The sequence below is a fragment of the Rhodococcus sp. 06-462-5 genome (assembly GCF_002258315.1).
Taxonomy (GTDB): Bacteria; Actinomycetota; Actinomycetes; order Mycobacteriales; family Mycobacteriaceae; genus Rhodococcoides.
Window position 1 is genome coordinate 57,672 of sequence record NZ_NOYD01000048.1, and the last position, 57,671, is coordinate 115,342.

Here is a 57,671-nt window from a genome sequence, read left to right on the forward strand (position 1 = left end):
CCATCTTGGCAGGTCAGGCGTGTTTAGGGTACGAGCAGCATCGATACTGGAACGAATTTTTTCTCCAGCTGAACCTCCAACGCGATCAGCTGTTCGAACAGTCCCTTCGCAGGGCCCTTCGGCCCCTGTTGAAGCGGTTTGGCCTACGGGACTTCCCTGAGCTCAAAAATGATTACGTCCAGCTGATGGCCTTGCATTCGGCGTTCCCCGTGTACTGCATGGGGGATATCGTTGTGCTTTTGGAGCAACGTCTGGTCAGCGGGACTGAGATGACCGGTGCTGCGGTCATTGAGTGGCTGCATGAGCCAGGTAAAAAGCACCGGATGAACAATCTCGATGTACCGGTTCGAAATTTCATCCAATTTGGTGGCCAGCTGGCTGTTGATGTCATCAACCGCATCATCGAGTTCATTGCATTTACCGCACAGACCGAGGACTGGTCCGCGTCCGAGATCGATCTCGAGACCGCCACCACTGGTCTTCCAACTCTGTTACTGGACCGACTTATAGAATTGTTGAAGGAGCGGCCTTTTGGGAGTGGCACGAAGGGGGCAATTTCTAGACAGCGCCGAATGCGGAAGCCGAGTATTGCATATATACCGCTCGATCGGCAGGTCGTTGTGGAGGTGCCGTACCCAGAGCTGACCCCGATGGAGCCGTGGCGTCTCTCTTTCGATGGTGAGACTGTTGAGGTTCTTGCAGAGCCAGGGTGGGGAGTGCCGGCCGGTGATGAGCATCCGCCCACTGTGGTGCCGGTGCAGAGCCCTGTACGCGAAATTCTGATGCAACACCTAGCTAGCGGCGAACGAGTTCAATTGCCGGTCGTAGATAAGCGAGACCCACTCCTGATCTTCGACATTGATGGACGTTGGATCCCAAAACACACAACTCTGCCCAGAAGTAGTGTGCTCGCTCTGATGCCGGTGGACTCTGTCGTGGTCGAGGCCAGCACCGGCGATAAATTGGAGCCATCCGGACCTGTCCTTCCGCCGGCCGGATGGCGCGGATGGGTCGTAGCGGAATTCGACTTGTCGGGTTCTCGCGGGATTGCTCTGGAGCGGGACGGTGTACACACAGCAGGCGCGTCTCGTGAGATTCGTGAACCAACAGCTCCGGAGTTCGAGCATGGAACCCCGTCGGCAGGACTTCAGACTTTGAACGGTTTGACCGTGTACGGGTCGAGACCCGAAATCATCCTGCCCGCGAACCCCGGCCAGCAACCAGTCGAATGGCGGATCAGGATACGACGTTCCGACTCAGCCCTGTGGCTGGTCGACACTGAAGTTCAGGGCGAAGACGAAGAGCAGGTCATGGATCCTTTTGTAGGGATCGATGACGCCGTGCTGGGTCTTTACGAGATTCAAGTTGCGGGTCCCGTGGGGTCAGACATCCGACAACAAGCGTTCTATGCGGAGGGCATCGAAGTCGAATACAGTCGTCCCTTCCGGTGCCCAGTAAAGGGCGGTTTGGAGCCGGTAACAGCGACTACCAGTAGCGAGTGGGACCTCCGTGTTGAGAAGCCGTTAATCGACTTCGCTGTCACGGACCGCGACAAGCTGGTAACCATCACTCAGGGCTCCCTGATCCATCGGCTGCGATTGACCCCTCCCTATTTGCAGATTCGTGCCGATGTCGTCGGCACGCCGGCGCTGTGGCTCAGTCACGCAGCGGTTCTGGCACCGGCGGACTTGGAAGCGGACCGCGACATTTCGCTGCACGCTCCAGGCGCAGAAGCGGCTGTGTTTCAGTTGAAGACCGAGAACGGCAGGCTGCTGAAGGACGTCACGCCGAATACGCCTCACTATGAATACTTTCAGACCTCGAGTCGCATCTTCTACGACGCCGTGCGTTCTGCCGGTTCGTGTCGGATTGTTGCGTTGGTCGATGACGAGCAGGGACGAACCGTCGAGATAGTTCTCGTGCACGTTCGGCCCACCGCGTTGTGTACCGGTGCACAGGTGAGCGGTGCTTGCTTGATTCTCGAGAACCCCGCGGACGAAGAAGATCTTGCTGTCAACATCTGGGCGAAGACAGCTCCATGGAGGCAAGTGCAGACGGTCGCCGTCGCGAACGGACAGGCTGAGATACCACCGGACTATCTGAATGCGGGCCCTCTGCTGACCCAGGTGTTCGTAGACGATCCGTGGGTCTCGATCACTCCTCCTTCGTGGCCCGACACGTTCGCGATCGAGGTCTTTCAGACCGGTTGGATGAGAGACGAGGATCGCGGACGCGACAATTTAGCACGCTTCCTAGCTGCAGCTGGGCCTGCGCCGTCGGGGGCTATCAATATGCCAGAGGTATGGTCGGCCCTCGCCCTCTTGCCTCTGGAGTCTGAGGACGTACACACCCAGCAGTTGAGGTCAGCACTCAGCCGGATCCTTGGGGAGAATTCGCGTGCCGCTCTGGAAGCCCTGGGAAACAGCACCATTCCGTTGCCGGAGATGATGTCGCTGTTGATACGAACCGGACTCGTCTTCCGCAGCTTTGCGTCTGAATCGACGTTGAACGATCTGCATCCAAATCCTTGGGTCGGTTGCATGGTCGAGATGGCAGATCTGCCCTCCCTTTACGAACGACGTGACTATGTCGGCGGGGAGAGAACGCAGACGTTGGACTATTTGGAGGATAAAGGCGGCATCACGTTGATAGAAGTCCTCAGCCATGGAAAATCCCGCGAACTTTACGAGGGTGTCTTCGATCGTCAAACAATGATGTTCGATGCCCTTCCTGCGTCCAGAGTGGAAGAAATAATCGAGAAGGCACGCTTTGTGCCCGGCGCACTGCTCGATATCGATACACGGGTCAGTGCAGTTATCGACGCATTCCACGCGCGCGATGACTGGACTCGTGAGGGCTGGTCGCCTTCGTTTGGCTCGGCGACCGTGCGCGCACTGGATGTTATCCGGCGGACTCGCGGCCAGATACATCGAGAGGTCACCGCTCGGAACGAGAAGCTGGACGGTGTCGATACAACGGCGAACCGCTGGATGTTGATGCCGCTGCAATCATTGGCCATGGCCGTCCTCGCGCGGATGGATGCTCACGGATTGCTCCGCCACTCGCCGCTCACCACTGACTTTCAGGAATCCTGGGCGCGTCTCGCTCGAATGTGCCCTGGTCTTGTCATGACCGACTTGCTGATCGCCGAAGCCTTAGCAACCCACGCCAGCCATGGTGATTTGATCGGAGAATACAGATGACGGATCGCCTGGATCCCCTAGCGGCAGCTGAACAGATCGACGGTAGCTACAAACGATATTTGAAGACATTGCTCGGACCAAGCGACCCGGCACTAGCGAATGCGTTCGACGAGGCGATCGACGACACCCGCCTGCTGACGAAGGGGCCGCTACTGGAACTAACTCCTCCTTACGCGCCAGGTAAGTCCCTGCCTGATCTGATCGCAGAAGGCGTTCTCAGACCGGGCTTAGCGGATATCTTCCCAAACTCGACCACTCTCAACAGGCCGCTCTATGAGCATCAAGAGCAGGCCATCCGCAAAGTCGTGTCTGGTCGAAACATTGTGGTCAGCACCGGAACAGGTTCAGGAAAGACCGAGAGCTTTCTGCTGCCGATCATCAATTCGTTGATCTCCGAGCGGGAAGCCGGCACTCTCGGCCCCGGTGTTCGCGCCTTGCTGTTGTACCCCATGAACGCTCTTGCCAACGATCAGCTCAAGCGCCTTCGTCATCTGTTGAAGACCCTGCCGGACATCACCTTTGGTAGATACACCGGTGAGACTCTGGAATCTGCTGCCAAGGCTGCAAATAGCTTCCAGTCTTCAAATCCTGGCGAAGAACCATTACCGAACGAGCTCTTCAGTCGTGAAGAGATGCGATCAACTCCACCTCAAATTCTTCTCACGAACTACGCGATGCTCGAGTATCTGCTGCTTCGGCCTGCGGATCTCGATCTATTCGACGGCCCATCCTCAGGACATTGGCGTTTCATCGCGCTGGATGAGGCGCACGTCTACGACGGTGCGCAGGGGTCCGAGGTAGCACTGCTGCTCAGACGATTGCGACAACGAGTCGCGCCTGAGACGGCCCTCCAGTGCATTGCAACGTCGGCCTCGTTGGATGGCGATCCGGACGAAGCCATGACATTCGCTCGAAACTTGTTCAATGCAGAATTCGAGTTCGTTCCCGGCGATAAAGCTCGTCAGGACCTTGTCACACCTACTCGTCTGAAGCGGATGGAACCTGCTTCCTGGCAGATGACCGACGATGAGATTGTCGAGTGGGCGTTACCAGCCGCCGAACACAGTGCAATCGCCATGCGCACGCACCACAATGACGTGGCGGAAGCGCTTCACACCGAAAGAACGATTACTGCACTCCGCGAGGCGCTGTCGGATGGGCCGATTGACGCCTTTGCACTCGCTGAGCGGCTCTGGCCCTCTGATACTTCTGCGGATCAGAAGCTTCAATCACTGGTTGCGCTGGGATCGTCAGTTACCGACAGCAGTGCAAATCCGGTGCTCTCAGCTCGGTACCACATGTTCGTGCGCGCAACCGAAGGCGCGTTTGTCAGCTTCGGCGATGACGGACCAACCGTATTGCTCGGACGACACGAGATTGACCCCGTATCGAAGCGAGCTATGTTCGAGTTCGGAACCTGTCAGCGTTGCGGCGCGGTGCACCTCGCTGGCGACGTTGATATCCGAAAGAACGGAAAATTCTTCGTTCCGACTGTTCGAAATGATGCGTCGGTCAAATGGTTGGTTCTCACCGACGCTTCGAATGCCAGCATCGACGAAGACGAGGAAACCTTTGCGGATAGTGAAGTAAAGGACGACGCCGGGGTGCGATATCTCTGTGCTGGCTGCGGATTGCTGACAGACGCGGAAGGAATCTGTCCGGTAGCCGATTGCCCTGGCGGCCCCACCAAGCGCGTGCGTGAACACCGTGGAACGAAGAAGGCCATGAGTACCTGTACCGAATGCGGTGCGCGCGCGAGGCAACTGATCAGACGACTACGGACCGATGTCAATGCGGCACCAGCTGTCATCACAACAGCCCTTTACCAACAACTACCTCCGGCTGAGTCCGGGCCGAGCCGAGAACAGGTAGGTGAGGGACGTAAGTTGTTGATGTTCTCCGACTCTCGGCAGGCGGCCGCCTTTGCTGCGCCGTACCTTGCTCGCACGTACAGCCGGCTCCTCGAACGTCGCTACCTCACTATGGCCATGCGCGACAAAAAATATGCCGATGAAGATCTCACTTTGGAGGACCTGGGGATAGTTGCGCGTAAGAAGGCAAAAGACGCGCATCACTTTTCGGAGAGTGTCGGCCGGGTTGCGCTTGAGAAAGCTGCGAACGAGTGGGTCATGGGCGAACTCGTAACGATGGATCACAAACAGTCTTTGGAAGGTCTGGGATTGATGCGAGTCGCTATCGCAAGGAAGCGTGGCGTCGATCCTCCGAGAGCTCTTGTCGGTCTAGGCTTGTCAGAAGCGCAAGCATGGGACCTTCTTGACGAGTTGCTCAAAACAGTTCGACTCCAGGGTGCCGTCAATCTCTTGGACGAAGTAGACATCCGGAGTGAGCGGTTCGAGCCTCGGAATATGCGGATCCGCATTACGCGAATCGGATCAAATTCCAAGACAAAAGTAATTTCTTGGCTACCTAGTGGGAAGCACTCGACCAACAACCGTGTCCGTTTCGTCTCGAAGGTGTTGTTGGCTTTAGCTTCGAATGCCGATCCAACGAAGGTGTTGGACGGGTGCTGGCGCTTTCTGTCGGAGCATGGATACGTTAAGCACGAGCCCGACAAGTTCGAGGCAGACGCCTACCAGATTGATCACACCCTACTGAGGGTTCGCAATGGGCTCGACTGCGGCTGGCTTCGGTGCAATACCTGCCGGCGTGTGACGCCATTCTCGGTGCACGGTGTGTGTCCGAATAGCAGCTGTCCTGGTCTACTTGTGCCGTACGTAATTCCATCTGTAGACGAGGATACGAACCACTACCGCAACTTGTACGGGACCCTAAATCCTGCGCCGCTATCTGCGATGGAGCACACTGCTCAGTGGACTGCGCACGAGGCAGCCGAGATACAGCGTGACTTCGTGCAAGGCAAAGTCAACGTTTTATCGTGTTCTACCACTTTCGAGCTCGGTGTGGACGTCGGCGATCTCCAGTCAGTGGTGATGCGAAATATGCCACCGAAGACGGCCAACTATGTTCAGCGCGCGGGTCGCGCAGGACGCCGTGCAGCCTCTGCTGCACTGGTTCTCACGTATGCAAATCGAAGCTCACACGATCTCGCCAAATTTCAAGACCCAAAGTCGATGATCAACGGGCATATGCGGATTCCGTGGATCCCCATCGAAAATGAGCGGATCGGCCGTCGGCACGCACATTCCGTTGCGTTAGCCGCATACTTCCGCCATGGGTTCGAGGCGACGGGTCTGCCCTGGAAGCAGGCCGGAGAGTTTTTCCGCTCACCATCGGACGCCGTTCAATCGCCCGCCTCGCTGGTTAGATCATTTCTCACCCCTGTGCCGCGCGAAATGAACGAAGACTTGCTGCGGATTCTCCCTCCTGAGGTACAGGACGAAATCGGCATCGATTCTGGGGAATGGGTGAACTATCTTTGCAATTTGCTGGATACGGTTGAGCAAGAAGTTGAAAACGACTTCCAGGTGTTTCGTGAACTCATTGAAGATGCCAAGAAGTCCGAAGAGTTCCGCTTGGCGGATCAGCTCAAGAAAACCCTCCGTACTATCGATCAGCGCCAACTTCTTGGATATCTTGCGAACAAGAATGTACTGCCGAAGTATGGCTTTCCTGTGGATACTGTAGAACTTCGTACACTGCATTGCCAAGAACCGATCGGCTCGAAGTTAGAGCTGTCGCGAGACCTGAGTCAAGCGATTTACGACTATGCACCCGGAAACCAGATCGTCGCTGGGGGCAAGGTGTGGACATCCGGCGGCATACATCGGATCCCCAAGCGTGAACTCGAGCATTTCGAGTATCGGGTATGTAAGAGTTGCAATAATTTCGAGGCGGACCACGTGCTGGGTACAGCTGAGGTGTGCGCCAAATGCGGGGAGCCGCCCGCGCCGACCCGCAAGTTCATCATTCCAGAGTACGGGTTCGTCGCAGAGCGAACCGCGACTGATGTGGGCACGGCGCCGCCTGAACGTAGGTGGAATGGGGCGAGCTACGTGGAAGACATCGGTGAGGTCGTCGATACCTTCACGTGGCAGTCAACCGGCGGTATCGCCGTCGCAGCTAAGGCTGGAATTCGAGCGAGTATGGCAGTCATTTCGGAGGGTGAAGGAGCTGGCTTCACTACTTGTAAATGGTGTGGATGGGCGGCACCCTATGTTGGGCGGCGGACGGTTCGAGTGCACGATCGGCCGATGACCGGCCGGCCGTGTGAAGGGCCGTTGGAGTTGGTGTCGCTTGCGCACCGATACCAAACGGACGTTGCCGAATTCACGTTTGGCAATGTGGCCTACGACAAGGAGACAGAGGCCAGATGGCTGTCGGTGCTCTACGCGCTCCTCGAAGGAGCATCGAAAGTCCTCGAAATCAGCCGCGATGACATAGATGGCACATTGTCTTGGACGGCTGACGGACGTCGAAGCATCGTCCTTTTCGATACAGTTCCCGCCGGTGCCGGTGCCAGCAAGAAGATCGCCCAGAACCTTGAGGTTGTCTTGAAAGGCGCTGTAGAAAGGCTCAACTCGTGTGACTGTGGTGAAGAGACGTCGTGCTATGGGTGTCTACGGGCGTACCGAAATGCCCGCTATCACGACCGACTGACTAGAGGCGGAGCGCTGACGATCTTCCGTCAAATATCTGTGGCTGGAGGTCTCTCGATCGAGTGGCAGAAAGTGATTGAGTTGGTAGCCCTCGAAGCTCGGCCGCTGCTCTCTCAGCTAGCTCAGGCCAACGTGCGCGTTCCAGAGATCGGTGTCGAGGTTGGCGATGGCGCATGGCCCGTCGAGGTCCTCTGGGCTGATGCGAATCTCGCGATTATGGACACTGATGACGTAGACCGAGATAGCTGGATGTCGGAACATGGTTACCGAATTCTTCATCTGGAACGGGTGGATGTCGACGAGTTGGTAAAGCTCTTAGCAGGGTGACGACAATGTCGGATGAGCTGGCGAAATGGCTAGAGCAGGAGGAGTGTTCGGCGCAGAGAAAGTTAGCCGACGTCGATCTTGTTATCGAGAGCAATTTTTCTGAGTCGGATATCCACCGATTGCAAACTTTCTATGGCGCGGCCGTGGCTCGACTGCGGGCAGAGGGGATGAAACCATCAGAGCTGATCGCCAAATTTCCAGCACTGACTTTAACCATTCTCGTTGGGCATGCGGCTTTGTCGTACGACTCGGGCCGGTATTGGGAGAGCTTTTGGATCGATATGGGTCAGGAGCGAAAACAAGTCTTCGAGAACGAGCTCAGATCATCTGTGAACCGACTGGTCGAAGGTTTTGGTCTGAGGTCCGTGGCGTCAATCCAACCTGTGCAGATGCTCGGCATGCACGCGGGTCTGCCTTCCCACTGCATGAGTGATGTTGTCGGCGTTGTCGTCGAGCACCTCAGAAGAGGTAGACGAGCCACGGGCTCCGCTGTCTTTGAGTGGCTCTGGGCTCCAGGTAAGGAGTACCGGCAGAATTCACTGGACAAACCGGTGCGAAATTTTTTCCACTATGGCGGCGAGTTCGCACTGGATGTCCTAGACGCGTTTGTGAGGGCGATCGACGGATCCTTTTCGGGCGAGCGTGTGGATCAGGTGCGAGACAACCTGCTGGCGAAGGTGCCAAGGATTCTGGCCGACGGAATGGCTGCGGCCCTTTGGAAATTTTCTGAAGGTGGTGCTGAGTCTGAAACTGAGGTTCTGACCTTTGCGTCGGAAACTCCTCCTCGACTGTTGTTCGACAGTTTGGAGAATCAGGTGATCGTGGCGCTGCCCCGCCGTAGACAAGACGAGTTGTGGTCTGTGAGTGTCGATGGGCGGGTCCACGATGTTGTCGTTGTTGAGCAGATGTTCGACGAGGTGGGACCACACGAGGAAGCTTTGCCTGGGCCTTTCGAGCAGATTAGGATCGAGGATGCGTCCTCGGAACGGACTTGGGTGAGAACAGCCGTAAGTCGTGCGGATCCGCTTTTGCTGTTCGACGGTGGAAGCGGATCTTGGATTGCGAATCAGTCGTCCGTACCGAAGGGCGAGGTTTACGCCCTACTTCCAGTGGGCGCAGTTCTAGAAGATGCGGTTTCGCAAACTGAGCTGAGTCCGTATTTGGAACTGGGAGCGGTCTATAGGTGGTCCGCGTGGAGAGCTGCCCTGTTCGATCTCTCTAGGTGTACTTCGCTGCAAGTTGTGGATGGAGTCCACCGTGGGCTGTTGCGCGGGGTGCGCTCCGTGGAAGTGCCGACGTTGATTTACAGAGATCGAATAGTCGGGTTGACGACCAGCAGCGGTATGGCGGTCTATGGGCGTCGGCCTATGATCGAACTTCCTCGACGCGATGAGGCTTCCGAACAAGGTTGGGAGATCCGCGTCCGCAACGCCAACGACGACAACGTTGCTGTGCTTCGTCTGGGGTCCGCGATTGCTCACCCGGTCGATCCTTTTGAGAAGCTTGGACTCCAACTTTTCGGTATGTTCGAGGTTCTCGTGTCTGGCCCCTCCGGCGTGAGCTTGCAGTATCCCGTGTTTCTGTTGGAGGGCGTGCAGGTCAGCCACTCCGCATGGATCCGTGTTCCGGAATCTCACCAAGGGGCCGGTTCATGTAAGACACTCATTTCTTGTTCGGGCGCTCTGTCTGCCGAGCATGATTCTGTCGAGTTCGATGTGGGAAAGATGAGTAAGGTCGTCGAATTTCGAGGTGCGAGATTAGCTATTCGGCTCGTGCTTACTCCGCCCCACGCTTCAACATATTTCGGTCAGCGTGGGGATGTCGTGCGGTGGAGGAGCAGTGTCGCAAAACTTGAGGCAGAGAGCCTCGATGAGGTACCGAATCTGATGCTGAACCTGCCGGGATGTACGGCGGTTCGCGTGGAGCTTCAAGCGGATGGTCAATCCACCAAATGGTATGTTCCGACAATTAATTCAGAAGGTGTGTGCACGGTCGATCTGCGGGTTTTTACAGATGCTGCGCGGCGCGTGCTTTGGAGCCAGCTCACTGCGGTTCTTGTGAATACGACGGGGCAGATTCAACGGTTCGTCATCGCCGAGATCGGTGACCCGCCAGCGGAGGATTTATCTGTATCGATTGATGGGAAGTTTCTGGTTTTCGGGGGTTTCAGGCGTCAGGACGGCCGTGCTGCCTGCCTTTGGTGGGAAACTGCGCCCTGGCAGCCTCCCGAAGTAGTCCTGATCGATTCCGATCGGATCGAATTACCGCGTGCGTTCGTCGAAGCCGGCCCGATTCGTATCGAAACATACGTTCGCGACACTTCGGGCAGCGGGTCGACGCCGGTAGCACCGGGGAGCCGAGCTGTAGTTGTGGAGCAGTCTGGGTGGCGCCGTGATCACAACAAGGGGCGCGAACGACTTTCCCGGTATCTCGTCGAGGGAGGCCGTCCGCCGATGGGTGCAAGTACTCTTCCGGATATTTGGTCAATATTGATACGGCAGGCCGACCACCTGGACAATGTGCGTGAATCGCAAATGTACCGCGAGCTGGTGCGAGTGCTCCTCGCGTCTCCCCGGCTAGCGCTCGAGGCTCTTCCCTCAGGGCACGTTCTGCGGGGGGACGTTGTCGCGTCTCTGATTCGATCTGAGCTGGTACGCAGACAGTTTCGCGAATTGTCTGCTCAATCTTCCGGCGGTGGGCCCTCGTGGGTGCGCTGTCTGGTGGCCCTGGCCGGCGTAACCGGGGGCGCGGGAGGAGACGCAGCAACTGCGTCTCGAGCCGCACTCAGGAGCTCCGGCGGCCCGGAACTCGAGGGTCTAGTATTTCGAGGCGAAGCCATAACGCTCCATGGCGACGAGCTGGACTCGGCCGTCGATGAGTTGGTTGAACAGTCCACTGCGGAACTTGGCTTGCTGCATGTCGATCTGCGCCTGCTCAATAAACACATCGGGAGCTACTCGGCTCGCTGGTCATCGGTGCTGTCCGCTGTGACTATGAGCAACGATCAATTTGCAGTGAATAAGATCGTCCGATTGATGGCGGAGGTCAAGTACCTGGCCGGTGAGATCGAGTTTGTTGCGTCTGTGCCGCATATGGCGCTGATGGAGCGAATCGCGATTTTCGAGCGACTCCCCAAGCCGCGGTTTAATTGGTTTGCGGCGGCGGTGTACTCATTCGCAGCTGCGTGCCTGTGCAGACTCGAGGCGCACGACCTGGGGGACAATCTGGCCACTCCAGGCGTTCTAGAACAGTGGGCCGAGATCGCGCAAATGTGCCCCGAGCTGGTTGTTGGCGACCTTGTTATCGCAGATGCACTGGTAGTGAACAACATCTATGGTGAGATCAGCGTCGACCATTAATGGTTCAGGTGGGTATGCCAAGGGCGCTGAAAATCGGTTCGAATCACTAGCCACTTGATGTGAATGGCTAATTCATCATCTGAGCTGTGAGCAGCTCGCTGCGTTTACTCCGTCAGCAAGACCGAGCCTGACGGACTAAACGAAGCTCATACACTGGTGCCTCTCTCTTCATAGCCAGCGCTGAGGAGCTCGGACCTCTGTCCACTCCAGGTCACGATGAGCTCATCTCGGGCGCGGCTCGACGCAACGTACAGTAGCGAACGCTCGCGCAGCGAAGCCTCCGCTTTCTCCTCTTTAGGTACAGATCGTAGGGTTGCAACCGAGGGCACATTCTTGTCATCGATGCCCGACAAAATGACCCGCGAGAACTCCATGCCCTTCGAGCGGTGCATCGTGAGAACCTGGGGGTGTCCGAGGGAGGCCACACTCTTGTCTAACGCGCGGGCATCGACGTCCCGTTCACCGAGACCGCGAACAAATCGGTCGCGGTCATCCTGGCTACGCGTGAGGACGGCGATAGAGGAATCTTCGACTCCGGCCGCGATCCACTTCTTGATCTGGGCAGCAGCAGTGTCGAACTCTTCGGTCTGATTTGCACACTTGATCAGCTCTGGATTTGGCCCCGAGCGGGCAGAACGATAGTCCTTCGTCGTTTCTTCGCCTTCTTGCAAGTCCTTGTACTCAGCACCTGACAAAATTCCAACTGCAAAATGCAGGTTCTGGGCGGTCGTACGGTAGTTCAACGTGAGCCTCCGAGAGCGGCCGACGATCTTGATGCCGAAGCGCGCCAGCACAACTGGCTGTCCGTAGATTCGCTGGTGTGAGTCTTCAGCAATGAACAGGTCGTTGGGCCCCTCTGCCACAAGCGCACGAAGAAGTGCCCAGTGAGTTGCGTGAAGGTCCTGGGCCTCATCGACGATGACGTGGTCGGCTAGATTTCCGTAGCCTGCTTCGGCCCGCTGACGGAGGTGCTCCGCTGCCAGAGCCAAAACTTCGGGAAAGCTGATCGTGCCTTCCGTCTGACTGTACCTACGGTAGGTCTCGACGAGCGTCCACACCGCGATGCGCTGAGGTCGGCTCAATCGAACCCCGCGTCCCGGCCGGGCGACCTTTGCGTATTGCTCCAACGAGGTGACCTTGTTCCCGAGGACCACGGCAATATACTCATTCTCCAGGAATGATGGGTTTGCGATATTCGGATCGAGGTCAGTGTCAGTGTTCTGCAGAACTTCCCGCCACATGTTGCTGCTCTTTGTTCGCACCGGTCCGAATTCTGCGTCTGCCCTCCCCAGCACGCCCTTGCACGCAGGCCGGAGGTCACCGGCTTGGTCGATCACCGCTTTCGCGAGCGCATCGATGCCGTTTACATAGACGCCCTGTTGCCCAGGCTTCGGGGGAGTAGGAATGTCAGGATCCAGTGCGAGCATGTCGGCCTTGAGGCCCTGTGCGAGTGTCGCGTTGTACGTCGTCAGAATGATGCGAGCGTCGACATCTGTCTTTCCCAAATGGCGTGCTCGGTGAATTGCCACGACGGTTTTACCTGTTCCAGCACCACCGGCCAGACGAAATGCACCCTGACGATTTGTTTCGGTGAATGCACGCTGTTCGGGGTGAAGGAATGTGCGCCATGCACCGAAGTCGCCGCCCTCGATGACCCGTCGAAGCTCGTCATTGTCCTCGATGTACGCGAATTGCATCTTGGTCGCGGGGTGGTCGAGAGCCTTGAGGATTTGCTCGTCCTCATCGAGTGCCGGATCGATTGCTGTCTCGTCAAATCCATGCTTCGCGCGGATATCGGTGATGCTCAGTCCGGTGGCAAGATCGAGTAGAGCGCTTCCTTGCCAGCCGATTGCGTCGGCTGCGATCTCGGTGATCTCGAAATCGTCCGTGGCGAGCATCGCACGCTGAGCGATGCCGGCATCGAGGCCGAGAAGATCGGTCAGGTCCGCTAGCGAATAACCAATATTTGCGAGGAAGGGAGGACTTTCACTGTGTGACTTGAGTGCTCGGTCGAGGTCGCCATTGGGGTCTTGGACAACGACGCGCTTCTTCCTATCGGCGTGACCGTCGAGTTCGCCGATGATGCCTTCGAGTACATTGTTGATCGGGTTGACCCGGAGTGTGGAGCGTTCAGCGAGTTTGATGGCCTCGTCGTGAGGCCAAGTTCCCATGTAGAGGTAGGTGACGTTGCCTGCCTTGTCTTCGACCTTGAAGAGAATGGCGCGGAACTGAAGGTCGACACGGCCAGTGCGGACGCGCTCGTCTACAGCAGCATTGAGGGGTTCGATATGCAGCGAGGCGGACGTGTCGTCAGCATTGAGTTTTTCGAAGAAGTCGTACACCTTGTGCCGGATGGACCCATCGAGCTTGGGCATTGCCTTGTTGTTCGATGCAATTACCAAATTCGGCACTACAGCACTCCATTCGCTTTGAGGTACTGAACTATCTGCTCGACGCGAGCCACAGACATCATCCAGCCTGCGCTGTTGATCGTATTCGCATCCTCGAGCGGTAACTCTTCTGCCACGCCGACCGGGGCCTGCGGCCACGCGAAGTCGAGCAAGACGCACTGATCGGTTTTGTAGCCGAGCTGGGGTAGCGGCATGCCTGGGACTACTGGAGAGCGGCCACGTGATCCTTCGGCGCATCCGAGATCGTCTCGTGGGAGAGACGTTGTCACTCCGAGGTAGACGCTAACTGCTGGTCCGTTCGACCATCGCTGTCCGCAATGTGATTCGCTGATCGCGCTTTGACTTCTAAAGAGACGACACGCTCGGGTTGTGCCAATGCGTACATCAGGGATGGTCCTTCGCTAGTAGCCTGTACCTGTGAAAACTACTGACCTCGCCAAGGTGCGGTCCACGCTGTGGGCCGCTGCGGATGAGTTGCGAGCCAATTCCAAGCTCACGCCCGGCCAGTATCGCGACCCTGTGCTGGGCTTGGTGTTTCTCGCGTACGCCGAGAACCGGTTCGAAGTTGTCCGGGGTGAGGTCGAGGCCAAAGCCACCACTCGCAACCCGCCGACGATCGCGGACTACAAGGCAAAATCGGTACTCTACGTCCCCGGTGAGTCGCGCCTCTCCAATTTGGTGGACCTCCCCGAAGGCGAGGACGTCGGCAAAGCCACCGACGAGGCGATAAAGGCCATCGAGGCAGCTAATCCCGAACTGAAGGACATACTGCCGCGCGGCTATCAGAAGCTTGAGCGCTCGACCCTGATAGAGTTGCTTCGCCTCTTCGCGCCGCTGCCGACGCAGCTAGAAGGGGATGCATTTGGGTTCATCTACGAGGACTTCCTGTCCCATTTTGCGGCTCAGGAAGGCAGGGGTGGCGGAGAGTATTTCACGCCATACTCGATCGTCCGCCTCATCGTTGAGATCTTGCAGCCGTTCCAAGGTCGAGTATTCGACCCCGCGTGCGGCTCGGGCGGCATGTTCGTCCAGTGCGCGAAGTTCGTCGAACGTCACCACGATTCGGCCAGCCGTAAACTCTCCGTGTTCGGCGCGGAGAAGACCGAGGACACCGTTCCGCTCGCCAAGATGAACCTCGCACTCCACGGGCTTTCCGGCGACATCCGCCAGGCCAACAGCTACTACGAGGACCCGCATAGCGCCGTGGGTGCTTTCGACTACGTGATGGCCAATCCTCCTTTCAATGTCGACAAAATTAAGAAGGAGCAGTTGGCCGGCGACAAGCGGTACCCGTTCGGCGTACCCAGGGCCGACAACGGCAACTTCTTGTGGATCCAGCAATTCTATGCGGCACTCTCGCCGAGGGGTCGCGCTGGATTCGTCATGGCCAATTCTGCTGGCGATGCTGGCCACTCTGAGAAAGAAATCCGCAAGCAGTTGGTCGAGTCGGGCACCGTCGACGTAATGGTCGCGATCAGCTCCAACTTCTTCTACACCGTCACCCTGCCGGTAACGCTGTGGTTCCTCGACAGGGCTAAGGCCGGCACACCGCGCGAAGACACGGTGTTGTTTCTCGACGCCCGGCATATCTTCAGGCAGATCGACCGCGCCCACCGCGACTTCGCACCTGAGCAGATCGAGTTTCTCGCCAACATCGTCCGCCTGTACCGTGGCGAAGACATTGAGACCGGTGCGGGGAGCGATGTTCTCGTCAAGGCCGGCTTCCCCGACGGCAAGTACGTCGACGTCGGCGGCCTGTGCAAGGTCGCCACCCGCGCCGAGATCGAAGTGCAGGGCTGGAGTTTAAACCCGGGGCGCTACACCGGCACCGCTAGCATTGACGAGAGCGATGTCGACTTCATCGGAGATCTTGAAGTTCTATATGAGGAGTTCACGATCCTGAGCGACGAGGCTGACGTCCTTCGCTCAAAAGTGGATGCGGTTGTTCAAGGGTTTTTTCACGCATGACTCCGGCGTTTAAGGACTTGGTCGCATACGACATCGGAGGCGGCTGGGGGTCCGACGTTTGCCAGTCCGAGTATGAGTCGATCGGCTACGTAATCCGTGGAACCGATATTCCGCGCGTCGCCGTCGGCGATGTGAACACCGTGCCGCTCCGATTCCACAAGGCCTCGAACCTTGCGTCGCGAAAGCTGCAATCTGGAGATATTGTGTTCGAGGTTTCTGGAGGCAGCAAAGGTCAGCCGGTTGGTCGGGCATTGCAAATCACCGACAAAATTCTGGGTAGATTCGACCAACCCGTCATGTGCGCGAGCTTTTGCAAGCTTATTCGACTCGATCCCGGTCGAGCGTTGCCGGGCTATGTCTTCAGGGTCCTGCAGGCCGCTTATGCAGACGGTGGGCTAGACAGCTTTCAGGTCCAATCCACAGGAATTACAAATTTCAAATGGAAGCCGTTCCTTGAGCATTTCAAGATCGAACTTCCCGATCCTGAAGTGCAGCGACGAGTCGCGTCGGTCATGGACAGCTTCGATGACCTGATCGAGAACAACCGCCGGCGGGTGGAGGTGCTGGAGGAGATGGCGCGGGCAATTTACCGCGAGTGGTTCGTAGAGTTCCGTTACCCCGGTCACCGCGGCGTGCCTTTAGTCGACTCCGCACGCGGGCCGATTCCTGAGAACTGGACCTGGGGCCAGCTTGACTACTTGGTGCAGGTAGTCAAGGACACTGTTGACCCATCCACTCTCGATCCAGACACGCCGGCCGTGGGGCTCGAGCACATCCCAAGGAATCAATTGACGCTGGATGACTGGGGCGTCGCAGGCGAGCAGGGCAGTCGAAAGGCTGTTTTCTCAAAGGGGGATGTGTTGTTCGGGAAGATCCGGCCGTACTTCCACAAGGTCAGTGTCGCGCCGGTTGACGGGATCAGTTCGACCGACGCCATCGTCATCCGACCAGTGGAGCAACATTGGGGCGAGGTGGCAATGGTCGTGTCCAGCGCTTCCTTTGTCGCGCACGCCACCCAGACATCCAACGGGACTAAGATGCCCCGGGCTGACTGGAAGGTGCTGGGCCAATGGCCCGTTGCCGTACCTTCCGCAGGACTATCTCAATCTTTTACCGGCATTGTGCGGGACCACCTTGAACTAGCCAAGACCTTGATGTTTGAAAATCGACGGCTGTCCGAACTGCGTGACCTCCTACTGCCGAAGCTGGTGACTGGTCAGATCGACGTTTCGACACTAGACCTGGACACTATGATTTCGACAGGCTTGATGAGAGAGGGGTCGGTGGCACCATGAGTCCTACTGGCCCGGAGTACATGTACGTCGAAAAGCCGAGCATCGAACTTTTGACCGAGCTGGGCTGGATCCCCGTCGATGCCTTCCATGAGGTGCTGGGACCCGAGGGAACTTTAGGCCGCGATTCCAGACGTGATGTCGTGCTCACCCATCGGTTGCGATTCGCGATGCGCAAGCTCAACCCCGAGCATGTGCCCGACAACTCGATCAACGAGGCGATCGAGGTGTTAACCAAGGATCGCCCTGTGATCGACAGGGTGAAGGCCAACCGCGAGGTCCATGGACTGCTGCGTGACGGTTATCGGGCCGAGTGGACTGACGACCGCGGCGAGAAGCAGGTTGAGATGCTGCGCTTCATCGACCTCGGTGCGCCGCTGAAAAACGACTTGCTGGCGGTGCAGCAGTTGTGGGTTAAGGGCAACCTGCATAGTCGGCGGCTGGATCTGGCGTTGTTCGTCAACGGAATCCCATTGGTGGTCATGGAGTTCAAGGAGCCGAACGAGTCGGTCAAGGCGGCGTACGACAACAACCTGACTGACTACCGCGACACCATCCCACAGCTCTTCACCCCGAACTGTTTCGTGCTGTTGTCCAACGGCAGTCAGGCCAAGGTCGGGTCGACGTATTCGCCGTACGAGTTCTTCAACGACTGGAAGGTGATTGACGCCCAGGGCACGCGCGGGGCGATTGCCCTGGAGACCGCACTGCGTGGCACTTGTGACCCGTCAGTGCTGCTGGACCTTCTGGAGAACTTCGTCGCATACATGGAGCGTCCGGGTGGACTGATCAAGATCATGGCGCGTTCGCACCAGTTCCATGGAGTCAACGCGGCGATGGAGAACCTCCACAGGGCGCGGGCCGCGCAGGACAAGCGCCTCGGTGTTTTCTGGCACACCCAGGGGTCCGGCAAGTCGCTATCGATGCTGTGGTTCACCCAAAAGGTGCTGCGTCAGGTGTCCGGCAAGTGGACGTTCGTCATGGTGACGGACCGCAAAGAGCTCGACACTCAGTTGCACGGCGAATTTGCCGACGCAGGGGCGATCTCTCCCGAGGCTCGGGTGCATGCAGAGTCCGTGGCGCACCTACGCAAACTGCTTGCCGCCGATCACCGGTATGTGTTCACGCTGATCCAGAAGTTTCAACCCTCCAAGTCGCTGGAGGAGCGGCAAATGCCGGTCCTGTCGACTCGGTCGGATGTCATCGTCATCACCGACGAGGCACATCGCAGCCAGTACGACACACTTGCACTGAACATGCGCACCGCGTTGCCGAATGCGTCCATGATGGGCTTCACCGGAACCCCGTTGATTGCTGGCGACGAGCAGGCCACGAAAGAGCAGTTCGGCGACTACGTCAGCATCTACAACTTCCGCGATGCGATCGATGACGGTGCGACAGTCCCGCTGTACTACGAGAACCGCATCCCGGAGTTGCAGTTGGTGAACGAGAACTTCTCCGAGGAACTTAACGAACTGCTGGAGGAAGCCGAGCTCGACGAAGACGCCGAGGGACAGCTGGCCCGTGAGTTTGGCACGCAGTATACGCTGCTGACCCGTCCGGAGCGTCTGCACACCATCGCCAAGGACCTCGTTGCTCATTTCGTGGGCCGTGGCTTCAGCGGCAAGGCCATGTACGTCGGGCTCGACAAGGCCGCCGCAGTGCGGATGTACAACCTCGTGAAGGCGGCCTGGGCGAACCATCTGTCCGAGTTGAGGATTCAGCACGACGCACTGCCCGAACTTGAGCGACCGTGGTTGGCCTCTCGCATCGAGTTGATGGAAACGACCGACATGGCGGTCGTGGTCTCGCAGAGCCAGAACGAGCTGAAGATGTTGGACGATCTCGCCCTGGACATCCGGCCGCATCGGGAGCGGATGAACGGCGAGGACCTGGCCGAGAAGTTCAAGGACCCCAAAGACCCGCTGCGGCTGGTGTTCGTCTGTGCAATGTGGATGACCGGTTTCGACGCGCCTAGCGTCTCGTCGATCTATCTCGATCGGCCGATGCGCAACCACACGTTGATGCAGACAATCGCTCGCGCCAACCGAGTCTTCCCGGAGAAGGACAACGGGCTGATCGTCGACTACGTCGGGGTCTTCCGGAATCTGGAGAAGGCGCTGGCGATCTACGGGGCTGCCGATGCGGGCGAGTCGCCGATCGAGATTATCGACGCCCTAGCGGGTGAGCTGGACGCGGCGGTGACTGAACTGTTCACCTTCTGTTCCGGTGTGGGAGTGGACCTCGCCGCGATGCGCGACGCCGAAGGGTTCGACCACGTCGCCAAACGTGACGCCGCTGTCGAAGCATTTTTGGTCGACGAGGAGACCCGGACCGACTTCCAGCAGCGAGCCCGGCAGGTTCGGAAGCTTTTCAAGGCCCTCCTGCCAAACCCCAAAGCTGCTGTTCAACAACGCAACGTCGCCGCGGTCCGAGTTCTCGCCCAACGCATCGCAGAGGTGTCGCGTCCACCCAAGGCCGACCTGGGCACCGTTACGGACGCAGTTGATGCCCTACTCGACAGATCCGTCGGTGCCGAAGAGTACGTCATTCGGGCCGCTGCCGAGGGAACCAAGCCAGATCCGCTGATCGATCTGTCGCAGATCGATTTCGAGGGCCTGGCAGCCAGGCTCGCCGGCCGGAAGCGAGCAGAAACCGACAGGCTGGCTCAACTGCTGCGACAGCAGTCCATCGCGGCGGCCTCTCGTAACCCGACTCGCTATGAGCTAGTCGAGCGAATCGAGAAGCTGATCGATGATTACAACTCCGGCAGCGTGAACATTGATGAGTACCTTCGTCGACTTATCGAACTCTCCAAGACACTAACGGTCGAAGAGGAGCGCTCGGCACGCGAAGGCTTGACCGAGGAAGAGCTCGCGATCTTCGATCTGCTGACCCAGCCTGATCCAGTGCTCACTCACGAGGAACGAGACACGGTCAAGGGCAGCGCGAAGAAGCTGCTGGAACATTTGCACGACAAGCTGGTCCAGGACTGGCGTCGCAAAGTTGATGTAAAGAATGACGTCGACAGCACGATTCGGCGGATACTCGACCACGAGCTACCCGAGATGCCCTACACGCCTGGGATCTTCACGTCCAAGGTGCAGCTGGTCTTTGACCACGTCCTCACGGCATATGGGGATGATGGCGAGAGTGCGTACTCACCGAAAGTCGATGTCCAATGGTCTGGGCAGCCAATTGCCTACGACGGACCGCTGGACGTGAACAGAATCGCTGATGACGTGGTTGCCCGAATCCGTATTGACCCTGACTTCGCTGCTCAGGTGGCGGCGCAGTTGAGCGCCTCTGACGCTACGTAAAATGTCGACTTTTTTAGCCTCGATCTTCGTCGAGCTGAAGGCCCGGCTTGAGCTCGACGAGATTGTGTCTTCCTCTGGTCGCGCTCGACGGGGTGACCGATGTTGTCAGTGATTGCTCGGGCTCCACGGTTCGAGGTGCGGGGTTATTTACGGGCGTTGGGTTGCGGTCAGACGGGCGCGGATAGCGCCGTCAGATCGACGTGCAGCGTCCGAGATCGGACATATTTGCTCGACCACGTCCAGTCGATCACGGAGCCCTGTGTCCGGAAGCACCTTCGCATCTACTGTCAGCGGCAAGATCACGGCCATCTCCAGTTCGGTGGCACTGTCTGCAGCGGCGATGCTCTCGCTTGCTTTCCCGACACTTGCGCCTTGCATCGTGACAAAATGAAACACATCGCGACGCGGAATCGATGATCAATACGGCAAGACACCCGCCTACTAAGGAGCCCGAAATTACAAGCACAGACCTTGTCTATGGAGTGAATGCAGGGCATCTGATTTTTGTTGAGAGGCAACTTGCTGAGGATCTCGTGCTGCTACGAACTGGCCTAGCGACTTGGGGTGCTGCTAGGAGCGAACTGAGGCCCAGTCGTTGGGATGAGATGGTCGAACTGTTCGGCGACTATGAGAAGGGCATGCCGTCCGATGACGAGGAGTTCGACCTTGAGGCCATTCCTGGATTCGCCGATGGGGACTGGCCCGAGTGGCCGGCTCAATTAATGCTAAAGCTCGTGCCAGGTTCGATTGTCGCTAAGTATGGACGGAAAGTCGACAGCGTCTTTAACGGCAAATTTCTCGAATTTGATGCTGCCGACGAGGATATAATCGTCTCCGAGATGAAAGACGCTGGCTTCGCCTGCTCCAGGGATGACGGCTTCGTCGCGACAGCAAGTGGGTTGTGAGTATTTAGTTCGGGGAAAAGAATTTGGACTACTCCGTCAGGCCCCTCAAACTCCGCCAGTGAACTTCACACCGCATTTCGCTGCACCACCACCGTCTCTTCATGTCGAGTGAATAGGTGTCAAAGGCTCTGGCTCCTACGGTGCCGGGTTCACCCGAGCCGCGCCGCCCGCAGGAGCGGCCACATCGTCGTCGAGGTGACTCGACCCGACCCGACCGTGCCGAACGGCATCGAGTCGGCAAGTCCGACCCCATCGACGCCCACCTGGCAGCGCGCCGCGAAGTCGGGTCGAGCGAACGCCGTACCGAAAGACAAACAGATCGAACCTCTGCGTGCGCTGCACAACGCACGGCACTCCTCGGTCAAGGCACGCACGGCCGCGATCAATCAGATCCACTCGATGCTCATCACTGAACCTGGCATCATTCGCGCGAAACAGGCTGCACCGAAACATGTTCGATGCTCAAGGCATTGGCGAAGACCCCGACATCGATGGGCGACTCCCGTGATGAAGGCGTACTGGTCGCACTGTCCGCGATCGCGCAGCGAGTGCACTTCCTCGACGCTCAGATCACCGATCTGACCACACGCCTCGACGTACTGGTCATCGCCACAAACCCCGGACTGCGAACGGCCCACGGGATCGGCCCGGACTGCCGCTCAGTTGTTGATCACAGCTGGCTCGCACCCTGACCGGCTCACGACCGAGGCAGCATTGGCCGCGCTCTGTGGCGTCTCACCGGTGCCTGCATCATCGGGCAAGACGGTCCGCCACCGGCTATCGCGAGGTGGTGATCGCGGAGCGAACAACGCCCTGTACCGCATCGCTCTGGTGCGGATATGTCCACCGCGAACCTCGCACCCGCGCCTACGTAGCTCGACAGAGGGCGGCCGGCCGTTCGACACCGGAGACTATCCGGATGCTCAAGCGCGGAATTGTTCGAGAAGTCTTTCGCCTGCTGACCATCACTGTCGAGGTTCCCGACATCAGTGGCCTTCGACCGGCGCTGCAGGCCCGCCACATCACTCTCGCCCGAGCACCTCGACACTTCCAGGTCTGGCCAGCCACCATCTCGCAACTCGAATTCGGCAGACGATGCAACGACGACCTCGCAAACAACTACCGAAAATGGCTACTCACCGCTTGACACCAAAAGAGCTTCAGGTGTGTCGAAGATGCTTGTGGTGTGTCACCGGTGAGCCGTAGACACACCACAATCCACGAGTCAACTGAACGTGGGAGTCCTAGTCTGAGGGTGCGGTAATTGCGCATTCCGCGCCAATGCACGTCTGCGCCAACCGCCCGATCTGGACCGCAACTCTGGCCAGGCGAGCAGTACACGGCAGGAAAGCCTTATCAGCTGGGCTCCACGCTTTGAAGATATTTCGAATGCCCAGCGACAACAGCGGAGACGTCGTGGTCGTGGATGCGGGCGAACTCGGTGCGGAAGCCTGCGAATCCGACCGCCGTCTGCCCACCCTGGGCGGCCGGATAGGCGTACTTGAGGACACCGTCGTTCGATGAGTGATAGTTGTGCACAGCACCGGTAACCGCTTTGCTGAGAAGTCGCCAGTCACCCTTCGACCCGATTGCGGCGCCTAGGAGGTGGACCGTGTCAATCTTCGGCCCGCTCTTCGATGTCGCAAGGGTCTCGGCCGCTGTGGCCGCAACGCGGGCACCGAGGCTGTGTCCGACAAGCACGTAGCTCTTTGCATCGGTTCTCGCCAACAGCCCTGCCAGAGCCACACCTGTTCGGTCTGCCTTGACTTTTGCAGTATGCCAAGGGTTCTTCGCAATGGCAGCTATCGCGAGGGCGGGTGCCAAGGGCCCCAACTTCTTCGCGCCTGCTTTTGTCGCCTTTGCCGCCAGCCCCTTGAGCCCCAGCGCCGCAGCGGGTTGTCCACCCATTGCCTTCACCATTCCTGCTAAGTCTCCGAGATCATTGCTCCCCCAGTGAACTCGATAGATCGGTGAATCCGGGTAGCGTCGTGCGACGAGCTTTCTCCAGTCGGAACGTGTGTCTGTCCCTTCGCTGAACAGTCCATTCGCGACGATCACGGCTACCCCGGAGCCCGGCTTGATCAGTTCGATGTTGAACGAGTTGTCAGCACCGATGTAAGCAGTTGTCACCGAACTACCCAGTGCACCGCCAAGGGCTCCGCCAACGGCTGCGACGACTGCTGTCCCGCCAACCATCCCCAGCCCACCCGCAGCGATCGAGCCACCACCAAGCAAAGCCAACCCGTAACTGCTGGCCGCGGCTCCGGCGTAGCCACCCCCCGCGATGCTCAGACTGCCGATTGCCCCGCCGATCGCCGGGGCAGCAAGAAAAGCACCGGTCGCGAGTGCACCCGCGGAAAGAACAGAGATCGCTGCGATACGTGATCCTAGTGCGAGATTACGGCGCTCGAATTTGAGGAATTCGTGGTAATCCTCCAGCGCACCAAAGTTCAAGGACGCCTTTTCGAACCCGGGGATCTCGTGCTTGTGCTCGGCGCAGTACCGCGGAACCAGTACCGCTGCGAAACCTCGTGTGGCCATGTTGGCGCACCCTGGACCTGCGCATCCCAGTGTCGGCGAACCGCACGATTCGCACAGGTACGCGGGGATCGTGCCGAATCCTTGTGTCAAGCGCCGATGGTCGCTTCGGGTGAAGCATGCTGAACACCACGAATTCTTCGACGCTGTTCCTAGTTTGTCGACCAGTTCTGCGATGCCAGCCGCAGTCTTACGATGTGCCATTGCCTGCGTGTGATGGCTTTCCCGCTCAGCGCCGTCGGTAAGGGTTCGGTACAGGTGATCGTGCTTGGCGAAGGCCCACGCGTTGTGGACCAAGGCGGGGTTGGTTCCCAATGCATCGTCACCCAGGACGCGAGGCTCCAGATCGTTGAGTGCGCCGTTGCAGCGCATCGTCAACCCGTCCGGGCTGCGAACCTCGGCTTCGAATTCGGCGTCCCCGAGTGAGCGAAATACGACTTCAGCGTTCTTTCCCATTATTTGCCTTCCCAATTCTTCGACCAGCTTCGACGCAAATCTATCGAGTGTGTTCGGATCGCTGCCGGTTGCCCTCTATTGAGGAACGCCGGCCCCTTCTGGTGTTCAAGCCGACATCATGCGTTGGCGGGAAACAGCGGGTGAGACGGCGGCACGTTGCTGTATGACATGAGCACCACCGTCGTCGACACCGAGAACGAAGAACACGTGTAGCGCGGGCGAAAGCTAGAGCTGGTGGGCACGATGACCGCATCGCACGCAATAGACTCGAGAAGACCGCGAACCACGAACACATGTCCGGTCAGCGTGCTCGTTGTGGGCTGGTCGGCAACCGGTGTGGTCACGTGGCTCCTCGTGTAGATCGATTCGGGCAGTGTGAAGGTACCAATAAGGAAGCGAGATACGTGGACACTGAATTCAATTGGCGATTAGTACATCTGACGCGGCTCGCTCACGAAACCATTCCTGCCCGGAAGGCAGCCAACGCCGCCTCGACTCGATTGCGGACCCCGAGCTTCACGAAGATCCCGGAGATATGGGTCTTCACCGTCGTCTCGCTCAGATACAGCTCGGAGGAGATGTCCGCATTGGTCGAACCAGTAGCCAAGATACGCAGCACATCTCGCTCCCGTGGGCTCAGCACATCCATCGACACCGATTGCCGGGCCACCGGCAACACCGACGTTGCCACGATCTTCCGAAGCGAATCCTCACTGAACAGCGTGTTGCCAGATGCCACCGCCCGAACCGACTGATGGAACGTCTCGGGCGCCTCGCTTTTGCTCAAGAAGCTGTGCGCCCCTGCCTCGATGGCCCGTACCACCAGATCGTCCACATCCATCGCCGTCATCGCAATGACTTTCGGCGGATGGGCCAGCGTCATCAGCTCGCGGGTGGAGTCCAGTCCGCCGACCCGTCGCATCTGAAGATCCATCAGCACCACGTGTGGCCGGAACGCCGCCACTGCAGCGGACACCTGGTCGCCGTCTTCGACGTCGGCCACCACCGAAATATCCGGGGTCTTCGCGAAGATGTCGGTCACTCCACGTCGAACGAAGGGGTCGTCGTCGACGATCAGAACGGTGATCACGGCTGGCGTTGTCATGGTTCGCTGAGCTTAGAACGCGCTTCCGACACCGTCCGTCAGGAGTACCACGGCAACCAACATGACACCACGAACTCACCCGGCTGCGCACCGGCACTGAACGTGCCGCCCACCCCGCGGACCTGTTCGGCCAATCCTGCCAACCCCGTACCCGACCCGTGCGCAAACGCCGGTTGCCCCATCAGCTGATTGCGTACGTCCACGCGAACGCCCGTCTGATCGGACCCGTGCACCGCCACCCGAATGGTCGAACCGTTGGCGTGCTTCTGGGCGTTGGTAAGTGATTCCTGCACCACCCGATACGCCACATGACTGCTCGCAGCGCCAATTTCACCGGGCGTCACGTCGAGCATCATCGTCGTGTGCAAGCCCGCGTCTCGCGCCGAGTGCACCAGATCAGAGATGCCCTCGACACTCTGCCGGCCACCGCTCGAGGCATCGGCCGATCCGCGCAGCACGCCGATGATGCGCTTGAGCTCGTCGAGCGCATCGTGGGCGGTCTGCCGAATCATCGACGCCGTCTGGGCTACCTTCTCGGGCCCGTCGGCGCTGTTGACCTGCATTCCGCCTGCGAACAACGAGATGCGACTGAGGCTGGCAGCGAGGGTGTCGTGCATGTCGCGGGCGATGCGGGCACGTTCCGCATTCAGCAGCATCTCCTCACGAAGTGCGTTGGACTCCACCGTCACCTTGTCTCGCGAGACGACGGCCTCCGTCAGGTCGGATCGTGTGCGGCGCAGTATTGCTCCGCCCACGACCAACCCGACTAGCACTGCCGCGACGACCCACGGAATCCACGCGGGGACGTCCCATTCGACCGGCACGGATCCGTCCTCGGCCTTCGTCGAGCCGATGGTCAGGACGGAGTAGTACCGACTGCGATGCGCGTCGTACGTCAACGACACCCCGCACGCGACGTATACCGCGACGGTAGCCATCACAAGCGGCTTGGTGCGTGCGAAGGCACCGACGGCAAAGAGGGCAATCAACGCTGCCGTCGCATCGGTGGCGAAGAACAGCGGCCCGGCCAGGGCCAGTCCTAGAACCACCCATGGCCGTTCATGTCGCCAGATCAACGCGACACCCGCGATCAGGTTGAGCGTGACGCCGATGCCCAGGTTCCACCCCGGCGTCCCGGACGAGCCCGCCAACCCGGCGGTCATCAACGAGCAGAACAGGCTGAAGGCCACCGCCGCCGTAGTCCAGGCTTTGCGGCGCAGGGTGCCTGTCCGGTGGGTGCTCACGAACTGCAGCGTACGGCCGAGCACCGACACCGCGAATCGTCCTATCGGCCCGCATCACTGTCCGAATGCGACCGAAAGGAGGAGGCGTACCGACCGGTCAGCCGAGGCGTGGACAGGGCGGACTGCGGTGTGGTTGATGCATCGCCGAACGAGAGGAATTTCGACATGACCAACCACAACCCGAACCCCCAGCAGCAATACGCCCCGCCCGCTCCCGAGCAGAAGAAGAGTTGGTTTGCTCGGCACAAGATCCTGACCGTCATCCTGGCGGTCGTCGTGCTGGGTGTTCTCATTCGACTCATCGGTGGTGGTTCGTCGGAGAGCCCGACAGCTCCCGCGCCGGCCGGATCCCCGTCGTCGGAAGAAGCGGCTCCCGCGGCCCCGGCCGAGCCGACTCAGCCAGGTATCGGCGTCCCAGTGCGCGACGGCAAGTTCGAGTTCGTTGTCACGGCCGTCGCACCACCCGTAGCGACCGTCGGCTCGGAGTACCTGACGCAGACAGCGCAGGGCGAGTACGTCCAGGTGATGATGTCCGTGCGCAACATCGGCGATCGAGCACAGAGCTTGGACGCGTCCTCGCAGAAGTTGCTCGACGCGGACGGCAAGCAGTACTCGGTCGACAGCCTCGCAACTGCCTACCTCGACGAGGGCATCGGCTACGAGCAAATCAACCCGGGCAACGCGCTGGACACGACCGTCGTGTTCGACGTCCCCGTCGGGACCGTGCCTGCGGAAATCGAGCTGCATGATTCGGCGTTCTCGGGCGGTACGACGGTTGCGCTGCGGTAGCCGTCACCGATCGCTCTTCCGTTATCTCTCAATCTAATTCACTCGAAGCAGTTTCGGCTGCGATCTACGGAAGGACATCATGACCAACCCTCAGCTATCCCTTGTCGCTGCACTGCTCGACCGGTCCGGCTCGATGCATTCCATCGCCGACGACACCCGCGGCGGATTCGATTCGTTCATTGCCAGGGAGCGTGAGGCCGACGGCCGGACCGTGGTCACGCTGGCGCAGTTCGACAACCGGTACGAGCTGGTCTACGACAACGTGCCGATCGAGGACGTCGACCCGCTCATGCTCGAGCCGCGGGGTGGCACCGCGTTGTACGACGCGATCGGCCGGCTCGTCAGCGAGGTCGGGGCCGGACTGGCCACAATGCCGGAGGATGAGCGCCCCGGCTCGGTAACGGTGCTCGTGATGACGGACGGTCACGAGAATTCGAGCCAGGAGTGGACGAATTCGGCTGTGCGAGAATTGATCCAGCGGCAGGAGGCTGAGTACAACTGGGACTTCGTGTTTCTGGGTTCGAATATCGATGCCGTCCAGCTGGGTGCCGATCTGGGCTTTCAGCGTGGCAAGTCGATGACGTACGTCTCGACGTCGGTGGGTGTGACGGCAGCCTTCGTTTCGGTGGCGGACTACCAGAATCGAAAGCGCTCGGCCGGCGTCGATGCGTGTTCGGTATCGGCTTTCACTCCAGAGGACCGCAGACGAGCGCGAGGGGAGTAGGGGCTAAGTCAGTCGCGGGCGACACGCGGTTCTTTGCTGGGACTAGACCGCCGACCGCATCAGTGTTGGATTTCGCATCGCCGCCGAGCAGCTCAGATAATCGTTCTGAGCCGATCGACCGCGGCTACTGAGTTAAGGCTGTGTCGGGAAGTGACCGTGTGTGCCGAACTGGTGGCCCTGCAGGAAGGCCTCATTCTGAGCGTTCGCGCTGTTGATCAGACGCTGTTGTTCCTGCTGGGCAGCCAACTTCTTCGCCTCGTTCGACTTGTAGATCTTCATGCCGATCCAGATCGCCGCGATGACGAACAGCACCCATGGATTGGATCCCACGAACCCGATGGCGAGCAGCACCAGGAACGCGGTCAGTATCGGATGACGACGCGGCCACGATCGTTGTGGCACAACGTATCCGACATGGGTGGTCTGATGGATGTTGATCGTGCCGTAGTTCGGGCTGTTGTGGAACTGGTTGCTCATCGTTTGTCTCTCTCGAATGCCGCGGGTCTGGTGCCCGGCACTGAGCCAGACAGTTACGACCATATGGTCGGTTTCAATGGCGGAGGTGTTACAACGCGAATGCGTCGGATCTTAGTTGCCCACGGACTTGCACAGATCGGGATCGGTGATGTACCCCGCCTCGCAGCCCGATCGGGTCTGGATATCGCCCGACGTCGGCGGTTCTCCGCACGCAAGGCCGCACCGATCTGCACCGATCACGAAGGAGCCGTCAGGCCAATAACATTCGTTCGAGTTGCAGGAATATCCGCGGCCGGACGTCGTGCCTGTAGGTAGCGGAGTGACCGCGTCCGGATCGGGACGGGTCGCTCCGTTGTACGGGTTCCGACACACGTAGCCGTCGCACTCGAATGTGTTGGCTTCTCGTTCGGACCGCAGGTATCCATCGCCGTCCAGCTCATCGAAACACCACTGTGAAAAACGCGTGGTGCCGTCGCTCCATCGGGCAGGCCCCGGGGTCCCGAACAGACACTCGACAACGAAGGGCTCGGCCGGGGTAGGCGCAGCTTCGATTTCGGACACCGGACTCCCTACCGGAGTGAGGGTGGGCATAGGTTCCGAGCTATTGGTTACCGCCGGGGTAGGGACGGTGGCGGACGTCGACGGAGTGGTCGCGCCAGGGTTGGGGGTACTCGATGTCGCGTCTGAGCTGCAGCCGCTCAAGATCAGCAGGCCTGACACAACGGCGACCACCAACGAAACACGCAACGCTACATTCCGATCTGTATAGAGAAGGGGCTACCTCGCGAGCCCGTTGAGTATCGGGGTTTGGCGTACGGCGTTACAGCCGAATACAGCTGTGCTTCCGGCGCTACAGCAACAACGTAAATGCGGATGGCCTCCGCTTTTTCGACACAGCGCTCGCCTCTGAATTGCACTGCCCGAGTGAGATTCGTAATGGGCGATACTATGACGCGTGCTGGATGGCGTCGTTTACTTCATGCATAGATCCGCGGCAGCACTCGTCCCGGCACTTTTGAATCTTGCTTCGACCGAGGGGGACATATTTCGGCGACGAGCAGTCCCAGGAACGCGGGTCCGAAGGTCATTCTCATAGCCGTCGCCAACGCTGGCAGCACCGCCGGGAGGACGATCTGACGGATCAACCTGGGCCAGCTCACTTGCAATTACGCGCCATCTTCAAGTGGATTCGCCCTCGTGTTGGTCGATCTACTCGGGCGCGAAGATATTCCCCACGTCGATGTGGTACCCCTGCAACCAGGAATAGTCGACTTGCATAGCTGTGATTTTGTTTCGGCCCAACCAGATTGGTGAGCCGTCTGGTTGGCTGGCATACAGTCCTCGTGCCGAAGTGACCACTCGATCGAACTGCACAGGCCAGTCGATGCTCGCCGCCAATTCGGTGATGGGGTCGCGGCCACGGTCGAGCGCGCGTAGGACGTGTGATCGCTCGGGCAGCAGCTGAGACTTGCTCGTGTTGCACGACGGGCATGCCAACACCAAGTTCGCGAGGCCGTCGATGCCCACTCTCGACCACGGGAGTACGTGATCGACATGGGCGTCCGACCCCACGCGCGCCGAACAATAAAAGCATGTCGGACCGAAGGCCTCGATCAACGCGGCTTTGGGACGGATCAGTGCGATTCGGCTGCTGCCGAAGAGATGGCCTTCGAGATCTGGCACGCGCTCGTCGAGGAAGCTGTTCTTTCGCCGGACATCGTCGACCCATGCAAGCATCAACGCGGGCTTGAGCAACGAGGACAATCGCGCCAGAGCAAAACACACTCCCGGGTACAGCGTGATCCGGTTGCCATGTGCCAGGACGGTGTTCGTGCCCATCTTGGCGCTCATCCAACTGTCGTCATACAAAAATGACTCGCCTGCGTACCCGCCCGGAACTCGTTGCAGGCGATGCAGCGGCTGTTGCACGAGTACAAGCTTCACCTTCTTGATCATCTCGCGGAACAGACCGGGGCTTCTCCGGGCGGCGATGTCCAACGGCGTTTCTCTGCCGGCGGTTGCCGTGGCACGAGCAAACTCCCGAACAGCGTCGGGAATCGTTGCTCTCGCCTGCGTCGACTGGCGGAGATAATGACCGTCGAAGTCACGCACCTGCCGCCAGTAGAGACTGACAACGCGCTCGGCCAAGTCGTCGAGATCGACATCGACCGCTGAGCCGTGGTCCTCGGGAACGTTTTCGACCGAGAATTCGAGTAGCGCGACCAGGACGGCCAGCTTGTAGGTGGCGACACGCGCGCCCGAGTCGAGAACGCTGACCAGGTGCTGCCCGAGTGTCAGCGGATCAGCGGGCGAGGGAATCGACATACCTGCACACTACTGAGCATGGGAAAACTTGTTCGTGATTTGATTCCGTCGATCATCGAAGCCTCGGGTCGCGTCCCCAAATATCGAATCCTTGAGACTGAGGATTATGGAAACGCGCTGATTGACAAATTGTTTGAAGAAGCACGCGAGTTTCGCGACGCATCAACGGAAGGTAGGCCGGAGGAGTTGGCCGATGTCCTCGAGGTCGTGCGCGCACTCGCCGCACATCTTGGCCTGACCAACGAGGCTCTCGATACGGTAGCTGCTGACAAGCGATCACAACGTGGTGGCTTTGAGCAGCGGATCTGGCTTGAGTAGCGCCTGTTCATTGTTGCGCAAGGCACGAGGCAAGTCGGTTCGCTGACCGTTCTAGTTATGACAAACGGTCATGAGAACTCAGGCATGGAGTGCGCGAATGCTGCTGTGCTAGAACTTATCCAACGGCAAGAGGTTGACTGTAGCTGGGACTTCGTATTCTCGGGATCGAACCGATACCGAGAGTCTCACCAGGCCACCGATCCGGCGTCGTCGAAGAATCCGCCCCGCGGGCCATCGTCGGGCAGGGTGGCGAGCTTCAGTGCGATGCGCGCACCCTCCTCCGGCGTGCGTGTGGATGCAAATCCGGTGAAATCCGTTGCCACATAACCCGGGCAGCATGCATTCACGATCACCGCAGTGTCCACGAGCTGCCGTGCGTACTGCGCGGTCATCGCGTTCACCATGGTCTTGGATGGAGCATATGCCGCCATGATCGGGCCGGTCTGTAGCGCGAGCGAGCCCATGTTGCTCGAGACATTGACGATGCGTGGCGAGGCAGAGCGAAGAAGCGTCGGAAGCAATGCGTTCGTCGCCCTGATGACCCCGAATACGTTGGTGTCCAATGTAGTCCGCAATACGTCGATATCCAGCGTCGTCGGATTCTGTTGGTCGCCGCCGGAAATGCCTGCATTGTTCACCAGTATGTCCAGGTCGTCGATCGAGGCGGCGGCGGCAGCAACGCTGGCGTCCGACGTGACATCGAGAGGGACTCCGAACGCATCGATGCCCGCAGCACGAAGCTTGTCGACCGCCTCCTGGCGTCGTGCATCGTTGCGGGCCCCGACTCCTACTCTGATTCCCTGCATTCCGAGTCCGTGTGCGATAGCAAAGCCGATCCCTTTGTTGGCGCCGGTGATCAGCGCGGTCTTCGTCGTCATGCGGTCCATGGTCGGCGTCGAGCGCAGGTGCGTCCAATACCGATCGACCAACTAGTGATACTCGACGGGTATCACAGCTACGCTTTCGGAGTGGACGATCTCGAAACACGCGAACTCCGGTATTTCATCGCCGTTGCCGAGGAGCTGCACTTCGGGCGCGCAGCGCAACGCCTGGGGATCGCTCAGCCACCGCTCTCGCGAGCGATCAGCAGGTTGGAGCGCCGACTCGGCGTCGCCCTCCTGGATCGGAATCGTCGTGGAGTCGCACTCACTGCAGCCGGTGCCGTGCTCCTGAGGGACGCAGCGACGGCGCTCGACGCGGTCGCAGCGGCAGCGCAGCGAGCACGAGCCGCCGGTGCCCGAGTCAAGCTGGTGACCAAAGCCGGTGCATCCCATGAGCTCCTACGCCGCGTTCTCGAAGCGCACCCCGCTGAGGTCGACGTCATGTTGTGCGAAGTCGGTGAGCAGGCCGGATATCTTCGCCGTGGTGATGCTGACGTGGCGTTGATGCATCGCCCCGTCGATGACCTCGTTGGGTTCGATTCCAAGGACCTCCTTACCGAGGGGCAGGTCGCGATCGTTCCGCGTGATCACTTCTTGGCCTCGAAAGACGAACTGAGCATGGACGATATCCGTGACGTCTCGGATCTACCGATGGCTCGGTGGCCACAGCTCGACGGCACCTATCCGAAGGGGCCCGGGCCTGAGGTGCGTGCTCAATCGCAGATCGCCCAACTGGTTGCGCTGGGTCAGGCGCTGCTGGTGATTCCAGCGTCGAGTCGCGCGTGGCAGTGGCCCGAGCATGTGGCCGTACCTGTCGTTGATGCGCCGATGATCACGACGGTCATTGCATGGCCGGCCGGAGTCCGATTGCCTGCGGTAGCTGCATTGGTCCAGTCGGCCGTCGGGATTGCGTTCGAGTGACGGACCGTAAACCCTCGGCGCGCCGATCGACTGCGATTACCGTCCGCCGTATTTCGAGGTGATGCGCGTTTCCAACCACTGCAGGGCGATGGTGGGCGGCAATGCCATCACGAGGATCAGTACAACCGTGCCCATGATGTTTTCCATCCGTACCAGGCTGACGTTGCGCAGGAGTTCGTATCCGATGCCGCTGGATGACGAGAACATCTCGGCGAGAAGCAAACCCAGGAACGCCAAGCCGAAGGTCATCCGCATACCCGTCGCCAGTGCCGGCAGCACCGCAGGAATCACGATCTGACGGATCAAGCGAGGCCAGCTCACCTGCAGTGACGCGGCCATTCTCAGGTGAATTCTTTGGACCGATGCTGTGGCCTCGACAGCGACGAGGAACATCGGGATGAAGGCGGCGTAGAACGAGAACCCGAATCGGCTCAGTGCACCGATACCGAGGAACGACAGGAAGATCGGGTACAGCACGATCTTCGGGATGCTGTTGATCGAGTAGACGATCGGGGCGATGGTTCGGGTCCAGAACGGACTCAGGCCCAGCGTCAGGCCAAGCAGCGAACCCACGACGGTGCTCGCCAGGAACGCGAGCACGAGAATGCGCAGAGAGTCACCGACATTGGCGCGGAAGTCTGCTTTGCCCAGGTCCTCGACGAGCGAGGCCATGGCCTCGGCAGGCGTCGGGAAGATGAGACTGTCGACCAGAACGGCCGAGACCCACCAGATCAGCACCGCGACGACGGCGACGACCACGGGTGGCAAGAACCGTCGGGCGTTGGTGCGGCCCGCGGACGAGGTCACCTTCGGGGGAGCGGTGGGTGTGGTGGCAACTCTGTCCAAGGTGCTGCTCATCAGCGGCGCCTCCAATCGAATCGGTTGAGCGCGAGCGAGATCAGCGAGGTCGAGAGCAGAGCGATCAGCGCCACGATGAGGATCCCGGCGTACATGTCGGCGATGTCGAACCCGTCGTAGGCGATGGAGATGAAGTGGCCCAGGCCTTGCGTCGACAGGATGAACTCACTGGCCAACACCGAGATGACGGCGTACGAGAGCCCGAGCTTGAGTCCGGTGACGATGCTCGGCAACGCGTACGGAAGAAGCACCGATCGGAAGTACTGCCACCGCGTCAACATCAGTGTCGTTCCGAGCTTGGTGACGATCGGCGACACCGCATTGAAACCGGTGCGTGCGTTCAGCGCCACCACACCGAACGCGAAGATGGTGGACAGGATGGCAATCGGAGCGACACCGGCACCGAACAGCACCACCATGATGGGGTACAGCGCGAACGTCGGGACGGCGTAGTAGACGTTGAGGTACGGCTGAAACGCTCTGTCCCACAACTCGTACCGCCACAGGACATACGCAGCGGCGACACCGAGTACGGAGCTGAGCACGAACGTGAGGACGATGATGCCCAGCGTTCGGCCCAACTCATCGATCAGGAAGTCCGGATCGGTCAGTAGGCCCAGCGACGTCGAGATCATGTCGGTCACCGGAACGATGTCCAGGGGGGATGCGAAGAAGCGTGCCGAGATATCGATGGCCACCAGTGCCGCGACGAGGATGAGCACGGTCCATCCCCATGCGGGGAGACCGAGTTGGGTGGAGGGTGCAGGCCGGATGTATCCGGGCACGACGGAGGCGCGGTTGCTCTCGCGCGTCGGCGCACTCATGGTTCGATGCTCATCGTCTTCTTGGCCTCGTCGCGCAGACTCGACCAGATACGTTCGTGCAGAGCAGTAGCCGCTGGGCTAGCGAGGACGTCCTCGGAGCGCGGACGAGGCAGGTCGATGTCCATCTCGTCGATGAACCGACCGGGCCGCGCGCTCATCACCAGTACGCGATCGGACAGCAGTACCGCCTCCTGAATGCTGTGGGTGATGAACAGGACTCCACACGTCAGCTTTTCGACGATCTTGAGCAGCTCGTAGGACATCACCAACCGCGTCTGCTCGTCGAGTGCTCCGAACGGCTCGTCCGCGAGTATGAGGTCGGGTTCCATGGACAGGCAGCGCGCGATGGCCACACGCTGACGCATACCGCCGGACAACTGGGTGGGGTAGTGGTCGCCGAACTTGCTCAGCCCCACAGTGTTCAGCAGCTCGTCGGCGCGGGACCGACGTTCCTTCTTACCGACGCCGCGGACTTCGAGAGCGAACGCGACGTTGTCACGGACGGTCCGCCAGGGCAGCGTCGCCGATTCCTGGAAGATGACTGCCGTCTTGGATCGAGGGCCGGTGAGCGGTTGGCCGTCGACGTGCACGGTGCCGCCGTCGTGATCCTGTAGGCCGGCGAACACCTCGAGCAGAGTGGACTTGCCGCAGCCACTGGGGCCGACGACGGAGACGAATTCGCCTCGGCCGATGGACAAGTCGATCTCGTGGAGGGCGGTCACATCACCGAAGTGCCGCGACACCGACGAGGCGACGGCAATGGCGGAGGTGGTGTCGGGGCGGGGTCGAGTCGCTGCGTGAGTCACGTCGCTACCTTCTGGTGGTGGGAAATTGCGGTCAGGAGTCGCAGTCACCGGGCAAGTCGTCTGCGACTCCCTCGGCGAGGAATTCCGGGTCGAACAAGGTGCAGAAATTGGGCACGCGATCGCTGCCTGACGCCTCCACTCCGTCCTGCGCGGACAGGACCGACGCAGTATCGAAGCCGCCGCCCCAAGTGCCGACCGAGGATGCACGTTCGACCACTGCGGTGGCCGACTCCACGTCGAATCCCGTATACGCCGCGTAGATCTCTGCGGCGGCAACAGGATCGGCCTCGATCGACGCGACCGCCTCGGTGTAACCGGCATTGATCGCGCGTACGACGCCGGGATTGCTCGCGGCGTAGTCCTTGGTGGTGGTAATCGTCGACTGCAGGAACCGCGACATGTAGTCGGGGCTGCTGACGATCAGCTTGAAATCCTCGGGTCGCTGTTCGGCGACGATGGAGGGAACGAGAGCGATATCGACGTTGCCGGCTTCGAGAAGTGCGAAGCCTTCACCGATTCCGCCGGATGCGACCCGCTCGATCCGACCCGGGTCGACGCCCGCGAGTGAGGGAATGAGGCGGGTGAGGGCATCGGAGGCCGAGTTGGGGCGGGTGTAAGCCCACCGACGGACGTCCTCGATGGAGTTGATGTTGGGGTTCGAGGCGAGCGCGTAGAAATTCATCGGGTACGGCCCCTGAGTGCCACCGCCGACGATGCGCAGTTCAGAGCCGGCCGCATCCGCCTGCACGATCGACGGGTAACTGACCTCGCCGATGGGGATGTTGCCGTCGAGCAGCGTGCGCATGGTCGCGCTACCGCCCTTGCCCGGCACGATGTTCTCCACGATCACACCGTGCTTCTCGAACAGTCCCTGCTTCTGCGCGACAAGCCAAGGGATGCTGTAGATTTCGGCCGCTGCCGAGACGGTGACATCGATCGTGACCGGATTGGCGGGGTCCGCGTCGGGACCGGGATCGGATCCACAAGCCACCAATGCGGCGGACAGCGTCAGTGCTGCCATGATGGACGTCGCTCGACGTAAATGCATCTGCGTCCTCGCTGGATGATCGGCGTGACGGTGCCGAAGTGGGAGTGTCGGCTGTCGCATGCCCACCCGCAGTGAGACGTACGTAACAGCTGTGTTCTACCTAAACATAAGATGTTTAGGGCGTCAAGGTGGGTTGAAATCGGACAAAGGCGCGATAATCCGCGAGCAGTTCCGGTTAAAGATCTGATGTATGCGGTGGTATTGCCCGGTGCCAGTTGGTCACCGACTGAAAGAGCTCGCCCAAGCCGAACAACGCGCCCTCACGGTGCGCCGCAGCGGTGAGTTGCGCTCCCACCGGCATTCCCGAGGACGAGTGGAAGCCGACCGGCAGAGCCAGCGTCGGGCCGTTGTGCAACGACCACGGGTACGTGAATTGTCCCATCCGGCGCGAGAGCGCAACAACGTCGTCGCCCCCGTCCCTCGGGGGAACATCGACGGGCATGGCCGGGGTCAGCACGACGTCGACGGTCTCGAACGTGGCGGTCATAGCCTGATGGAACCGATCACGGCCGGTGAGTGCACGGGCACGGTCGAACTCGGAGATGCTCAGGCCCAACGCTATTCGCTCGTAGGTCGCGGGTTGGAAACGTGAGGGCTCGGTGTCGAGCCTGTGCCGATGGCGGCGAGCGAGGTCGCTGTACACGATCGTGTAGACGATGTCCTGGGCATCGGCGGCATGCCCCAGCTCGACGGGGACGATCTCGTACCCCAGCTCGGCGAACGTGCGCACCGCGGCAGTGACGGTCTGTGCGACGCCCGGATCCACGTCCGCGGTGAGGAAGACGGTCGGGACACCGATACGCGTGACGGCTGATGGTTCGGACGGGCTGGGGGACAGGACGTCGAACAGAGCCTTCACCTCGGCCACCGACCGCGCCATCGGGCCGACGGTGTCGAATTGCTCGCTCACGGGGAACACACCGTCGTTGCTGATGGATCCCCAGCTCGGGCGGAGACCGGTGATTCCGCATGCCGCGGCGGGTAGCCGCACCGACCCGCCGGTGTCGGTGCCCAGTGATGCGTCGACCAACCCGGCGGCGACGGCGATCCCCGATCCGCCACTCGACCCGCCGGGCACCCGGATGCGATCCCACGGGTTGTACGACGGACCAGCGGCCGAGTTCTGTGAGGTGACGCCGACGGCGAACTCGGCCATGTTCAGTTTCGCGACCACAGACCCGCCTGCGCGTCGCAGACGGGTGACGACCGCGGCGTCCGCGGCAGCGACGTTGTCCTCGAAGAACTCAGACGCGCAGGTAGTCTCGACGCCGGCCACGTCGATGTTGTCCTTGACGCCGATGCGCAGGCCGGACAGGGGCCCCGGGGTGTCGTTCCGGTCGTCGATCCACCGGACGACACCGCCGAAGGTCCCGTCCTCGATCAGGCTGCGCTCCGCGCGCGCAGCTCGGCCGTCGCGTCCTCGTCGATCGTCCACGAATCGGTGTTCACGACCACACCGTAGTCGCGTCGAGCATCGTCCTCGGTGAGGTACTCGTCCCAGACGTCGCTGAGCACCTGGAACGGATCACGCTCGAACGGGTTTCCGAATCCACCGCCCGAGGGAAGTTTGATCTCCAGCGTCTCACCGGAACGAATCGTCTCCTGAGTGACCTTGGAGTACAACACTTCCTCGCGATCGGTCCCGGCGTTCCTGGTGAACGAGCCGGACACACCGTTGTGGCCACCGAGGGCTCCGGCCGGAGGATCCGACCGGTTGTCGGCCTCGGAACCGAGGAACGTATCGGTCTCCATCAACCACTTGCGCACACTGCCGATACCGCCGCGCCACTTGCCCGGTGCGGGCGCCTCGTCGCGCAGCTCGTACCGCAACGCACGCATGGCGTGGTTGAGCTCGAGCTCCTCGATGGGATTGTTGCGGGTGTTGGCCATCAGGGCGTCGACGGCGTCCATACCGTCCTTGCCGTTGCGGCCACCGTACGATCCCTCGTTGATCTCGATGTAGACCCAATAGGATTCGCCGTCCGGCGCGATGCCGGAATAGGCGATGGCGCACAGAGCGGCGGACGATCCCGCGATCGCATGATCCGGAAGCACCGGGGCCAGAGCGAGATTGATCGAGTCGAACACGCGGTTGACCTGTGAGAACCGCGCGAAGCACGATGCGGGGAAGTCCGGATTGAAGATCGTGCCCTCGGGGGCATAGGCCTTGACGGGTCGGAAGCACCCGTCGTTCTGGGGAACGAATTCCTCGGTCAGGTCCTCGTCGAGCAGAATCGTGCGAATGGCCGAGACGGCCACCGGTAGAACCGAACCCTCGAACGGGACGTTGAACGCGGTGGGCACCTGGCTGTTGGAGCCGGTGAGGTCGATGAGAATGTCTTCGCCCTCGACCTGCACCCGCACGGCCACCTTGAGCGGTTCGTCGCGGTTCTTACCGTCGTCGTCGAGGTATCCGATGGGCGCGGTGTAGCTGCCGTCGGGAATCTCTCGAATCTTTTTGCGCAGCATCGATTCGGAGTAGTCCATCCAGCGTTCGCCCGCGCTCATGACGGTGTCGAGGCCGTACTTCTCGAGCAGCTCGGTGAATCGCTTCTCCCCGATTCGCGAGCAGGCGATCAATGCCTCGAGGTCGCCGCGGTTCTGCTCGGGCGTGCGGACGTTGTCGAGGATGTGCTGGATCAGGTAGTCGTTGCGGACCCCGGCCTCGTAGATCTTCATCGAGTCCATGAGCTTGCCCTCGGCCCACACGTCGACGACATCCATGCACAGGCCGGGGAAGTTGCCGCCGACGTCGGACACGTGACCGGTACACCCGGCGAAGCCGATGTGCTCGCCCTTCCAGAAGATCGGAATGATCACGCCGTAGTCGGGGGAGTGAGCCGCTCCGTGGTACGGATGGTTGTGCAGCACCACATCTCCGGGCTTGTACGTTCCGGCGAGGCGACGGTTGACACCCTTGATGTAGGCGGGAATCGAACCACAGTGCATCGGAGTCGAATCCGACTCACACAGTTCACGTCCGTTGATGTCGAAGATGCCCGCGCCGAGGTCCTCGGACTCTCGGATGAGCGAGGAGTACGCCATACGGTAGAGCACCTGGGCCATCTCCTTGGCCATCGACTGCAGTGCTCCGCCGATGACGCGCAGGGTGATGGGATCGACCTCGACGTCGTTCCAGGTTCGAGTGGATTCGCCCGCCAGTGACACTCCGGTGGTGGGCATCAGCGCCTTGCTCATGCGGGGGTCCTCTCGATGATGATGTGGCCGACGGCGTCGACGGTGGCGTGCTGATTCATGCCGATGATCGTGGTGGAATCGAACTGCTCGACGATCGCAGGACCGTCGATCTCGTTGTTCGCCAACAACAACGACCGCTCGTACACCGGGGTGTCCACCCACTGCGGCGCGGACGTCTCGTCCTGCCAGAACAGCGCCTGCGTCGTCGTCTTGATCGCGGCCGAGGAGTCGGCGGTACCCACGGCGATGTCGGCGATCTGCACGTGGGGGACCGCACCCACGCCGGTGACGCGGACGTTGATCAGCTGTACGGGCTTGTCGTCGAACCGCTGTGAGTAGGTGCGCCCGTGCACGTCGTGGAACGCCTCGGCGACGGTCTTGACCCACACGTCGTCGATGTTGCCGTCCGGCGCGGCGACGCGGAGTTCGTAGCCCTGGCCGACGTACCGGCAGTCGACGCTGCGTTCGAGCGAGATGTTCTCGGCCGCAACGCCGTCCTTCTCGAGCTGCGCGACGGCGAGGGCCGACAGACGCTCGATCTGCTCCTGCAGAAGTTCGATGTTCGGGTCTGCGGACGAGGTCCACACCGTCGTCGGCTCTTCGTAACGGATGTCGGTGGTGAGCAGGCCGACGGCGGAGGTGATGCCTGGGTGACCAGGGACGATCACGCGTGGAATACCGAGCTGGTCGGCGATCTGCCACGCGAACAGCGGCCCCGCTCCACCCTCGGCGATGAGTGAGAAGTCGCGCGGGTCATAGCCTTTGCGGACCGAGTGCAGGCTGATCGCCTCGGTCATGGAATGGGCGAGGATCTTGAAGATGCCCATCGCGGCGTCGTCGAGTGGCGTGTCGAGCTTGTCGGCGATGTGCGTCTGAATCGCCTGACGTGCCAGCTCGGGCTTGACCTCCATGGTTCCGGACAGGAAGCTCTTCTCGCGCAGCCATCCCATCATCACCATGGCGTCGGTGGAGGTCGGTTCGGTTCCGCCGTGCCCGTAACAGGCCGGGCCGGGGACGGCACCCGCACTGCGTGGTCCGACGCGGAACATGCCTCCGTCGTCGACCACGGCGATGGAACCGCCGCCGGCACCGATGGTGTCGACCTCGGCCATCGGCACCATCGCGTGGTAGTCACCGATTCGGGTGTCGAGCAGATGCTTCATGCGCAGCGCGCCGTCCGGTGCCACACCGACGTCCGCGGAGGTGCCGCCGACATCGAGGGTGATGACACTGGGAAACCCGGACGCCTTGCCGATGGCGCAGCCACCCAGCAAGCCGGCGACCACGCCGCTGGTCAGCAGTGAGACCGGGATTTCGCTGGCGCTGCGCGAGGTGACGAGCCCGCCCGCGGAGGTCATGAGGTGCACGTCCTCGCCGACCTGCGCCGCCTTGGCCTTACCCGCCAAGTTCTCGATGTACTTCGAGGTCTTCGGTCCGATGAAGGCGTTGAGCGCTGCGGTCGAAAAGCGTTCGTACTCTCGGTATTGCGGGGCGACTTCGCTGGAGAGTGAGATGAAGACGCCCGGAAACTCCTCCTCGATGATGGCTCTGACGCGTTGCTCGTGAGTCGGATTCCGGTATGAGTGCAGGAATGCGACGGCGATGGCCTGCACTCCTCGGTCACGCAGCAGTCGAACCTGTTCGCGCACAGCATCTTCGTCGAGCGGGGTCAGAATGTTCCCTGCGGCGTCGATGCGTTCGGGGACCACCCGACGGTTGCGTCGCGGCACGAGCTGCCACTTCTGCCACGGAAGATCCTGGTAGTTCGAGTAATTGAGAGGACGCTTCTTGCGCGCGATGTGCAGCAGGTCGCGGAAACCCTCGGTGGTGATCATGCCGACGTCGCAGCCGTTGTGCTCGAGCACGATGTTGGTGGCCACAGTGGTGCCGTGGAAGAACATGTCGATTTCGGACGGGCCGATCCCTGCGCGTTCGGCGAGGACCTTGATTCCGTCCATCGTGCCGATCGAGGGGTCGTGGTTTGTGGACGGGGTCTTGTGCACGACGACCGTGCCGTCGTCGTCCCACAGGACGAGGTCGGTGAACGTGCCGCCGACGTCGACTCCAATGCGTTTCATGCTGCGTCCGTTCTGTCGGTGCCCGAGTGGAGCGGGAAGGCGTGCTCCGCCTGTTTACGAAGTCGTTGGGTCACCGCGGAGGTGACATGAGTCATAGTGCTGATGATCGGCGAGAAAAGCAATACCTCTGATGTATTGGGGCTGAATTCTCAGGATTCGCGGTCCGATCCGGGACCATGCCGACGATTCCTCGCTAAAAAGCGGATGTATCGAGGGTCGAGATCCCAGCATCTCGGAGCAGCGGCCAGGCTAAGCTCGAGCCGACCAGTACCCACCGGTCAGCAGAAGCAGTCGAGTGACAACCAGGGGGAAGACGTGGCCCAATCGGCACCGCTCAAGGCGACGGCCAAGAGCGTCCCCGCGTATGCGGTTCTTGCGGGACATCTGCGTACCCGCATTCTGTCCGGTGAGCTGCAACCGGGTGAGCGGCTCCCTGGCGAAGCCGAGCTCACTGCCGAGTTCGGCGTCGGACGCAGCACGATTCGTGAAGCACTCCGATCCCTGGCCAGCCAGAATCTGATCGAGACGACCAGGGGAGTGACCGGGGGAAGCTTCGTCGCCGTCCCCAGCGTCGGGCACATCAGTGAGCACCTGGAAACCGGTGTGGCGTTGATGGCCGCCGCCGAGACCGTCACGGTCGACCAGCTGATGGAAGTGCGCAACCTGATGGAGGTGCCGGCCGCCGGCATCGCTGCATTCCGTCGCACCGACGAGCATCTCGAGCAGCTCAACGCGTCGATCTTCGACCCCAACGACGTGCAGGGCCCAGAAACGTTCACCAAGAACCAGGAATTCCACCTGGTCCTGCTCCGTGCAGCGCACAACCCGCTGCTCGAGCTCATCACGGCTCCCGTATTCCGAGTGTTGTCCGGCCGATTCGGCCGCGACCACGCACCCGAGGGCTTCTGGCAGTGCGTCGACAGCGACCATCGCGGTCTGCTCGACGTGGTGGCCGCCGGGGATTCCATGGCTGCGATGGATCTGATGCGTAAGCACCTCGACCACCTCGGAGACTCGTACCGACAGATGGACCGACTGCGCACCTCCTGAAACATCTGCTCTTTACGGAGCGATCCGCCGCAAAACTTGTCGTCCACCGGTTTCGTCGAACCCTTGACGCCGTAAACATCTGATGTTTATGGTCTAGGTAAGGCACTCGCCAAACTGACACGAGGAGACACGGTGGCAATCCATCCGGCCGTTCTGGGGCGCTTCTTCGACGACTACGCCGTGGGGGACGTCTACCAACATCCCTTCGGGCGGACGATCTCGGAGACCGACAACACGTGGGTCACACTGCTGTCGCTCAATACCAACCAGAACCACTTCAACGCGCATCTGGCGTCGCAGAACCCCATCACCGATGGGAAGGTCATCGTCAACTCCGGCTTCACAGTCTCTGTGGTACTGGGACTTTCGGTGATCGACATGAGTCAGAACGCGATCTCGAACCTCGCCTTCACCGACATCAAGATGTCTCACCCCGTCTACGCAGGCGACACCCTGTACGCCGAAAGCATCTGCACCGGGTTGCGCAAATCCGAGTCACGCCCCTACGCCGGCATCGTCTCGATGATCACCCGCGGCCTCAATCAGGATGGCGTCGAGGTCATTTCGTGGAAGCGCTCGGTCATGGTCGCCACCCGCGACAGTGGCATCGGGCAGAACTACTTCCCCGAAGCGAAGAACGGACCGCTCGCACTCCCCACTACGAAAGACTCCGACGCATGAGGCCACTCGAAGACGTCCGCATCATCTCCCTCGAACAGTACGGCGCAGGCCCGTTCGGCAGCCTGCACCTGGCCGATCTGGGCGCGGATGTCATCAAGATCGAGGACCCGAGCGTCGGCGGCGACGTCGGCCGCTACGTCCCGCCCTACAACGAGGGCGAGGACTCGTTGTTCTTCGAGAGCTTCAATCGCAACAAACGCTCTCTCTCGCTCGACCTTTCGACCCCGAGTGGGCGAGCGGTGTTCGAGGACCTCGTCCGCACCAGCGACGCCGTCTACTCCAACCTCCGCGGTGACGTGCCCGAGAAGATCGGCATCACCTACGACCAGCTCAAGCACCTCAATCCCGCGATCGTGTGCTGCAGCCTCACCGGCTTCGGCATGACCGGACCGCGCGCGAAAGAACCTGGCTACGACTACATTCTGCAAGGACTCGCCGGCTGGATGAGCGTGACCGGCGATCCCGACGGCCCGCCCACCAAATCCGGTCTGTCGCTGGTCGATTACTCCGGTGGATTCGTCGCCGCGATCTCGCTGCTGTCGGGATTGCACGCTGCCCGACGCGACGGCATCGGCGGTGACTGCGACGTCTCGTTGTACGACACCGCGATGTCTCTGCTCACGTATCCCGCGACGTGGCATCTCAACGCCGGCTTCGAGCCGATCCGCACGAAGAACTCCGCTCACCCGTCGCTGGTGCCGTTCCAGGCCTTCGAGGCAACGGACGGCTGGCTCATCGTCGGCTGCGCGAAGGAGAAGTTCTGGGACCGGCTCGTCGTCGCCATCGATCGCCCGGACCTCGGTGTTGATCCACGGTTCAGCAACTTCTCACTGCGCGGTAAGCACCAGGACGTGCTGCTGCCGATCCTGGAAGAGGTGTTCGGCACCAACACCGTCGAGCATTGGCTCTCGAAACTCGGCCCGGCCGGGGTGCCGACCGGCCCGATCAACGACGTCGAGCACGCACTGACCGAACCCCACACGCTCGCACGCAATCTTGTGGTCGAGACCGAGCACCCGGTGTACAACACGGTGCGCCAGGTCGCCTCACCGGTGAACTTCGGATCCGAGGCAAAGCAGTACCGCCGAGCGCCGCAGCGCAACGAGCACTTCGACGACATCGTGCGCGACCAACTGGGCTACGACGACGAACGGGTGGCGAAACTGAAGGCGGAGGGTGCCTTCGGAACGGCGAAGGACGAGGTGCGGGCGTGACCTCGACGATCTTGGCGGAGTGGGCATCGAGTGTCACTGTCGCCGATCTGTCCGAGGACGTCCGGCACGCGGCCGCGCGTCACCTACTCGATGGCGTCGGCAATACCGTTGCGGCCCAACGCCTCGGCTACGGCCGACCGGGCTGGACGGTAGCCGACGCCCTCGGAGGCCCACCGGAGGCGCGGCCTCTCACCGGCACCCGAGGCCTGTCCGCGCCGGCAGCCGCCTTCGCGACCGGGGTGATGCTGCACTCTCTGGACTTCGACGACACGCATGCGGGCGCACTGGTGCACGCGACGGCTGTATCTCTTCCTGCGGCATTCGCCGTCGGACAGCAAGTGTCGGCCTCGGGTGCAGATGTGTTGACGGCCGCAGCCCTCGGTCTCGAAACCGCCTGCCGCCTCGGTGAAGTCAGTCCGCACGGATTCCATGCGCGGGGCGTGCATGCCACGGCAGCGGTAGGACCGTTGACAGCCGCACTCGTAGCCGGACACCTCTCGAAGTTCGACACCGAGACGTTGGTCAACGCCCTGGGGATCGCCGGATCGTCGAGTTCGGGACTGCTGGAGTTTCTCGATACCGACGCCGACACCAAGGCACTGCATCCCGGATCGGCCAGCATGAACGGTGTGTTGGCTGCCCGGCTCGCCGCGGCCGGTGCCACCGGACCATCGTCGGTTCTCGAAGGTCGACGCGGAATCTACGCTGCGTTGACCGATCGGCCGACGAACTTCGCGGCACTGACTGAGGGCCTCGGGACACGGTGGGAAGCCACCCGAATCGGTATCAAGCCGTTTCCCAGTTGTCAGCTCATGCACGTGACGCTCGATGCAGTGACGAAGGCGCTCGGAGACAGTGCGGTTCAAGCGAGCGATGTCGCCGACATCGAGGTGTTCGTTCACCCCGATTCGAGCCCCTTCGTGTGTGGACCGAACACCGGGGTCGCGCCACCGCGTAGTACCTACGACGGCAAGTTCGATCTGCCCTGGAGTGTGGCCGCGCTACTGCACGACGGAGCGATTACCGTCTCGACCTACACCAACGAATCCATCGCACGCAAGGACGTTCTGGTCACCGCCCGCAAGGTGCGGGTGACGAACCTGCCGTCCGAGGTTCCCGCGGCGGCCGCGTCGGGCAGGGCGGTTCTCACGCTCACCGACGGACGAGTGCTCGACGCCTCCGTCGGCGGCAGTCAGGGATCCGCCGGATTCCCCCTGAGCAACGACCGTCTACTGGAAAAGTTTCTCGGCAACTGCGGCAACGATTCTCGTGCTGCCGAGCTCGCCGACCGCATCCTCGGATTGGTCGACGAAACCGACCTGACCGCCATTCTCGATCTCGCCGCCGCCATCGCGCCGGCACCCTGACACTTTGATCGCCGACACCCCAATCGACAGGACATCATCATGGACTTCACCTACGACGAACAGCAGATGGCATTCCGTAAAGCGTTGCGCACCTTCGTCGACAAGGAAATCATCCCGGTAGCGAACGAGTGGGAGAAGACGGGCCGGTACCCCACCGAGATCGTCGAACACATGAAGGCCATGGGCCTGTTCGGGATCACGACGCCGGAGGAGTACGGCGGCCTCGACCTCGACAAGGTCTCGTTCACCCTGGTCTACGAGGAGCTTGCCCGCGGATGGATGGGCGTCGCCGGAATTCTCGGCAGCCACAACCTCTCGTGCTGGATGATCGGCAAGCACGGCACCGAGGAGCAGAAGAAGACTCTGCTGCCCAAGCTCGCGTCCGGTGAATGGCGTACGGGAGTCGGCCTCACCGAGCCCGGTGCCGGCACTGACCTGCAGGGCATCAAGACCACCGCGAAGCGCGATGGCGACCACTACGTTGTCAACGGTGCGAAGACATGGATCACCAACGCACGGCACGCGAATGTGCTTCCGGTACTGGTGAAGACCGACACCTCGACCACACCGGCGCACAAGGGCATGTCGCTGCTGCTGATCGACACAACCACCGACGGGTTCGAGGTGCAGCGCGACATGGGCAAGCTCGGCTACAAGGGCACCGAATCGTGTGAGATTACCTTCACCGACGTGCGCGTACCCGTCGATGCGCTTCTCGGTGGCGTCGAGGGGCGTGGTCTGCAGCAGGCACTGTCCGGTCTCGAGATCGGCCGTCTCAACATCGCCGGACGCAGTGTCGGCATCGCTCAGGCCGCCTACGACGCTGCCCTGGAATATGCGAAGCAGCGCACCGCATTCGGTCAGCCCATCGCCGAGTTTCAGGCCATTCAGCTCAAGATCGCCGACATCGCGACCCAGCTGCAGGCTGCACGTCTGATGACGTACTGGGCTGCATCGCAGGCAGATTCGGGCAAGAGAGTGGACATGGAAGCCGGCATGGCAAAGTACTTTGCCTCCGAGGCCGCCATCACCGCCAGCCTCGAGGCCATGCGCATTCACGGTGGCTACGGCTACTCGACCGAGTTCGTCGTCGAGCGCCTCTACCGTGACGCCCCGCTGATGGCCATCGGTGAGGGCACCAACGACATAATGCGGACTGTCATCGCCAAGTCCCTCGTCGCGGGTACGGGAGCCATCGGATGAGGACGGCTCTGACGTACCTCTACGTTCCCGGGGACGTACCGGAGCGCTTCGACAAGGCACTGGCATCGGGCACGGACGCGGTGGTGTTGGATCTCGAGGACGCCGTCACCGCGGCGAACAAGGACAATGCGCGGGCGACGGTGGCCGAGTGGGTTGCTTCCTGCGAACCGGGTGACGTCCAGATCTGGGTGCGGGTGAACCCAGGGCCGTTGCAGGAGGACGATATTCGTGCAGTGTTGCATCCGAACCTGACCGGAATCTGGCTGCCGAAGGTGTCGTCTGCTCGCGAGATCGAGCAGGCCGACGCTCTTCTGGGCGACAGTAGCGCGGTGGTCTCGCCTCTGATCGAGACGGCCGCCGGAGTGTTCGCCGCTCTGGAGATTGCCCGTGCGCCTCGGGTCAAGTTTCTTCAGATCGGTGAGGTGGACCTCGCCGCCGATCTGGGCGTCGACGGCTCGGCGGAGTCACTGTCGTTCGTGCGCGCTCAGGTGGTGGCAGCCAGCGTGGCGGGCGGAATCGATCCGCCTCCCGCAGCGGTGTCTCGAAACTTCAGAGACGCCGATGCATTCGAGGCCGATACTCGTGCCTTGGCCGGTCTCGGTTTCGTCGGTCGTGCGTGTATCCATCCGGCCCAACTCGCACCGGTGCGAACAGTCTTCGTGCCCTCGGAAAACGAGGTGCGTGAGGCCGAGGAACTGTTGGCAGATTTGGAACGTGCCACCTCGGGTGTGGCCGTGGACAGCAAGGGATTCCTGATCGACGAGGCCGTTGCCCGAACTGCTCGCCGAGTGGTGGAGCGAGGAGCTGCGCGGGAGACGATCAGGACCTGACATCAGTCGAAAGCGATGCGAAGCCCGACGCTCGCAGTGGCCCCACCGGTTCGAGGCGTCGTTCGCACCGCGTCGGCTGCGCCGTAGGATTTGTACACGATGCTGGATGAGGCGATCGGGGACTCTGGGTACCTCAGGTGTCGACACTTCCGCGAGCCAGCACTCCATCATCGGAGTCCAGCAGGAATACTTCGCTACCGCTGTCGGTCTCGTTACCCACCATGCGGACAGCAGTATCGACGAACATCGGTGCTTGCATCTGGATCGAAAAGCTGCGCGGCCGCACGGCAGTCCGTGATCGAAGCGCAAAGTCCAGCAGCAGCATTCGTATCAAGGGCCCGTGCACCAGTAGATCATCGAGTCCTTCGATCGATCGTGCCCAGTCTCGGTCGTAATGAACGCGGTGAGTATTGAAGGTCATCGCCGAGTACCTGAACAATTGCCGTGAATCGAGAACAAGCGGTTCCGACCACAACCACTCGACGTCAGGCGCTGGTGTCGGGGGCTTGGCAGTGTCACCGGGCCTCGCGGCGTCGCGAAACACGTCGTGCCAGACACTCGATATCGCGAGTTCACCATCCACTCTGTAGGTGCGTTCTACATCGGCGAATACAAGGCGTCCACCGCGCCCCTGTTTTTCGGTGATCGAGCCGGCCGTCACTGTTTGCTCTACAGCATCGCCGTAGTGGATCGGCCGGTGAAAGACGGTGTCCTCGCCCGCGTACATGCGTCGAGGCAGATCGATTACCGGTAGCACACCGTCGTCGGCTGGGGAGCCGTCGGGCCGGAGCGCGTCCAGTTCGGCGTCGAATGGAAAGTAGATCCCCTCCCATCCTGGAGGAAGCTCACCGGTCGGGTTCGGCTCTGCCGCATCAGCAGCGAATGTTCCCCGGTAGGCGAGTGCGGGGGTAAGCCCTATCTTGTCGGTGCGGACCACTGCCATCAGACGACGCCACCATTGCGCAGGTCGGCTATTCGTTCCGCGGAGTACCCGGCCAATCCTGCGAGGACCGAATCAGTGTGCTCACCAAGTCCGTTCGCTCTGCGTGCAGGGTTCGCGGGAGTAACGCCCATCTTGATGGGTTGCCCGAACATTCGGAGTGTGCCGAACTTCCCGTAGTCGGCCTCGACGATCATGTCGCGTTCCGCGGTGCCCTCGTCGTCGACCACCTCACCGATGTTCTTGATGGCAGTAAGCGGGATGACTGCACCAGCGAGGTCTTCGAGTTCGGATCGCTTTCGTCCGTCGAACCAGCTGATGATCAGCGGCTTGACTCTGCGCTCATAGACGTCGGGATCGAATCTCTTCCGCATGGTGTCGATCTCGGGATCGACCGCAGCCTCCGGTGTACCGAACAGTTCGCAGCTGGCGTTCCACAGCTTGTCGGTGTAGCCACCGAAGAACACCTGCCCGTCCGCGCAGGGGAACAGTTCGTACGGTCTCACCCAGGCATGTTTGTTTCCTGATGGCACCGCCGTCTTACCGTCGACGGTGTAGTCGACAACGGCCGTTTCTGTCATCGCCACGATGCTGTCGACCTGGGCGACGTCCACGAGCTGACCGACTCCGGTCCGCTCCGCGTGGCGTAGCGCCGTGAGTGCGCCGATCACACCGAACATGGTTGCCGAGAGGTCTCCGATGGTGACCCCGACGCGCACGGGATCCTCGCCTACCTGACCGTTCATCGACCACAATCCGCCCGCCGCCTGCGCAGTATTGTCGAACGCCGGACGTGTGCTGCGAGAGCCGGTTTGTCCGTACCCGGAAATGGCAAGGTAGACCAGCCTGGGATTGATCTCGGCCAACACGGCGTAGTCGATTCCCAATTTCTTGGTTGTGCCGGGCCGGAAGTTCTCGATCAGTACGTCGGCCTTGGCCACCAGGTCCTTCAGAACGGCCTTACCCTGGTCGGACCGTAGATCGAGCGTCAGGCCCAGCTTGCCTCGGTTGTACTGGGCGTAATAAGCGCTGAACTCGTCGTCGTCGGTCTTCAGGTACGGCGGGAAGCCGCGAGCTACGTCGGGACCTGTCGGGTTCTCGATCTTGATCACGGTTGCGCCGAAGTCGGCAAACATCTGAGCTGCATATGCGCCGGCCAGCACGTGGGATAGATCGAGTACCACCACGCCGGACAAGGATCCGGCGTTGCCTACGAAGTCGGGAGCTAGCGAAGTCATGATTCTCTTCCGTTGATTCTCGGTGCAGATCAGCTGACGGGTTCGACGTCCGCGACCATGATGGGATCAAGTGTGTCTGCGTCGACCTTCGAGGGCAAAGTTTCGGGCAGGAATGCGATTCCGATCAATCCGATGATGCTGAGCCCCATCATGTATGCGCCTGCCAGCCAAGGGCTTCCGCCCGATGTCGCGACGAGTGCCGTGGCGACGAGAGGCGCGGTACCGCCGACTGCGGCAGCCGGGATTTCACGAGAGATTGCGATACCGCTCCAGCGAGCATTCGTCGGGAAGATCTCGGCGAGTAGGGCAGCGGAGACACCGATCGTTGCGCCCTGGATGATCGCAAGACCGAGGACCAGGCCGACACCGACCAGCAGAATGTTCTCGGTCCCGTACAGCCAGAACAGCGGGAAGGAGAGGACTATGCCGAACACGGCCGCGCCGAGGAGAACTGGTTTGCGGCCGATGCGGTCCGCCAGTTTGCCGAAGTACAGAGTGGCAGGGATTGTCAGTAGCTCTGCGACGATCAAGGCGACCAATACCGCTGTCGGATTGACGGTGAGCGTACCGGTGACGTAGGAGACCGAGAACGTCTGCACGATGTAGACCCACGGCAGCGTGAACGTGAACAGGGCCATGCCGCAGATCAGTACGCGCCAGTGGTTCTTGATGGCCCCGGCCAATGGGGAGTTCATCACGGCACCGTCTTTCTCGGCCTCCTCGAATGCGGCGGTCTCGGTGACACGCAAACGGAAATACAATGCGAACGCGACGATCACGGCGCTGGCAATGAAGGGGACACGCCAGCCCCACGACAGGAACTGTTCATCCGGCAGCAAGGTGAGCAGGGCGAATGTTGTTGTTGCCAGTGCCATTCCGATATAGACCGAGGCACCGGGGAATCCGGCAGTGTACGCGCGGCGTTGGGGGTCGGAGGATTCGCTGGCCATGGTCATGGCGCCTGCGAATTCGGCACCGGCTCCTGCACCTTGGAAGATGCGCAGCACGATGAGCAGGATAGGTGCCCAGACGCCGATGGATTCGGCTGTGGGGAGGAGCCCGATGAACGTCGTTGCGACGCCCATCATCATCAAGGTGACCAGGAGCGTCATCTTGCGTCCGACGCGGTCACCGTAGTGCGCGAAGATCAGACCGCCGATCGGCCGTGCGCCGAACCCGACTGCGAATGCAGCGAACGCGCCCAGCATGCCGGCGAGATTTCCCGCACCGGGAAAGAACAACGGCGCGAACACCAGTGCCGAAGCGAGGCCGTAGAGGGTGAAGTCGTACCACTCGATGATGGTGCCCACCGAGCTGCCGATGACGGCATGGCGGCGCTGCTCTGTGGTTTTGGCGTCGGCCTCGGGGAGGCCTTGGGTGTTGGACATGTCAGTTCCTAGGGGAGATGCAATCAGCGGATGGGGGAGAGCGTTGTGTTGCCGTGCTGCGGAGCACCGGTGCGTGCTGCGGACAGAGCTCGAACGACTGCCGACGTGCTCGGCCGGTCCAGGTGCTCTGCAAGCCATAGGGATACGTCGGCCATGGCGTGGAGGTCGATCCCGGTGTCGATGCCGAGTCCGTCGAGCATCCACACGAGATCCTCGGTGGCCAGATTCCCGGTGGCACCGCGGGCGTACGGGCAGCGGCCCAAACCTCCTGCAGACGAGTCGAATTCGGTTACCCCGGCCAAGAGTCCGGCGTAGACGTTGGTGAGTGCCTGCCCGTAGGTGTCGTGTAGATGCAGGGCAATCTGCTCGACGGCAATGCCGCGTTCGACAACAGCGTCGAGCACAGCATGTACGTGCGCGGGCGTCGCGACTCCGATCGTGTCACCCAGTGACACCGAACCCACCCCCATCTGGATCAATCGTTCGGCGACATCGGCGACGCGTACGGGATCCACCGACCCTTCCCACGGGTCGCCGAAGCACATGGAAACGTATCCGCGAGTGGCTGCGCCGGCTGCCGCGGCACCTGCAACAACGGTCTCGGCCATGGACAAGGAATGGGCAACGCATGTACCGAGGTTGTTCTGGGCGAATGTCTCGGTTGCGCTGACGAACACGGCGATCTCGGAGGCTCCGGATCTCAATGCTCGATCCAGCCCGCGTGCGTTGGGGGCCAGCACAACCTGACGGACTGACTGCGGCAAGTTCGCTTGTGCCATCACATCTTCGGCATCGACGAGTTGCGGCACCCAACGAGGAGAGACGAAGCTGGTGAGTTCGAGATTCGTCACGCCGGCTGCAACGAGTCGTCGGCAGAACTCGACCTTCGTCGCGGTCGGCACGATGTGGGGCTCGGCCTGCAAACCGTCGCGTGGACCGACTTCGTAGACGCGTACTGCTGCGGGTAGCGCCGGATCACGATGAACGTCAGGTCGCGGGCTACGCGCAGCGTCGGGAACCGGCGTCATACCAAGCTGCCGTTGCGTAGTTCTCCGAGAACCAGTTCGGCGTGCTCGACTCGAATCGATCGGTCGCCGATCAACCGCTGTACGACATCGTCCAGTTCGTCTGCCGTCGCACCGGCGGTGACAGCAACGGTTCTTGCATGCAGTCTCATGTGACCCTGTTGTATGCCCTCCGCAGACAACGCCCGACATGCTCCCAAATTCTGGGCCAATCCGACGGCGGCGATCACCGATGCCAGTTCGGTCGACGACGTGACGCCGAGGATTTCGATTGCCGTCCGTGCAACCGGGTGTGCCTTGGTGGCACCTCCGACAAGGCCGACGGCCATGGGGACTTCCAGCGTTCCAGACAGGTGACCGTCCGCTGTTTTCTCGAAATGCGAGAGTGCCGTGTAGCGGCCGTCGGCACCGACGGCGTGCGAATGACACCCGGCCTCGACAGCGCGGGTGTCGTTTCCGGTGGCCAGCACCACCGCGCTGATCCCGTTCATGATGCCTTTGTTGTGAGTCGCGGCGCGGTAAGGATCCGCTTCTGCGAATGCAGAGGCATGGATGATGTTGTCCACCACTTCCGGCCCGCCCAGCAGGTCGCGATCGAACACTGCACGGGCCCGTGTGATGCGGAGGTCTGCCTTGTTGGTGAGAATTCGCAACAGCGACCGGCCGCCCGCGATGTCGGAGACACGCGGTGCTACCGCCTCGGCCATCGTGTTGACCGCATTGGCACCCATGGCATCTCGTACGTCGACGACGATGTGTACGACGACATGAATTCCCGTGCGGGTGGAAAGGACGCGGACCGTGAGGTCACGGGCTCCGCCGCCGAATCGGACGAGAGTCGGATCCTGTGCGTTGCACAACGAGAGGATGTCGTCACGGGCTTCGAGAATCCGGAGTCGAGCCGCCTCGGGATCCTGCACATCGAGCAACTGAATCTGTGCCTGCATGACCGGGCCGGTGTGCGAGACAGTGAAACCCCCGTGCGGACGAGTCATCCGGGCCGCATTGCTGGCGGCAGCCACGACCGAGGGCTCCTCGGTTGCCATGGGCACCAGATACTCGCGGTCGTTGACCACCAGATTGGTGGCAATGCCCACGGGGATGCCGAGCACACCGACAACGTTCTCGACCATGTGGTCGGCCTGCTCTACGGACAATCCTGTGGTGGGGTCAAGTGAGGCGAACGTCGAGAAATCGAGGCCGGTGCGATCCGACAGTGCGCGGCGACGTTCCACCGGTGACAAGTCTTTGAATCCTGCAATTCGACTACTGATCGGCACTTCGATCCTCCGCGCGTTCGGTTCGACCTGTCGGTGAAGACGAGGTTCTTTGGTGAGCGAGCGCAACGTTACGTACGGCATGTGACTTGGGATATGTAGTTTCGACACATTGATTGGCGCTCAAAATGGGCGCTGAACCTATGGGTGAGGACTGGTCGATACTCGCAGAGCCTCAAGTCGTACTGCCGTGGAGATACGGAACAGAGATTCGTCGTCACGCCAGTTGTCTCCGAGTATCAGTCTCACTCTGTCGAGTCGCTGAAGAATCGTGTTGGTGTGATAGTTCAGGGCGCGTGCAGTCTTTGTCGGGCTCGAATCGCTGCGGACGAACGCACGCAGTGTCACGAGAAGGTCGGTGCCGTGAGCTTGGTCGTAGGAGATGACCGGTCCGATGATGTGGTCGATGAAGGTGTGTACTGCTTCGGGTTGCGATCCGAACATTGCGATGTACGGCAGGAACGCTTCGGTGGTGACCACCCGGTCGTCGATGCCCAGGGCTTCCAGCAATCGAGCAGTCCGATGGGCGGCCTCGAACCGTGCGGACAGTCGCTCGACCGAGTCGGCTCGCGGAGGAACAATTACAAGAACCGGGCTAACGCCTCCGGCGAGAAGCGACTGCCGGGCGTCCGCGGCCGCCTCGGCAGGTGCCGAACTGTGTACCAGTGCAACGAGGGCGTCCGAGTACGTGCTGACCAAGCCACCCTCTCGGAAGCGTGTCGTGATCAGAGATGTTGCGATCGAACGTGATTGAAGCGGGACAACGAAAAGCAGCACTGTGTCGAGAGTGGCGGCATCGACGTGGTGGGCGCGAGCGCGTCGATCGAAGTCGCGCCGGCGCCCGGCGGATGGGTCGAGTGCGTCCGCGATCAGTTCGCGTCTGGCGCGTCGGTCGGAGTCGTCGACTGCATTCTGCTGCAACGTGAGTAGTGCAGCCACCTGTGCTGCCCGTTCGATCGTTCGGTCGTCGACCGGCCCCAACTCCAAATCGCCTGTACTGAGTAGGACTGCGCCGAAGAAGAGCTCGCCCGCGGTCACTGCTGCCACGACTTGAATATCGGAGCCGTCGGACTCGATGTACGAGCAGTGCCCGGTGGCGCGACTGCGGTCGATGGCGAGGCGCACAATGCTCGGTGTGCTGAGAGTAGCCGGAATGTGTACGCCCGCTTCCGAGGAGGCAAGCACTCGCATGTCGGCATCGACGATGGTGACGTAGCGACCGAGAGCCTTCGCCAGAGTCGTTGTCACCTCGGTGAATCCGCCACCGACGAGCACTGCCTGCACCAACTCTTGATGGACGGTGTTGGAGCGATCACGCACCGCGACGTGGTCCGTCAGACGGCGCAGCGCGCTGCGGGCATCATCCTCGGACGCGCGAAGGCGGGCGAGGATGTTTGCAGATTGGAGGACGATCGACGCGTGGTCGGCGAGCGCCGACAGCAGTGCGATCTGTTCGGGCGCGAAGACGTGCTCCTGCCGGGTGGCGGAGAACAACACGCCGAGAACCTGGCCCTCCGAGAGCATCGGTACCCCGAGTATGGAGACGATGCCCTCCAGGGACACGGCATCGTCGATGTCGGTGTCGTGAGTCCCCTCGTCGTATTCGCTGTAGCGGCGAACCCATTGCGCGCTTCTCGACTCGGCCACTCGGCTGGCAAGGCCTGTACCAGCAGGTACCAGCAGGCACCCGCAAACGCCGAAACTGAGGAGTGACCGATCCATTCGTTTTCCGCACGTGCAGGTCCGCTGTTTCCGAGTCGAACTCGGACAAGTAGGTGACGTCGCTGCCCATCATGTCGTGGGCCCGGGACACGAGCCGTTCCAACAGCCCGTCTATGTCGCGGACTTCGGCGAGGTCGCGTGCGGTGGCGAACAGGGCACCGAGTTCGTACTCACGGCGGCGCAATCGAGTGAGCTCTTCGCGAGTCGAGCGAGCGCGGTCGAGAATGTAGGTGCGAGTCCGATCATCGATCTCCAGTTCAGCGAGCAACGCTGAGAGGTCACCGTCGTCCGATACGTCCGATACTGCGTCGGTGATTCGGGAGATGACGCGGGATAGATCGAGGGTCGTCATGAATGCCGAGCCTAGTCAATCCAGCAGGGGAATCGACCCGTCGAGCGTCGACGAGAGCCGGTCACCGTCCGAACGAACAGCCCCTGCAGACCGAACAGGTCTGCAGGGGCTGTCGTGCATGAGCGCTCAGTCCGCGCTCGTCGTAGCTCCCAGGAGATCACGCACAGTGTTTGCAACACTGATGAATTCGGGCGTCTCCATCGTTGCGCTGTAGTCCCGATGCACAGGAAGGTCGACGTCGAGGATGTCTACTATCCGACCCGGCCGCGGGCTCATGACGACGACCCGGTTGGCGAGGTAGACCGCTTCGGCGACGGAGTGGGTGACGAGCATGACCGTCGTCCCGGTTTCCCGCCAGATGCGGTGCAGCTCGACGTTCATCTTCTCGCGGGTGAGGGCGTCCAGAGCGCCGAACGGCTCGTCCATGAGAAGCACCTCCGGCTCGTGCAGCAGTGCACGGCACAGGGATACGCGCTGCTGCATGCCGCCGGACAGCTCGTGGGGGAGAGCTCCCTCGAAGCCCGTCAAACCGGTCATCTCGATGAGCTGATCGGCTTTCGCGGCCGCGGCCTTCCGGTTCATCCCGCGCATCTCACCCTGAAGCAGAATGTTCTTCCGCACCGTCCGCCATTCCAGCAGGGCAGCGCGTTGGAAGACGTAACCGATGTTGCGCTGGGGGCCATGCACCTCCTTGCCTGCCAGCTGCACCGAACCTCGAGAGGCACCGGTGAGACCGGCGACCACTTTGAGGAGGGTGGACTTGCCGCAACCGGAAGGCCCTGCGATGGAGACGAACTCACCCTTCCCGACTCGGAGGTCGACGTCGGAGAGAGCGGTGACGTCACCTCGCTTGGAGGAGAACTGGACGGTCAGGTTGTCCACCGATACCGCGGTGTCGGTCATCGTTGTCGGCCGTTCACTGATGATGGCGTTCATGATTGCGTCTCATTCCTCGTTGGAGGTGAAGCTGGAGTCCCAGTACGTCGACGCCTCGGCTCCGGTCTCGGTGAGTCCGGCGTCGCTGAGGATGCTGATGGTGTTGGCCCAGTCCTCGTCACTGTTGACGCCCGGTGCCATTCCTTCGGTGTTCTCGGTCGTGAGCAGAGGGATCGTCTCCTGCCATTGCTGCAGCAGCACCGACTCCGGCGGAGTCTGCGGGTCCTTACCGACCATCGACGCCACGGCTGCTTCAGGATTGGCGATGGCTGCCTCGAACGACTCGCGGGTGGCGTCGACCATCGCCTGAGCGAGCTCCGGCGAGTTCTCGATGGTCGACGTGTTGGCGATGAGGCCGTTGCTGTAGAAGTTCAGACCCTCATCGGAGTAGCGGAGATAGCGCATCTCGCGTCCGGACTTGTTCGCGATATTGGGCCCTTGGTCGTGTGCGAAGCCGATGAGACCGTCGACCTGACCCGAGAGCATCGCGGCGATC

44 protein-coding genes and 1 pseudogene (2 of these 45 cut by a window edge) are annotated in these 57,671 nt (G+C 61.0%); 20 read left to right on the forward strand and 25 right to left on the reverse strand.

Going from position 1 to position 57,671, the window contains the following annotated elements; all coding sequences use genetic code 11:
- The 3 genes in view from CH251_RS21555 to CH251_RS21565 are tightly spaced (at most 5 nt apart) and all read left to right on the forward strand, a layout consistent with a single transcriptional unit that may run on beyond the window.
- A protein-coding gene (locus CH251_RS21555) for a hypothetical protein (protein WP_094614994.1) crosses the window boundary here: on the forward strand, positions 1–3,203 show its 3' portion. It extends 214 nt beyond the left edge of the window; the window shows 3,203 of its 3,417 coding nt (coding positions 215–3,417); the start codon falls outside the window, past its left edge; the stop codon is at positions 3,201–3,203.
- Complete coding sequence (locus tag CH251_RS21560) at positions 3,200–8,107, forward strand: DEAD/DEAH box helicase (protein ID WP_094614995.1); 4,908 nt, start codon at positions 3,200–3,202, stop codon at positions 8,105–8,107. Before CH251_RS21555 ends, CH251_RS21560 begins: the two co-directional genes overlap by 4 nt.
- Positions 8,108–8,112: 5 nt before the next feature.
- The gene (locus tag CH251_RS21565; protein ID WP_143537877.1) at positions 8,113–11,466 is read left to right on the forward strand and encodes a hypothetical protein; all 3,354 of its coding nucleotides are present in this window, start codon (positions 8,113–8,115) and stop codon (positions 11,464–11,466) included.
- Positions 11,467–11,612: 146 nt separating this feature from the next.
- Here CH251_RS21565 and CH251_RS21570 read toward each other — a convergent pair whose 3' ends face one another.
- Together CH251_RS21570 and CH251_RS21575 are read right to left on the reverse strand one after the other, a co-directional pair.
- On the reverse strand, positions 11,613–13,877 hold the full coding sequence (locus CH251_RS21570) for a 3'-5' exonuclease (protein WP_094614997.1): 2,265 nt from the start codon (positions 13,875–13,877) through the stop codon (positions 11,613–11,615).
- Positions 13,877–14,071 (reverse strand): hypothetical protein, encoded by a 195-nt coding sequence (locus CH251_RS21575; RefSeq protein WP_094614998.1) that lies wholly within the window; start codon positions 14,069–14,071, stop codon positions 13,877–13,879. Before CH251_RS21575 ends, CH251_RS21570 begins: the two co-directional genes overlap by 1 nt.
- Before the next feature lie 223 nt (positions 14,072–14,294).
- On the opposite strand from CH251_RS21575, the gene CH251_RS21580 reads away from it, so the two are divergent.
- The 4 genes from CH251_RS21580 to CH251_RS27270 all read left to right on the forward strand — a co-directional run bounded on the left by CH251_RS21580 (position 14,295) and on the right by CH251_RS27270 (position 21,362).
- Positions 14,295–15,845: a class I SAM-dependent DNA methyltransferase gene (locus CH251_RS21580; protein WP_094614999.1), complete on the forward strand. Its 1,551-nt coding sequence runs from the start codon at positions 14,295–14,297 to the stop codon at positions 15,843–15,845.
- Complete coding sequence (locus CH251_RS21585) at positions 15,842–17,140, forward strand: restriction endonuclease subunit S (protein WP_094615000.1); 1,299 nt, start codon at positions 15,842–15,844, stop codon at positions 17,138–17,140. The genes CH251_RS21580 and CH251_RS21585 overlap by 4 nt, the downstream gene beginning before the upstream one ends.
- Positions 17,141–17,160: 20 nt before the next feature.
- On the forward strand, positions 17,161–20,457 hold the full coding sequence (locus tag CH251_RS21590; protein WP_256979223.1) for a type I restriction endonuclease subunit R: 3,297 nt from the start codon (positions 17,161–17,163) through the stop codon (positions 20,455–20,457).
- A 413-nt stretch (positions 20,458–20,870) separates the two neighbouring features.
- Positions 20,871–21,362, forward strand: coding sequence for a hypothetical protein (locus tag CH251_RS27270; RefSeq protein ID WP_143537876.1), 492 nt, complete (start codon positions 20,871–20,873; stop codon positions 21,360–21,362).
- Positions 21,363–21,511: 149 nt separating this feature from the next.
- Here the strand turns inward: CH251_RS27270 and CH251_RS27610 are convergent, their stop codons facing one another.
- On the reverse strand, positions 21,512–21,676 hold the full coding sequence (locus CH251_RS27610; RefSeq protein ID WP_179273527.1) for a hypothetical protein: 165 nt from the start codon (positions 21,674–21,676) through the stop codon (positions 21,512–21,514).
- 144 nt (positions 21,677–21,820) lie between these two features.
- Here CH251_RS27610 and CH251_RS21610 point away from each other — a divergent pair, with 144 nt between their 5' ends.
- The 3 genes and pseudogenes from CH251_RS21610 (at position 21,821) to CH251_RS21620 (ending at position 22,509) form a co-directional block, all read left to right on the forward strand.
- A complete protein-coding gene (locus tag CH251_RS21610; RefSeq protein WP_094615005.1) occupies positions 21,821–22,054 on the forward strand; it encodes a hypothetical protein in 234 nt (77 codons plus the stop codon).
- A pseudogene (locus CH251_RS28310) lies at positions 22,029–22,142 on the forward strand (transposase); the annotation flags it as partial. The gene CH251_RS21610 and the pseudogene CH251_RS28310, both read left to right, overlap by 26 nt.
- A gap of 139 nt (positions 22,143–22,281) precedes the next feature.
- Positions 22,282–22,509 carry a transposase gene (locus tag CH251_RS21620; RefSeq protein WP_094615006.1) on the forward strand — a complete coding sequence of 76 codons (228 nt, stop codon included), beginning with the start codon at positions 22,282–22,284 and terminating at the stop codon, positions 22,507–22,509.
- Positions 22,510–22,718: 209 nt separating this feature from the next.
- Here CH251_RS21620 and CH251_RS21625 read toward each other — a convergent pair whose 3' ends face one another.
- The 4 genes from CH251_RS21625 to CH251_RS21640 form a co-directional block, all read right to left on the reverse strand.
- The gene (locus CH251_RS21625; RefSeq protein ID WP_256979224.1) at positions 22,719–23,816 is read right to left on the reverse strand and encodes a TMCO4 family protein; all 1,098 of its coding nucleotides are present in this window, start codon (positions 23,814–23,816) and stop codon (positions 22,719–22,721) included.
- A gap of 656 nt (positions 23,817–24,472) precedes the next feature.
- The gene (locus CH251_RS21630) at positions 24,473–24,700 is read right to left on the reverse strand and encodes a hypothetical protein (protein ID WP_094615008.1); all 228 of its coding nucleotides are present in this window, start codon (positions 24,698–24,700) and stop codon (positions 24,473–24,475) included.
- Positions 24,701–24,807: 107 nt separating this feature from the next.
- Positions 24,808–25,461, reverse strand: a complete 654-nt coding sequence (locus CH251_RS21635; RefSeq protein WP_094615009.1) for a response regulator transcription factor — start codon at positions 25,459–25,461, stop codon at positions 24,808–24,810.
- A gap of 38 nt (positions 25,462–25,499) precedes the next feature.
- The gene (locus CH251_RS21640) at positions 25,500–26,705 is read right to left on the reverse strand and encodes a sensor histidine kinase (protein ID WP_306436826.1); all 1,206 of its coding nucleotides are present in this window, start codon (positions 26,703–26,705) and stop codon (positions 25,500–25,502) included.
- A 165-nt stretch (positions 26,706–26,870) separates the two neighbouring features.
- On the opposite strand from CH251_RS21640, the gene CH251_RS21645 reads away from it, so the two are divergent.
- Both CH251_RS21645 and CH251_RS21650 read left to right on the forward strand, forming a co-directional pair.
- Positions 26,871–27,494, forward strand: a complete 624-nt coding sequence (locus CH251_RS21645) for a DUF4352 domain-containing protein (RefSeq protein WP_094615044.1) — start codon at positions 26,871–26,873, stop codon at positions 27,492–27,494.
- A 79-nt stretch (positions 27,495–27,573) separates the two neighbouring features.
- Entirely contained in the window at positions 27,574–28,218 is a 645-nt protein-coding gene (locus tag CH251_RS21650; RefSeq protein WP_094615011.1) for a vWA domain-containing protein, read from the forward strand.
- A 132-nt stretch (positions 28,219–28,350) separates the two neighbouring features.
- Here the strand turns inward: CH251_RS21650 and CH251_RS21655 are convergent, their stop codons facing one another.
- Positions 28,351–28,695 (reverse strand): hypothetical protein, encoded by a 345-nt coding sequence (locus CH251_RS21655; RefSeq protein ID WP_094615012.1) that lies wholly within the window; start codon positions 28,693–28,695, stop codon positions 28,351–28,353.
- A gap of 1,209 nt (positions 28,696–29,904) precedes the next feature.
- A complete protein-coding gene (locus CH251_RS21670) occupies positions 29,905–30,807 on the reverse strand; it encodes an HNH endonuclease (RefSeq protein WP_256979227.1) in 903 nt (300 codons plus the stop codon).
- A gap of 231 nt (positions 30,808–31,038) precedes the next feature.
- Here CH251_RS21670 and CH251_RS21675 point away from each other — a divergent pair, with 231 nt between their 5' ends.
- Positions 31,039–31,338, forward strand: a complete 300-nt coding sequence (locus tag CH251_RS21675; protein ID WP_094615016.1) for a nucleoside triphosphate pyrophosphohydrolase — start codon at positions 31,039–31,041, stop codon at positions 31,336–31,338.
- Positions 31,339–31,523: 185 nt separating this feature from the next.
- On the opposite strand, the gene CH251_RS21680 is transcribed toward CH251_RS21675, so the two are convergent.
- Entirely contained in the window at positions 31,524–32,216 is a 693-nt protein-coding gene (locus CH251_RS21680; RefSeq protein WP_218828320.1) for an SDR family NAD(P)-dependent oxidoreductase, read from the reverse strand.
- A 90-nt stretch (positions 32,217–32,306) separates the two neighbouring features.
- Here CH251_RS21680 and CH251_RS21685 point away from each other — a divergent pair, with 90 nt between their 5' ends.
- Positions 32,307–33,140 carry a LysR family transcriptional regulator gene (locus CH251_RS21685; RefSeq protein ID WP_094615045.1) on the forward strand — a complete coding sequence of 278 codons (834 nt, stop codon included), beginning with the start codon at positions 32,307–32,309 and terminating at the stop codon, positions 33,138–33,140.
- Positions 33,141–33,176: 36 nt separating this feature from the next.
- Here the strand turns inward: CH251_RS21685 and CH251_RS21690 are convergent, their stop codons facing one another.
- The 7 genes from CH251_RS21690 to CH251_RS21720 form a co-directional block, all read right to left on the reverse strand.
- Positions 33,177–33,998, reverse strand: coding sequence for an ABC transporter permease (locus CH251_RS21690; protein ID WP_094615018.1), 822 nt, complete (start codon positions 33,996–33,998; stop codon positions 33,177–33,179).
- Positions 33,998–34,822, reverse strand: coding sequence for an ABC transporter permease (locus tag CH251_RS21695; protein ID WP_094615019.1), 825 nt, complete (start codon positions 34,820–34,822; stop codon positions 33,998–34,000). Before CH251_RS21695 ends, CH251_RS21690 begins: the two co-directional genes overlap by 1 nt.
- On the reverse strand, positions 34,819–35,583 hold the full coding sequence (locus tag CH251_RS21700; protein WP_371831886.1) for an ABC transporter ATP-binding protein: 765 nt from the start codon (positions 35,581–35,583) through the stop codon (positions 34,819–34,821). The genes CH251_RS21695 and CH251_RS21700 overlap by 4 nt, the downstream gene beginning before the upstream one ends.
- Before the next feature lie 76 nt (positions 35,584–35,659).
- On the reverse strand, positions 35,660–36,676 hold the full coding sequence (locus tag CH251_RS21705; RefSeq protein ID WP_094615021.1) for an ABC transporter substrate-binding protein: 1,017 nt from the start codon (positions 36,674–36,676) through the stop codon (positions 35,660–35,662).
- A 175-nt stretch (positions 36,677–36,851) separates the two neighbouring features.
- Entirely contained in the window at positions 36,852–38,111 is a 1,260-nt protein-coding gene (locus CH251_RS21710; protein ID WP_256979228.1) for an amidase, read from the reverse strand.
- Positions 38,057–39,874: a hydantoinase B/oxoprolinase family protein gene (locus CH251_RS21715; RefSeq protein ID WP_094615022.1), complete on the reverse strand. Its 1,818-nt coding sequence runs from the start codon at positions 39,872–39,874 to the stop codon at positions 38,057–38,059. Before CH251_RS21715 ends, CH251_RS21710 begins: the two co-directional genes overlap by 55 nt.
- Entirely contained in the window at positions 39,871–41,952 is a 2,082-nt protein-coding gene (locus tag CH251_RS21720) for a hydantoinase/oxoprolinase family protein (protein WP_094615023.1), read from the reverse strand. The genes CH251_RS21715 and CH251_RS21720 overlap by 4 nt, the downstream gene beginning before the upstream one ends.
- Positions 41,953–42,267: 315 nt before the next feature.
- On the opposite strand from CH251_RS21720, the gene CH251_RS21725 reads away from it, so the two are divergent.
- The 6 genes from CH251_RS21725 (at position 42,268) to CH251_RS21750 (ending at position 48,297) form a co-directional block, all read left to right on the forward strand.
- Positions 42,268–43,002 carry a FadR/GntR family transcriptional regulator gene (locus CH251_RS21725; RefSeq protein ID WP_243595429.1) on the forward strand — a complete coding sequence of 245 codons (735 nt, stop codon included), beginning with the start codon at positions 42,268–42,270 and terminating at the stop codon, positions 43,000–43,002.
- 132 nt (positions 43,003–43,134) lie between these two features.
- Positions 43,135–43,683: a MaoC family dehydratase gene (locus CH251_RS21730; protein WP_094615025.1), complete on the forward strand. Its 549-nt coding sequence runs from the start codon at positions 43,135–43,137 to the stop codon at positions 43,681–43,683.
- Complete coding sequence (locus tag CH251_RS21735; RefSeq protein ID WP_094615026.1) at positions 43,680–44,897, forward strand: CaiB/BaiF CoA-transferase family protein; 1,218 nt, start codon at positions 43,680–43,682, stop codon at positions 44,895–44,897. Before CH251_RS21730 ends, CH251_RS21735 begins: the two co-directional genes overlap by 4 nt.
- Positions 44,894–46,264, forward strand: coding sequence for an MmgE/PrpD family protein (locus CH251_RS21740; protein ID WP_094615027.1), 1,371 nt, complete (start codon positions 44,894–44,896; stop codon positions 46,262–46,264). Before CH251_RS21735 ends, CH251_RS21740 begins: the two co-directional genes overlap by 4 nt.
- A 39-nt stretch (positions 46,265–46,303) precedes the next feature.
- Complete coding sequence (locus CH251_RS21745; RefSeq protein ID WP_094615028.1) at positions 46,304–47,467, forward strand: acyl-CoA dehydrogenase family protein; 1,164 nt, start codon at positions 46,304–46,306, stop codon at positions 47,465–47,467.
- Positions 47,464–48,297, forward strand: a complete 834-nt coding sequence (locus CH251_RS21750) for a CoA ester lyase (protein WP_094615029.1) — start codon at positions 47,464–47,466, stop codon at positions 48,295–48,297. The genes CH251_RS21745 and CH251_RS21750 overlap by 4 nt, the downstream gene beginning before the upstream one ends.
- A gap of 133 nt (positions 48,298–48,430) precedes the next feature.
- Here CH251_RS21750 and CH251_RS21755 read toward each other — a convergent pair whose 3' ends face one another.
- From CH251_RS21755 to CH251_RS21790, 8 genes are all read right to left on the reverse strand, one after another.
- Positions 48,431–49,240, reverse strand: coding sequence for a MaoC family dehydratase N-terminal domain-containing protein (locus tag CH251_RS21755; protein ID WP_094615030.1), 810 nt, complete (start codon positions 49,238–49,240; stop codon positions 48,431–48,433).
- A complete protein-coding gene (locus CH251_RS21760; RefSeq protein WP_094615031.1) occupies positions 49,240–50,475 on the reverse strand; it encodes a CaiB/BaiF CoA-transferase family protein in 1,236 nt (411 codons plus the stop codon). The genes CH251_RS21755 and CH251_RS21760 overlap by 1 nt, the downstream gene beginning before the upstream one ends.
- Before the next feature lie 29 nt (positions 50,476–50,504).
- Positions 50,505–51,863, reverse strand: a complete 1,359-nt coding sequence (locus CH251_RS21765) for an MFS transporter (RefSeq protein ID WP_094615032.1) — start codon at positions 51,861–51,863, stop codon at positions 50,505–50,507.
- 23 nt (positions 51,864–51,886) lie between these two features.
- Entirely contained in the window at positions 51,887–52,891 is a 1,005-nt protein-coding gene (locus tag CH251_RS21770) for a hydroxymethylglutaryl-CoA lyase (RefSeq protein WP_094615033.1), read from the reverse strand.
- Complete coding sequence (locus CH251_RS21775; RefSeq protein WP_373454977.1) at positions 52,888–54,123, reverse strand: hydroxymethylglutaryl-CoA reductase, degradative; 1,236 nt, start codon at positions 54,121–54,123, stop codon at positions 52,888–52,890. Before CH251_RS21775 ends, CH251_RS21770 begins: the two co-directional genes overlap by 4 nt.
- 183 nt (positions 54,124–54,306) lie before the next feature.
- On the reverse strand, positions 54,307–55,812 hold the full coding sequence (locus CH251_RS21780; protein WP_256979229.1) for a helix-turn-helix domain-containing protein: 1,506 nt from the start codon (positions 55,810–55,812) through the stop codon (positions 54,307–54,309).
- Between the two features lie 553 nt (positions 55,813–56,365).
- Entirely contained in the window at positions 56,366–57,175 is an 810-nt protein-coding gene (locus CH251_RS21785) for an ABC transporter ATP-binding protein (protein WP_094615034.1), read from the reverse strand.
- A gap of 9 nt (positions 57,176–57,184) precedes the next feature.
- A protein-coding gene (locus tag CH251_RS21790) for an ABC transporter substrate-binding protein (RefSeq protein ID WP_094615035.1) crosses the window boundary here: on the reverse strand, positions 57,185–57,671 show its 3' portion. 542 nt of this gene lie beyond the right edge of the window; only the last 487 of its 1,029 coding nucleotides appear in the window; the start codon falls outside the window, past its right edge — the gene reads right to left on this strand; the stop codon is at positions 57,185–57,187.

Bases quoted from the DNA above. Each gene is read 5' to 3' on its own strand.
- CH251_RS21650 (WP_094615011.1), top strand. From the start codon at position 27,574: ATGACCAACCCTCAGCTATCCCTTGTCGCTGCACTGCTCGACCGGTCC.
- CH251_RS27270 (WP_143537876.1), top strand. From the start codon at position 20,871: ATGATCAATACGGCAAGACACCCGCCTACTAAGGAGCCCGAAATTACA.
- CH251_RS21680 (WP_218828320.1), bottom strand. From the start codon at position 32,216: ATGACGACGAAGACCGCGCTGATCACCGGCGCCAACAAAGGGATCGGC.
- CH251_RS21715 (WP_094615022.1), bottom strand. From the start codon at position 39,874: ATGAGCAAGGCGCTGATGCCCACCACCGGAGTGTCACTGGCGGGCGAA.
- CH251_RS21620 (WP_094615006.1), top strand. From the start codon at position 22,282: ATGCTCAAGCGCGGAATTGTTCGAGAAGTCTTTCGCCTGCTGACCATC.
- CH251_RS21760 (WP_094615031.1), bottom strand. From the start codon at position 50,475: ATGACTTCGCTAGCTCCCGACTTCGTAGGCAACGCCGGATCCTTGTCC.
- CH251_RS21575 (WP_094614998.1), bottom strand. From the start codon at position 14,071: ATGCCGCTACCCCAGCTCGGCTACAAAACCGATCAGTGCGTCTTGCTC.
- CH251_RS21610 (WP_094615005.1), top strand. From the start codon at position 21,821: ATGCTCAAGGCATTGGCGAAGACCCCGACATCGATGGGCGACTCCCGT.
- CH251_RS21645 (WP_094615044.1), top strand. From the start codon at position 26,871: ATGACCAACCACAACCCGAACCCCCAGCAGCAATACGCCCCGCCCGCT.
- CH251_RS21635 (WP_094615009.1), bottom strand. From the start codon at position 25,461: ATGACAACGCCAGCCGTGATCACCGTTCTGATCGTCGACGACGACCCC.
- CH251_RS21560 (WP_094614995.1), top strand. From the start codon at position 3,200: ATGACGGATCGCCTGGATCCCCTAGCGGCAGCTGAACAGATCGACGGT.
- CH251_RS21785 (WP_094615034.1), bottom strand. From the start codon at position 57,175: ATGAACGCCATCATCAGTGAACGGCCGACAACGATGACCGACACCGCG.
- CH251_RS21585 (WP_094615000.1), top strand. From the start codon at position 15,842: ATGACTCCGGCGTTTAAGGACTTGGTCGCATACGACATCGGAGGCGGC.
- CH251_RS21755 (WP_094615030.1), bottom strand. From the start codon at position 49,240: ATGGCAGTGGTCCGCACCGACAAGATAGGGCTTACCCCCGCACTCGCC.
- CH251_RS21655 (WP_094615012.1), bottom strand. From the start codon at position 28,695: ATGAGCAACCAGTTCCACAACAGCCCGAACTACGGCACGATCAACATC.
- CH251_RS21690 (WP_094615018.1), bottom strand. From the start codon at position 33,998: ATGAGCAGCACCTTGGACAGAGTTGCCACCACACCCACCGCTCCCCCG.
- CH251_RS21695 (WP_094615019.1), bottom strand. From the start codon at position 34,822: ATGAGTGCGCCGACGCGCGAGAGCAACCGCGCCTCCGTCGTGCCCGGA.
- CH251_RS21720 (WP_094615023.1), bottom strand. From the start codon at position 41,952: ATGAAACGCATTGGAGTCGACGTCGGCGGCACGTTCACCGACCTCGTC.
- CH251_RS21590 (WP_256979223.1), top strand. From the start codon at position 17,161: ATGTACGTCGAAAAGCCGAGCATCGAACTTTTGACCGAGCTGGGCTGG.
- CH251_RS21745 (WP_094615028.1), top strand. From the start codon at position 46,304: ATGGACTTCACCTACGACGAACAGCAGATGGCATTCCGTAAAGCGTTG.
- CH251_RS21735 (WP_094615026.1), top strand. From the start codon at position 43,680: ATGAGGCCACTCGAAGACGTCCGCATCATCTCCCTCGAACAGTACGGC.
- CH251_RS21675 (WP_094615016.1), top strand. From the start codon at position 31,039: ATGGGAAAACTTGTTCGTGATTTGATTCCGTCGATCATCGAAGCCTCG.
- CH251_RS21565 (WP_143537877.1), top strand. From the start codon at position 8,113: ATGTCGGATGAGCTGGCGAAATGGCTAGAGCAGGAGGAGTGTTCGGCG.
- CH251_RS21750 (WP_094615029.1), top strand. From the start codon at position 47,464: ATGAGGACGGCTCTGACGTACCTCTACGTTCCCGGGGACGTACCGGAG.
- CH251_RS21765 (WP_094615032.1), bottom strand. From the start codon at position 51,863: ATGTCCAACACCCAAGGCCTCCCCGAGGCCGACGCCAAAACCACAGAG.
- CH251_RS21705 (WP_094615021.1), bottom strand. From the start codon at position 36,676: ATGCATTTACGTCGAGCGACGTCCATCATGGCAGCACTGACGCTGTCC.
- CH251_RS21770 (WP_094615033.1), bottom strand. From the start codon at position 52,891: ATGACGCCGGTTCCCGACGCTGCGCGTAGCCCGCGACCTGACGTTCAT.